Source organism: Pseudomonas sp. IT-P4 (assembly GCF_949767755.1).
Taxonomy (GTDB): Bacteria; Pseudomonadota; Gammaproteobacteria; order Pseudomonadales; family Pseudomonadaceae; genus Aquipseudomonas; species Aquipseudomonas monachiensis.
Map to the genome: position 1 here is coordinate 1 of NZ_CATKPX010000017.1, position 57,671 is coordinate 57,671.

Below are 57,671 nucleotides of genomic sequence, written 5' to 3' on the forward strand. Positions count from 1 at the left end.
GACGAGTGAAACGAGGCTGCGATCTTTTGATCTTGCCTTTGAAAGATCGCAGCCTCGTTTCACTCGTCAGCTCCTACAGGGGGTGGCGGTGTTTGGGAAAACGCGCACAAAAAAACGCCCCGAACCAGTCGGGGCGTCAGATGGGCGGCGTTGCGGTTTCTAATCAGTCCGCAACGGCCGTTGACTCAGGCGAAGCAGATCAGTGGAACTGTTCTTCTTCGGTCGAACCGGTCAGTGCGGTTACCGAGGACGAGCCACCCTGGATCACGGTGGTCATGTCGTCGAAGTAGCCGGTGCCCACTTCCTGCTGGTGAGCCACGAAGGTGTAGCCCTTCGAAGCGTCAGCGAATTCCTGCTCTTGCAGCTTCACGTAGGCAGTCATGTCGTTGCGGGCGTAGTCGTGCGCCAGGTTGAACATGCTGTGCCACATGTTGTGAATGCCGGCCAGGGTGATGAACTGGTGCTTGTAACCCATGGCGGACAGTTCGCGCTGGAACTTGGCGATGGTCGCGTCGTCCAGGTTTTTCTTCCAGTTGAAGGAAGGCGAGCAGTTGTACGACAGCAGTTGGTCCGGGTATTCCTTTTTGATCGCTTCGGCGAAGCGACGAGCTTCGTCCAGGTCCGGCTTGGCGGTTTCGCACCAGATCAGGTCGGCGTACGGAGCGTAGGCCAGGCCGCGAGCGATGGCCTGGTCCAGACCGGCGCGCACTTTGTAGAAGCCTTCCTGGGTACGTTCGCCAGTCACGAATGGCTGGTCGTACGGGTCGCAGTCCGAAGTCAGCAGGTCAGCTGCGTTAGCGTCGGTACGGGCCAGGATGATGGTCGGAGTACCGGCAACGTCAGCAGCCAGGCGGGCAGCGGTCAGCTTCTGTACGGCTTCCTGGGTAGGAACCAGTACCTTGCCGCCCATGTGGCCGCATTTTTTCACGGAAGCCAGTTGGTCTTCGAAGTGAACGCCGGCGGCGCCTGCTTCGATCATGCTCTTCATCAGCTCGTAAGCGTTCAGTACGCCGCCGAAACCGGCTTCGGCGTCAGCAACGATTGGCGCGAAGTAGTCGATGTAGCCGTCGTCGCCCGGGTTCTTGCCGGCTTTCCACTGGATCTGGTCGGCACGACGGAATGAGTTGTTGATGCGCTTGACCACGGTTGGAACCGAGTCCACCGGGTACAGCGACTGGTCCGGGTACATCGATTCGGCGGAGTTGTTGTCCGCAGCCACTTGCCAGCCAGACAGGTAGATCGCCTGGATGCCGGCCTTGACTTGTTGTACAGCCTGGCCGCCGGTCAGGGCGCCCATGCAGTTGACGAAATCTTTCTCAGGACGGAAGGCTGGCTTGGCACCCTGGGTCACCAGGTTCCACAGCTTCTCGGCGCCCATTTTTGCAAAGGTGTGCTCAGGTTGAACCGAGCCACGCAGGCGGACGACGTCAGCAGCGGAGTAAGTGCGTGTCACGCCTTTCCAGCGCGGGTTTTCAGCCCAGTCTTTTTCGAGGGCTGCAATTTGCTGTTCGCGTGTCAGTGCCATGGGAGATAAACCTCGTCGCGTCTTTATGAAAAGTTGTTCTGCGGTGGAAAATTCCTGCGCTCGCTGACCAGAAGCTTAAGCGGTCAAGTCGGGTTCGGCGGGGAGGGCGACGGGATGAGCGATCGGCTCGAGGGGAAGTGAGCAGGTAAAGGCGAACTGCGGGCGCATTCGGGCGTCGTGGGCCTTGGTGCGAACATCAGTGTGGTGCCGGGTTACCTATTACGCTTCCGTCCCTCGGGACAACTTCGTTCCAGTCGACAACCTCGTCAAACACACCTTGTGGGCGGTACAGACACGAAGCGGTTCGCGGGGTAGGTGCGAACATCGCTTCGAAGGCCCTTGCCAGGGCCTCTGATTAGCGGGAGCGAGGCCATCATGCCTTTGCTTTTTTGGCTCGTCAAACGTTTTGTAGTGCTTTTTTTCAGGCACTACATCTTTGGTCTAATACGACTCGTCAGTCAGTTTTTGGTGCTTTAGTCCAGGGTGTCGACTTTCACCCGCAATGTCATGTCGTTGCGGCTCTGGGTCGAGTAGCTGCGGGTCTGGCCCTGTTTGTCGGCCTGGGTCTGGCCGTTGACCCCGGCCAGCAGGATCCACTCACCGAGGTGGCCGGTGACGGTTGTGTCGGTGCTTTGTACGTTCACTACATCAGGACGTTCCTGGCTCATGCGGTCACGGTTGGTGCTGATCGACAGGTGAACGATGTCGCCGGTGACGTTTGCCGTGACGTAGAAGCCCTGGGTGACGTTGCGGTATTCGGTCTGGCTGCGCAGGTCGCCGTAGGAGTCGGTCTGCGAACTGGTCAGCGGCACGCTCTGGCCGACCTGGATCAGCGCCGGTGCGCCTTCGCTGGCCTGCACTTGCTGGATGCCGCCGTCGCGGCTGTCGGTGCTGTAGTTGATGATGCGGGCCTGGCTTGGCTTGGCGCCGTTCACCGAATGACCCTGGTCACCCTGGAAGTTGTTGTCGCTGGTGTCGACGGTGATCAGCAGGCGCTTGGGTGCGGTGTCGAGTTGCGAAAGAAGGGCTTTAAGTTCGTCGATCTTGCGCTGATCGGCGTTGACGATGAGTTGATTGCCGTAGGCGCTGACCTGTCCGTCCTTGCCGATGAAATCCTGCGCCACCGGCAGCAGGTCGGCGCTGGTGTGGTACTTGAGGGGCACAATTTCTGTGGCTGCCATCACCGAAAAACTGCAACCGAGCAGCAAGGTGGTGAGCAGGGTGCGTAGGGACATGTCCGTTATCTCCGCGTTCTGAAGCTTGATATTGCCAGTTTGTCGGCCTGGCGTGGCGCTAGTTGAATCGTAGACAGCAAAACGCCCCGGCATCGTGCGATGTCGGGGCGTTTTGTGGTGTGCTTTCTGGCCTCTTCGCGAGCACCTCGGTCTCAGGCCGAATGGCGGACCATGTCCACATGCGGAATCCCGGCTTCAAGGAACTCCTCACTGACCAGGTGAAAGCCCAGGCGCTCATAGAATGCCGTGGCTTGTACCTGAGCGCTGAGCATCTGCTGCTTGAGTCCGCGCTCTTCGGCCTCTGCGATGACCGCTTGCATCAGTGCATCACCAACTTTCAGGCCGCGCCAGTCCTTGAGTACCGACACCCGGCCGACGTGGCCGTCGGGCAGCAGGCGGGCGGTGCCGATTGGAAAGTCGCCTTCGTAAGCGAGGAAATGCACTGCATCAATGTCATCGGCGTCCCATTCCAGTTCTGGCGGAACGGATTGCTCGGCGACGAACACCGTCTCACGAATGCGCCGGATCTCGGCGTTGTCCTTCTGCCAGTCTGCGACACGTACGTGAATCTTATTCATCGGCAAACCCCAGGCTTCCTTGCTTGACCAGTTCGCACAGCAGGCCACGACCGTCTTCGTCGCTTAGCCAGTCGCCAAGGTTGTCGGCGTGCAGCGCGTCGGCGGCGCAGATCATCTTCAGCAGTTCGCGCAGTTTGCCCGGCAGGTAACGGCTTTGGCCGCTGGCGAACAGCAGCAGGTCGTCATCGACTTCAGACCACGCCAGGCGTGCGCTCGGGTTGCGAATCAGGATCGCGCCTTGTTCCAGGGCGGACATGAAGTCTTCTTCTTCGACCTCTTCCGGGCCCACCACCAGTTCCGGGTAGCGTGGCTCGGTCATGAACTGGCCGAACCAGGTCAGCAGCAGGCGCTCGTCGCTCATGTGCTCGGCCAGCAAGCCTTTGAGGCGGTCGAGTGCGTCACGCTGGATCTGGTGAGGGTCGGCAGTCGGCAAGGCGTCGGCGTCGGTGTAGCGTTCTTCGTCCGACAGGAACTGGCTGAGGAAGTCGGTGAAGTGGGTCAGCACTTCAGCGGCGCTCGGTGCGCGGAAGCCGACCGAGTAGGTCATGCATTCATCAACGGCAACGCCGCAATGGGCCAGGCGCGGTGGCAGGTAGAGCATGTCGCCCGGTTCCAGCACCCATTCATCGGTGGCTTCGAATTCGGAGAGGATGCGCAGGTCGGCGTGGGTCAGCATCGGGCTCTCGGTGTTGCACATCTGGCCGATCTTCCAGTTGCGCTTGCCGTGGCCTTGCAGCAGGAACACGTCGTAGTTGTCGAAGTGCGGACCGACGCTGCCACCCGGTGCGGCGTAGCTGATCATCACGTCGTCGATGCGCCAGCTTGGCAGAAAGCGGAAATTTTCCAGCAGTTCGCTGACTTCCGGGACGAACTGATCCACGGCTTGAACCAGCAGGGTCCAGTCAGTTTCAGGCAGCTTGCTGAATTCATCTTCGGCGAACGGGCCGCGACGCAGTTCCCACGGACGCTCGCCATTCTCGATGATCAGTCGCGATTCGACTTCTTCTTCCAGCGCCAGGCCGGCCAGTTCGTCGGCGTCGATCGGGCTTTCGAAATCAGGAATGGCCTGACGGATCAGCAGCGGCTTTTTCTGCCAGTAGTCGCGCAGGAATTCCCGTGCCGTGATGCCGCCCAGAAGTTGAAGAGGAATATCAGGATTCATGTGTAACCTATTGAAAAAATGCACTTTTCAGACGGGAATAAAAACGCCCGGCGCGGCCGGGCGTCTTATAAAGGGTCTAGCGGTCGATCAGATGCGCTTGGCTTGTTCTACAGCGTTGCCGATGTAGTTGGCCGGGGTGAGCAATTTCAACTCGGCCTTGGCGGCGGCTGGCATGTCCAGGCCGTCGATGAAAGTCTGCAGCGCTTCTGGGCTGATGCCCTTGCCGCGGGTCAGTTCTTTCAGCTTTTCGTACGGGTTTTCGATGTTGTAGCGACGCATCACGGTCTGGATCGGCTCGGCCAATACTTCCCAGCAGGCGTCCAGGTCAGCGGCAATCTTCTGCTCGTTGAGCTCAAGCTTGCTGATGCCCTTGAGGCTGGCTTCGTACGCGATCACGCTGTGGGCGAAGCCGACACCGAGGTTGCGCAGTACGGTGGAGTCGGTCAGGTCGCGCTGCCAGCGGGAGATCGGCAGCTTGCTCGCCAGGTGCTGGAACAACGCGTTGGCGATACCCAGATTGCCTTCGGAGTTTTCGAAGTCGATCGGGTTGACCTTGTGTGGCATGGTCGACGAACCGATTTCGCCAGCGATGGTGCGCTGTTTGAAATAACCCAGGGAGATGTAGCCCCAGATGTCGCGGTCGAAGTCGATCAGGATGGTGTTGAAACGGGCGATCGCGTCGAACAGCTCGGCAATGTAGTCGTGCGGTTCGATCTGCGTGGTGTACGGGTTGAAGCCCAGGCCCAATTCGTCTTCGATGAAGGCGCGGGCGTTGGCTTCCCAGTCGATCTCAGGGTAGGCCGACAGGTGGGCGTTGTAGTTGCCGACGGCGCCGTTGATCTTGCCCAGCAGCGGAACGGCAGCGACTTGAGCGATCTGGCGCTCCAGGCGGTAAACCACGTTCGCCAGTTCTTTGCCCAGGGTGGTCGGCGAGGCCGGCTGACCGTGGGTGCGCGACAGCATCGGCACGTCGGCGAAGCGGATCGCCAGTTCGCGGATGGCGTTGGCGGTCTGGCGCATCAGCGGCAGCATCACGTCATCGCGGCCTTCGCGCAGCATCAGGGCGTGGGACAGGTTGTTGATGTCCTCGCTGGTGCAGGCAAAGTGGATGAACTCGCTGACCTTGGCCAGTTCCGGCAGCTTGGCCGCTTGCTCTTTGAGCAGGTATTCGATGGCCTTGACGTCGTGGTTGGTGGTGCGCTCGATCTCTTTGACGCGCTCGGCGTGCTCCAGAGAGAAGTTTTCCGCCAGGGTGTTGAGCACAGCGTTGGCTTCGGCGGAGAACGCCGGCACTTCACTGATGGCAGGGTGAGCGGCCAGGCGCTGGAGCCAGCGCACTTCAACCAGGACGCGGGCACGGATCAGGCCGTACTCGCTGAAAATTGGGCGCAGGGCCTGGGTTTTGCCGGCGTAGCGGCCGTCAACAGGGGAAACCGCAGTGAGCGAAGAAAGCTGCATGGGGTGTTCTCGGACAGTCGGGCAACGAAATGGGGCGCGTATCATACATGAAAAAATCCGCCGGTCCGTCGCCAACTGACCGGCGTATTACGCGTATTGCTGAGTTCGTATCTGTCGATGCGGGTTATTCGTTACGCATCAAGGGGTAAAGCTCTTTGAGCAATTTGCGGCGACTGATCACCAGCTGCCAGCGATGACCGCCCAATTGCCGCCAAAGGCGCGCCGAACGAATGCCGGCCAGCAGCAGGGCACGAATTTTCGAGGCATTGCTCGGTTGTTGCAGGTTGCGCATGTCGCCGTGCACCTGGATGCGTTGGCGCAGGGTGCTCAGGGTGTCCTGATACAGCGCGCCGCAGGCGGCGACCACGTTTTCGTGGGCCGGGCCGAAGTGTTCGACCTGGGACTGGATCTGCGGCAGGCGCTTGCCGATCACGTCGAGCATGTCGTTGCGCTTGGCCAGCTGGCGCTCAAGGCCGAGCATGGCCAGGGCATAACGCAATGGCTCGCGCTGCAGGGCACTTGGGTCGCGTTCGAGGGCGCCGATCAGTGCGCGGTAGCCTTCACGCAGGTTGATGTCGTCGCCGCCGTAGACTTCCAGGGTGTCCTTGGGGTCGCGGATCAGCAGGCTGCCGAGCATGCAGGTCAGGCCGGCTTCGTTGGTCTGGCCGGTCTTGGCGATCCTGTCCACCAGCACCGCGGCGAGAAACACGCCGCCCAGTGCCGTCAGTTGCTCCTGAATCGGGTTCATAGGGCCTGGCCCTTGCTCGTCCACGGCTCGGCTACTTCAATCACGCCGCCGCCGAGGCAGATTTCACCGTCGTAGAACACCACGGACTGGCCTGGGGTGACCGCGCGCTGCGGATCATCGAAGGTCGCGCGATAACCGGTGGCGGTTTTTTCCAGGGTGCACGGCTGGTCGCTCTGGCGATAACGAACCTTGGCGGTCAGCTTGCGTGGCTGGCTCAGGTCGACCGGGTTGACCCAGTAGATATCGGAAGCGAGCAGGGCGCGGGAGAACAGCCACGGGTGATCATTGCCCTGGCCAACGATCAGCTCGTTGTGTTCCAGGTCCTTGATCAGCACGTACCACGGCTCATCGCTGGCGTCTTTCAGGCCGCCAATACCCAGGCCCTGACGCTGACCGATGGTGTGGTACATCAGGCCGTGGTGGCGGCCGATGATTTCACCTTCGGTGGTTTTGATCTCGCCCGGTTGCGCCGGCAGGTACTGCTTGAGGAAGTCGCTGAAGCGGCGTTCGCCGATAAAGCAGATCCCGGTGGAGTCCTTTTTCTTCGCGGTCGCCAGCTCGTATTTCTCGGCAATGGCGCGCACTTGCGGTTTTTCCAGTTCGCCGACCGGGAACAGGGTCTTGGCGATCTGTTCACCGCCGACGGCGTGCAGGAAGTAGCTCTGGTCCTTGTTCGGGTCCAGGCCCTTGAGCAGTTCGGTGCGGCCATCGATGTCGCGGCGACGCACGTAGTGACCGGTGGCGATCAGGTCGGCGCCAAGCACCATGGCGTAGTCGAGGAACGCCTTGAACTTGATTTCGCGGTTGCACAGGATGTCCGGGTTCGGCGTGCGTCCGGCCTTGTATTCGGCCAGGAAATGCTCGAACACGTTGTCCCAGTACTCGGCGGCGAAGTTGGCGGTGTGCAGCTTGATGCCAATCTTGTCGCACACGGCCTGGGCGTCCGCCAGGTCATCCATGGCGGTGCAATATTCCGTTCCATCGTCTTCTTCCCAGTTCTTCATGAACAGGCCTTCCACCTCATAGCCTTGCTCGATCAGCAGGAGGGCGGAAACGGAAGAGTCCACGCCGCCGGACATGCCGACAATGACGCGCTTCTTTTGTGTGTCAGAAGGGGCTGGATCACGCATAGGGATTCAATGAGTGTCTTGAAAAAGGACGCGATTCTATCAGGCTCGGGCCTGCATGGCTAAAGAGAAGGTCGGATCAATTCGAGGTCGAAGTGTTGGCCTGCCAGATAGTCGTCGATGCAACGGATGATCAGCTCGCTGCGCCAGTTGTCGCGTTGCTCGATTAATTCCTCGCGGGTCAACCACTTGGCGCCGACGATGCCGTCGTCCAGTTGATAATCCGGGTGGTGTTTCAGTGGTTTGGCGATAAAGCAGACCCGCTGGTAGGTCACGCCGTTGCTCGGGGCGGTATACAGATAAATCCCCAGCACGCCGGTGGGCTCGACGTCCCAGCCGGTTTCCTCGAGGGTTTCGCGCACGGCGGCTTCAATCAGGGTCTCGTTCGGGTCCAGATGACCTGCAGGCTGGTTGAGCACGTTGCGACCGGCCTTGTGTTCTTCGACCATCAGGAAGCGGCCGTTGTCCTCGACGATAGTGGCGACGGTGATGTGGGGTTTCCAGTCCATGGGTTTTCCTCGGTAAGGTCTTCGGTGTATTCGAAATTGCCAAGATCGCAGCCTTCGGCAGCTCCTACAAGGATCGGTGTAGGAGCTGCCGAAGGCTGCGATCTTTTGATCTTCGCCAGAAACACAAACCCCGGCACAAGGCCGGGGTTTGTGGTGTTCCCTTACAACCTTAAACCAGCGCAGCAACTGCCGCGTTGAAGGTCGCGCTTGGGCGCATGGCCTTGCTGATCAGCTCGGCGTCGGCGTGGTAGTAGCCGCCGATGTCCACTGGCTTGCCCTGGACGGCGTTGAGTTCGGCAACGATGGTCGCCTCGTTCTCGGTCAGGGTCTTGGCCAGGGGCGCGAACTGCGCTTGCAGTGCAGCGTCTTCGGTCTGGGCAGCCAGGGCCTGGGCCCAGTACAGCGCCAGGTAGAAGTGGCTGCCGCGGTTGTCGATGTTGCCGACTTTGCGCGATGGCGACTTGTTGTTGTCCAGGAACTGGCCGGTGGCCTGGTCCAGGGTCTTGGCCAGGACCAGCGCCTTTGGATTGTTGTAGGTCACGCCCAGGTGTTCCAGGGACGCGGCCAGGGCCAGGAATTCACCCAGCGAATCCCAGCGCAGGAAGTTCTCTTCCAGCAGCTGCTGAACGTGCTTCGGAGCCGAGCCGCCAGCGCCGGTTTCGAACAGGCCACCGCCGTTCATCAGCGGCACGATCGACAGCATCTTGGCGCTGGTGCCCAGTTCCATGATCGGGAACAGGTCGGTCAGGTAGTCGCGCAGTACGTTGCCGGTCACCGAGATGGTGTCCTTGCCGGCGCGGGTGCGCTGCAGGGTGTACTTCATTGCGTCGACCGGCGCCATGATCTGGATGTCCAGGCCGGCAGTGTCGTGATCCTTCAGGTAAGCCTGAACCTTCTCGATCACTACGCCGTCGTGGGCGCGCATCGGGTCCAGCCAGAAGATCGCCGGGGTCGCGCTTGCGCGAGCACGGTTGACGGCCAGTTTGACCCAGTCCTGGATCGGCGCGTCTTTGGTCTGGCACATGCGGAAGATATCGCCGGCTTCAACAGCCTGTTCCATCAGCAGGTTGCCCTTGCCGTCGGTGACGCGAACAACGCCGTCAGCCTTGATCTGGAAAGTCTTGTCGTGGGAGCCGTACTCTTCGGCTTTCTTCGCCATCAGGCCAACGTTCGGCACACTGCCCATGGTGGTCGGATCGAACGCACCGTTGGCTTTGCAATCTTCGATCACGGCCTGGTAGATGGTGGCGTAGCAGCGATCCGGGATCACGGCCTTGGTGTCGTGCAACTGGCCGTCGGTGCCCCACATCTTGCCGGAGTCACGGATCATCGCAGGCATCGAGGCGTCGACGATCACGTCGCTCGGCACGTGCAGGTTGGTGATGCCTTTGTCGGAGTTGACCATCGCCAGGGAAGGGCGAACGGCGTAGACCGCCTGGATGTCAGCTTCGATGGCCGCTTGCTGTTCAGCAGGCAGGGCCTTGATGCGAGCGTAAAGGTCGCCGATGCCGTTGTTCAGGTTGAAGCCGATCTGTGCCAGCACGTCAGCGTGCTTGGCCAGTGCGTCTTTATAGAACTCGGCAACGATCTGGCCGAACATGATCGGGTCGGAGACCTTCATCATGGTGGCTTTCAGGTGAACCGACAGCAGCACGCCTTGTGCCTTGGCGTCTTCGATTTCGGCCGCGATGAAGCTGCGCAGGGCGTTTTTGCTCAGTACCGCGCAATCGAGGATCTCGCCGGCTTGTACGCTGGTCTTTTCTTTCAGGACGGTAGCAGTGCCGTCTTGAGCGATCAGTTCGATTTTCACGGCGTCAGCGGCGTCGATCAGGGCGGCTTTTTCGCTGCCGTAGAAATCGCCGGTGCTCATGTGCGCGATGTGGGACTTGGAGTCCTTGGCCCACGCGCCCATTTTGTGCGGGTGCTTGCGTGCGTAGTTCTTGACCGACAACGGAGCGCGGCGGTCGGAGTTGCCTTCACGCAGGACCGGGTTCACGGCGCTGCCCTTGATCTTGTCGTAACGCGCCTTGGCTACTTTGTCGGCGTCGCTGGTGACGGTCTCGGGGTAGTCCGGAAGTGCATAGCCCTGGGCTTGCAGCTCTTTGATCGCGGCTTGCAGTTGTGGAACCGAAGCGCTGATGTTCGGTAGCTTGATGATGTTGGCTTCAGGCGTAACGGCCAGGGCGCCCAGTTCGGCGAGGTGGTCGGCTACGGCTTTGTCACCCAGTTGCTCGGGGAAGCTGGCCAGGATGCGCCCTGCAAGAGAGATATCGCGGGTTTCAACGGCGATATCAGCCGAGGCGGTGAACGCCTCTACGATAGGCAACAGTGAATAGGTGGCGAGGGCAGGAGCTTCGTCGGTGAAGGTATAGATGATCTTCGAGCGGGTGGGCATATTCGGATTAACTCTCTCTTCTTTGCTAAAGCGTGCGCAGAAACTCGAGGGCGCCGGGTAAGCGCGTTCGTTCAAAGTCATCCATGAGCCGAATATCGAGGTTTCGTTGCTGTGATGTTGGGTGCATCAGTAGGGCGTCAAGTAGCCGGACTGCGATAACAGGCCGGCTTGCCGGGCGGAAAGTCTCGTCGTAGAGCACTTCAGCCGTCGTGACCCTGTGGTCAGCGGGCGGCATTATACATAGGTAGCTGGCAATCTGCCGATGGTTCATATGCAACGAATGTCGTCCATTGGTCTAAAGGTCGCAGGGGCGAGCAGGGCGTAAGGTCACACGTCGTGCTTGGTTTTGGCGCTTTTCCCTTTGCTTTCAGGCTTGTAGCGCACGAGTTGCAAGGCTTTGCGCCAGATCGATGGAACATAGGGTTTGCGCGCCGATTCAACTGGGTTACGCTCGAACCAAGCCAGATGTTCAATCCAATCAATGGAGTTCAGCATGGGTTACAAGAAGATTCAGGTTCCAGCCGTCGGCGACAAAATCACCGTCAATGCAGACCATTCTCTCAATGTTCCTAATAACCCGATCATCCCCTTCATCGAAGGCGACGGCATTGGCGTCGACATCAGCCCGGTCATGATCAAGGTTGTCGATGCTGCCGTTAAGAAGGCTTACGGCGGCGAGCGCAAGATTTCCTGGATGGAGGTGTACGCCGGGGAGAAAGCGACTCAGGTTTACGATCAGGACACCTGGCTGCCTCAGGAAACCCTGGACGCGGTCAAGGATTACGTGGTTTCCATCAAGGGCCCGCTGACCACTCCGGTCGGTGGCGGCATCCGTTCCCTGAACGTGGCCCTGCGCCAGCAACTCGACCTGTACGTCTGCCTGCGCCCGGTGCGCTGGTTCGAAGGCGTGCCTAGCCCGGTGAAAAAGCCTGGCGATGTCGACATGACCATTTTCCGCGAGAACTCCGAAGACATCTACGCGGGCATCGAGTGGAAGGCCGGTACGCCGGAAGCCACCAAGGTCATCAAGTTCCTGAAAGAAGAAATGGGCGTTACCAAGATCCGTTTCGACGAGAACTGCGGTATCGGCGTCAAGCCGGTGTCCCTGCAAGGCACCAAGCGTCTGGCACGCAAGGCCCTGCAATATGTGGTCGATAATGATCGCGATTCGCTGACCATCGTGCACAAAGGCAACATCATGAAGTTCACCGAAGGTGCCTTCAAGGAATGGGCCTACGAAGTGGCGGCTGAAGAGTTCGGCGCGACCCTGCTCGACGGCGGTCCGTGGATGCAGTTCAAGAACCCGAAAACCGGCAAGAACGTCATCGTCAAGGATGCCATCGCCGACGCCATGCTCCAGCAGATCCTGTTGCGCCCGGCCGAGTACGATGTGATCGCGACCCTGAACCTGAACGGCGACTACCTCTCCGACGCCCTGGCGGCGGAAGTGGGCGGTATCGGTATCGCGCCGGGTGCCAACCTGTCCGACACCGTGGCCATGTTCGAAGCCACCCACGGTACCGCGCCGAAGTACGCAGGCAAGGACCAGGTCAACCCGGGGTCGCTGATCCTGTCCGCTGAAATGATGCTGCGCCACATGGGCTGGACCGAAGCGGCCGACCTGATCATCAAGGGCACCAACGGCGCGATTTCCGCCAAGACCGTGACCTATGACTTCGAGCGCCTGATGGAAGGTGCCAAGTTGGTGTCGTCTTCCGGCTTCGGCGATGCGCTGATCTCGCACATGTAAGAAAACGCTGGCACACAAAAAACCGCCTGATTCGAGAGATTGAACCAGGCGGTTTTTTTATGTCGCAATGACGGTGTGGACTTACACTGTAACGGTCTGTTGCGGGGTGGATGCCGTCGCTTTTGAAGCGTCCACCGGGTTCCCGATGTTGACCGCGTGCAGGCCCTTGGGGCCCTGGATGATATCGAATACGACAGCTTGCCCGGCTTTCAGGGTTTTATAACCATCCATTTTAATGGCTGAGTAGTGGGCAAACAGATCTTCTGTCTTGCCTTCCTCGTTGATGAATCCGTAACCCTTGGCATTGTTGAACCACTTCACCTTGCCGACAGCCATACCCAACTCCCTCTGCAACAGACTCCATCACTGGAGTATCATCCAGTACATCCGCAGTCGAATCTGTAAATAAGATTGACTCCGCGGACCTTTTTTACCCACTGTGGGCTCTATTGGTTGTAACACCCTTTTGCCGATAGTCAAGCTGACCCGGCAGTCGGAGTTGAAATCGCTGATAGCCGCCCCCACCACTGTATTTGAACAACTGACGAACCTTTCTTTCCATGCATGCAATCAGCCAGATTCGACTAACATTCAATCAGGATCGCCCGGTTCTTCAAAAAGATCAGCCGGGGGCACACGACGACGATTCCGCAGGCATTGCTGTTCAGGAGGCAAAGCCTGCACTACAGGCGCCGCCGATGTACAAGGTGGTTTTGTTCAATGATGACTACACACCGATGGATTTCGTCGTCGAAGTGCTCGAGGTGTTTTTTAACCTGAATCGCGAGCTGGCGACCAAGGTCATGCTGGCCGTCCATACAGAAGGACGGGCAGTATGTGGAGTGTTTACCCGCGACATCGCCGAGACCAAGGCCATGCAGGTCAACCAGTACGCCAGGGAAAGCCAGCATCCGCTACTCTGTGAAATCGAGAAGGACGGTTAATCGCCGACCACTTGGGTATGAGGTGAAGCTATGTTAAACCGCGAGCTCGAAGTCACCCTCAATCTTGCCTTCAAGGAAGCTCGTTCGAAGCGTCATGAGTTCATGACTGTCGAACACCTCTTGCTGGCCCTATTGGACAATGAGGCTGCCGCCACCGTTCTGCGTGCGTGCGGCGCAAACCTCGACAAACTCAAGCATGACCTGCAGGAGTTCATCGACTCCACCACGCCATTGATTCCCGTGCATGACGAGGATCGCGAAACCCAGCCAACCCTGGGCTTCCAGCGTGTACTGCAACGTGCTGTGTTTCACGTACAGAGCTCGGGCAAACGCGAAGTGACTGGTGCCAATGTGCTGGTCGCGATCTTCAGTGAGCAAGAGAGTCAGGCGGTGTTCCTGCTGAAACAGCAGAGCGTTGCCCGTATAGATGTCGTCAACTACATCGCCCATGGCATTTCCAAGGTGCCGGGGCATGGCGATCACTCTGAAGGTGAGCAAGATATGCAGGACGACGAGGGTGGTGAGTCTTCTTCCTCGGGCAATCCCCTGGATGCTTATGCCAGCAACCTCAACGAACTCGCGCGCCAGGGTCGCATCGATCCGTTGGTAGGTCGTGAGCTGGAAGTCGAGCGTGTCGCGCAGATCCTGGCGCGTCGCCGCAAGAACAATCCGCTGCTGGTGGGCGAGGCGGGCGTGGGTAAAACCGCGATTGCCGAAGGCCTGGCCAAGCGCATTGTCGACAACCAGGTGCCGGACCTGCTGGCCAACAGTGTGGTTTACTCCCTCGACCTGGGTGCCTTGCTGGCCGGTACCAAGTACCGTGGCGATTTCGAGAAGCGCTTCAAGGCGTTGCTCAATGAACTGAAAAAACGTCCGCAGGCGATCCTGTTCATCGACGAGATCCACACCATCATTGGTGCGGGTGCCGCGTCCGGTGGCGTCATGGATGCCTCGAACCTGCTCAAGCCGCTGCTGTCGTCCGGTGATATCCGTTGCATCGGTTCGACCACCTTCCAGGAATTCCGCGGCATCTTCGAGAAGGACCGTGCCTTGGCCCGGCGCTTCCAGAAGGTCGATGTGTCGGAGCCTTCGGTGGAAGACACCATTGGCATTCTGCGTGGCCTGAAAGGGCGTTTCGAAAGCCATCACAATATCGAATACAGTGATGAAGCCCTGCGCGCGGCTGCCGAACTGGCTTCGCGCTACATCAATGACCGTCACATGCCGGACAAGGCCATCGACGTCATCGACGAGGCGGGTGCCTACCAGCGCCTGCAACCGGTCGAGAAGCGTGTGAAGCGCATCGAAGTGCCGCAAGTCGAGGATATCGTCGCGAAAATCGCGCGGATTCCGCCAAAACACGTCACCAGCTCCGACAAGGAACTGCTGCGTAACCTCGAGCGTGACCTGAAGTTGACCGTGTTCGGTCAGGACGCCGCGATCGACTCGCTGGCTACCGCGATCAAGCTGTCCCGTGCCGGCCTCAAGTCCCCTGACAAGCCTGTCGGTTCGTTCCTGTTCGCAGGGCCTACCGGTGTCGGTAAAACCGAAGCGGCGCGTCAGTTGGCCAAGGCCCTGGGTGTCGAGCTGATTCGTTTCGACATGTCCGAGTACATGGAGCGCCACACCGTATCGCGTCTGATCGGTGCGCCTCCAGGCTATGTCGGATTCGATCAGGGCGGTCTGCTGACCGAAGCCATCACCAAGCAGCCACACTGCGTGCTGTTGCTCGATGAGATCGAGAAGGCGCATCCGGAAGTCTTCAACCTGCTGCTGCAGGTCATGGACCACGGTACGCTGACCGATAACAACGGGCGCAAGGCGGATTTCCGCAACGTGATCGTCATCATGACGACCAACGCCGGTGCCGAGACCGCAGCCCGCGCTTCGATCGGTTTCACCTATCAGGATCACTCGTCCGATGCGATGGAAGTGATCAAGAAGAGCTTCACGCCGGAATTCCGCAACCGTCTGGACACCATCATCCAGTTTGGTCGCCTCAGTCATGAGGTCATCAAGAGCGTGGTGGACAAGTTCCTTACCGAGCTTCAGGCGCAACTGGAAGACAAGCGTGTGTTGCTGGAGGTCACCGATGCAGCCCGCAACTGGCTGGCCGAAGGTGGCTATGACGCGGCGATGGGGGCTCGCCCAATGGCTCGCCTGATCCAGGACAAGATCAAGCGTCCGCTGGCGGAGGAGATTCTCTTTGGCGAACTGGCCGAGCATGGCGGTGTAGTGCACATCGACATCAAGGATGGTGAGCTGACCTTCGAGTTCGAGACCACGGCCGAGATGGCCTGACGTTAAACCGCAATAAAGCAAAAAGGCGCCAATTGGCGCCTTTTTGCTGTCTGTAGGAGCTGCCGAAGGCTGCGATCTTTTGATTTTGTTTTTAAGATCAAAAGATCGCAGCCTTCGGCAGCTCCTACAAGGGCAGCGTGCGGCAGCTAAATCGCAGGCAAACAAAAACGCCCGGCATGAGCCGGGCGTCTTGTATTGACTTGATTAACGGGCGCGGTAAGTGATGCGCCCTTTGCTCAAGTCATAGGGAGTCAGCTCTACGCGCACTTTGTCGCCGGTAAGAATACGGATGTAGTTCTTGCGCATCTTGCCGGAGATGTGCGCGGTTACGACGTGCCCATTTTCCAACTCCACACGAAACATGGTGTTGGGCAGGGTGTCGACGACAGTGCCTTCCATTTCGAAGCTGTCTTCTTTCGACATGCAGTAAAGCCCTCGGTGTCCAATGAATGGCCCGGTGCAACTGCGCCAGGCAAAAGCGGCGTGCATTGTGCCCGAAAAGTGGGGTTTAAGCCAAGGGGTTTAGGGCCGGCTCTAGTTTAGAACCACCCAGCGCTGATTAATCAGCAACTCAATAGGGCGATATTGAGTCTTGTAGTTCATTTTTTTGCAGTTTTTGATCCAGTAGCCGAGGTAGACCGCATCCAGCCCCAGCCGCCTGGCCTCGGCGATTTGCCAGAGGATTGCATAGCGCCCAAGGCTGCGGCGCTCTTCGGCCGGTTCGTAGAAGGTGTAGACCGCCGAAAGACCGTTCGGCAGTAAATCGGTGACGGCGACGGCCAGAAGCTGGCCGTTCAGGCGGAACTCGTAAAATCGGGAAAACGGCAGGTCCCGCACCAGGAATGTCGAGAACTGGTCGCGACTCGGCGGATACATGTCGCCATCGGCGTGACGCTGTTCGATATAGCGCTGGTAAAGGTCGAAGTACTCTTCATTGAAGCCGGGCCTGGCCGGACGCACCTGCAAATCCACGTTGCGCTTGAAGATGCGTTTCTGTTGCCGGTTGGGCGTGAACTGCCCCACGGGAATGCGCGCCGGAACGCAGGCATTGCAATTCTGGCAATGCGGCCGATAGAGATGATCGCCACTGCGCCGGAACCCCATCTCCGACAGGTCTGCATAGACATGCACATCCATGGGCTGACTAGGGTCGAGAAACAGGGTTGTGGCCTGCTCCTCGGGCAGATAACTGCAAGAGTGCGGCTGAGTGGCATAGAACTTCAAACGCGCCAACTCGGTCATGATCAACCCTCGGGATAATGCTTTTGAATAAGTGTAAGCCACACGGGAGAAAGTCGCTCAGCAAACCCAGGTGGCGGTGTTGGCTTGGTCCAGGTGCCTGGCCAGATAGCTGGCAAATTCACGGCGAGGAATGGCGCGTGCGCCCAGGCTGTGCAGGTGGTCGGTGGGCATCTGGCAATCGATCAGTACAAAACCCGAGTCTTTCAGATGCCGCACCAGTGTGGCAAAGCCGAATTTCGAGGCGTTGTCGGCGAGACTGAACATGGATTCGCCGAAAAACAGCTGGCCCATTGCCAGGCCGTAGAGCCCGCCCACGAGTTCGTCCCCGTCCCACACTTCCACCGAGTGCGCGTGTCCACGCCTGTGCAGCTCGATGTAGGCGTCCTGCATGGCCTCGGTAATCCACGTGCCGTCAGCGTACTCCCGGGGGGCTGCACAGGCGCGGATGACGGCAGCGAAGTCCTGGTCAAAGGTCACTTGATAGCGTTGCTGGCGCAGCAGTTTGTTCAGACTGCGCGAGATGTGCAATTCGTCGGGAAACAGCACGGTACGCGGGTCCGGCGACCACCAGAGGATCGGCTGGCCTTCGGAAAACCATGGGAAGCAGCCGTGGCGATAAGCCGAGATCAGCCGATCGGCGGACAGATCACCACCGGCAGCCAGAAGCCCGTTGGGGTCGCGCATGGCCTTTTCCAGCGGTGGGAAATGCAAGGTGTTGCGTTGTAACCAAGTCAGCATGGCATCCAGGCTTGCAGAAGGGGAGGGCAGTGGCGGGTGTTGGCCCGCCATAAAGTTTGCCTTTAAACGGTTGGAATGTCGTCGAGGTATTTTTCAGCGTCCAGCGCCGCCATGCAACCGGCCCCGGCAGATGTAACGGCCTGGCGATAAACGTGGTCGGCCACGTCGCCGGCGGCAAACACCCCTGCAATCGCCGTAGCGGTGGCATCGCCTTCGCTGCCACCCTTGACCTGCAGATATCCGTCGCGCATTTCCAGCTGGCCCGCGAACAGGTCGGTGTTGGGTTTGTGGCCGATGGCGATAAACACCCCGGCCAATGTCAGCTCCTTGGTTTCACCGGTGTGGCTGTCCCGCAGGCGGGCGCCGGTCACGCCGCTGGCATTGCCGAGCACTTCGTCCAGGTTCTGGTTCCAGTGCAGGCGGACATTGCCATTGGCGGCTTTTTCGAAGAGTTTGTCCTGGAGGATCTTCTCCGAGCGCAGCTTGTCGCGCCGATGGATCAGGTGCACTTCCTTGGCGATGTTCGACAGGTACAAGGCTTCCTCGACCGCCGTATTGCCGCCGCCGACCACCGCAACCACCTGATTGCGATAGAAAAATCCATCACAGGTCGCGCACGCCGACACCCCTTTGCCGGCAAACGCTTCCTCCGACGGCAGACCCAGGTATTGCGCGCTGGCGCCGGTGGCAATGATCAGTGCGTCGCAGGTGTAGGTTCCGCCATCGCCAATCAGCTCGAACGGCCGTTGTTGCAACTTGGCGGTATGGATGTGGTCGTAAACGATCTCGGTGGCAAAGCGTTCGGCGTGTTTTTGCATGCGATCCATCAGCACCGGCCCGGTCAGGCCTTCAACGTCCCCTGGCCAGTTATCCACTTCGACGGTGGTGGTGAGCTGGCCACCCGCCTGGATGCCGGTAATGACAACGGGCTTGAGGTTGGCGCGGGCGGCATACACGGCCGCGCTGTAACCGGCGGGGCCGGAGCCCAGGATGATCAGGCGTGAATGCTTCGCTTCGCTCATAAAAACACCTCATAAGCCTTTGTCACAAAAGAGAATGCATGCTCAAATTGAACAGCATGTCATATGCTTTTGACTATGCTACACCCAAGGGTCTCAAGCATGGCGTCGTGCGTACAAACCCGTACAATGCCCTGCGTGTTACATATATTCAGTGCGCGCCATGTTTATAAAAACCGGGGCGCAGTGTTAAAAGTAGTCCCGGTAACGCGTGTTAACTTTTTTACCTGCCTGGATTGGGCAGTTTTTTCGCGGTTTTTATAGACATTCACCAGATGGACGCGCCCATGGCGCAGGAAAAGAAGCGTTTTGAAGAAATCCACCGCAGCACCTAAACCAGCCGTCGTACCGCTCTGGCGCCAGCACTTGCACTACCGACTCAAGGAAGGTGCGCTGATCGCCATCGGTGCCTTGTGCCTGTTCTTGATGATGGCCTTGTTGACCTACGGCAAGGACGATCCGGGCTGGAGTCATAACAGCAAGATCGACGATGTGCAGAACTTCGGCGGGCCAGCGGGCTCCTACAGCGCCGATATCCTGTTCATGGTGCTGGGTTACTTCGCCTACATCTTCCCGTTGCTGCTGGCCGTCAAGGCGTACCAGATCTTCCGCCAGCGTCACGAACCGTGGCAGTGGAGCGGTTGGCTGTTCTCCTGGCGCCTGATCGGCCTGGTGTTCCTGGTGCTGTCGGGGGCCGCGCTGGCCCATATCCATTTTCATGCCGCGACCGGTCTGCCGGCCGGTGCGGGTGGCGCGCTGGGGGAAAGCCTCGGCGAACTGGCCAGGAACGCCCTGAATATCCAGGGCAGCACGCTGTTGTTCATTGCCTTGTTCCTGTTCGGCCTGACTGTGTTTACCGATTTGTCGTGGTTCAAGGTGATGGACATCACCGGCAAAATCACCCTCGACCTGTTCGAGCTGTTCCAGGGCGCCGCCAATCGCTGGTGGGCTGCCCGTACCGAGCGCAAACAACTGGTTGCCCGGTTGCGTGAAGTCGATGATCGTATGGATGAAGTGGTCGCGCCGACCGTCACCGACAAGCGCGAGCAGGCCAAGGTCAAGGAACGCCTGATCGAACGTGAGCAAGCCCTGAGCAAGCACATGTCCGAGCGTGAGAAGCAGGTGCCGCCGGTGATTGCGCCCGCGCCGCCAAAGCCCGCCGCGCCGAGCAAGCGCGTCGAGAAAGAGAAGCAGGCGCCGCTGTTCGTCGACAGCGCCGTGGAAGGCACCTTGCCGCCGATCTCGATTCTCGACCCGGCGGAAAAGAAACAGCTCAATTACTCGCCTGAATCCCTGGCTGCGGTTGGCCACCTGCTGGAAATCAAGCTCAAGGAATTCGGCGTCGAAGTCACGGTGGATTCGATTCACCCGGGCCCGGTGATCACCCGTTACGAGATCCAGCCGGCGGCCGGGGTCAAGGTCAGCCGTATTTCCAACCTGGCCAAAGACCTTGCGCGCTCCCTGGCCGTGACCAGCGTGCGCGTGGTGGAAGTGATTCCGGGCAAGACCACGGTCGGTATCGAGATTCCCAACGAAGACCGGCAGATCGTGCGTTTCTCCGAGGTGTTGTCGACCCCCGAGTACGACAACTTCAAATCCCCGGTCACCCTGGCCCTGGGCCACGACATCGGCGGCAAGCCGGTGATCACTGACCTGGCGAAGATGCCGCACCTGCTGGTGGCCGGTACCACCGGTTCCGGTAAGTCGGTGGGTGTGAACGCGATGATCCTGTCGATCCTGTTCAAGTCCGGCCCGGAAGACGCCAAACTGATCATGATCGACCCGAAAATGCTTGAGCTGTCGATCTACGAAGGCATTCCGCACCTGCTGTGCCCGGTGGTCACCGACATGAAGGACGCCGCCAACGCCCTGCGCTGGAGCGTTGCCGAGATGGAGCGACGCTACAAGCTGATGGCCAAGATGGGTGTGCGAAACCTGTCGGGCTTCAACGCCAAGGTCAAGGAAGCCCAGGACGCCGGCGAGCCGTTGAGCGATCCGCTGTACAAGCGCGAAAGCATTCACGACGAAGCGCCGCTGCTGAGCAAGCTGCCGACCATCGTGGTGGTGGTCGACGAATTTGCCGACATGATGATGATCGTCGGCAAGAAGGTTGAAGAACTGATCGCCCGTATCGCGCAAAAGGCGCGTGCGGCCGGTATTCACTTGATCCTGGCGACCCAGCGTCCGTCGGTGGATGTAATCACCGGTCTGATCAAGGCCAACATCCCGACCCGCATGGCGTTCCAGGTATCGAGCAAGATCGACTCGCGGACCATCATCGACCAGGGCGGCGCCGAACAACTGCTCGGCCACGGTGATATGCTCTACATGCCACCTGGCACCAGCCTGCCGATTCGTGTTCACGGTGCTTTCGTGTCCGACGATGAGGTTCACCGCGTGGTGGAAGCCTGGAAGCTGCGGGGCGCGCCGGAATACAACGACGACATCCTCAATGGCGTCGAAGAGGCGGGCAGCGGCTTTGAAGGCAGCAGTGGTGGCGGCGACGGTGACGATCCCGAGGCCGACGCGCTGTACGACGAAGCCGTGCAGTTCGTGCTGGAAAGCCGTCGCGCCTCCATTTCCGCGGTTCAGCGCAAACTGAAGATCGGCTACAACCGCGCCGCGCGCATGATCGAAGCCATGGAAATGGCCGGGGTCGTGACGTCCATGAACACCAACGGTTCGCGTGAAGTCCTGGCCCCGGGCCCGGTGCGCGACTGACCCGAGTATGAAAAGGGTGGTGCCTTTGGCGCCGCCCGCACTCCCACGAATGTTATGAGGACTCCCATGCGTCTGATCCGCATGCTGTTGCTGCCGGTACTGGCCTTGACCACGCTCCAGGCTAACGCCGATGACAAGGACGTGGCGCGCCTGACCCAACTGCTGGAAAAATCCCAGACCCTGACCGCACGTTTCTCGCAACTGACCCTCGATGGCACCGGCACCCAGTTGCAGGAAACTGCTGGCGAGATGTCGCTGCAGCGTCCTGGCCTGTTCTACTGGCACACCGATGCGCCAGCCGAACAGACCATGATCTCCGATGGCAAGAAAGTCACCCTGTGGGACCCGGACCTGGAACAGGCCACCATCAAGAACCTCGACCAGCGCCTGACCCAGACCCCGGCCTTGCTGTTGTCCGGTGACGTGTCCAAGATCAGCCAGAGCTTCGACATCAGCGCCAAGGAAGCCGGTGGGGTGATCGACTTCACTCTCAAGCCGAAAACCAAGGACACCCTGTTCGACAGCCTGCGCCTGTCGTTCCGCAATGGCCTGGTCAATGATATGCAACTGATCGACAGCGTTGGTCAGCGCACCAATATCCTGTTCACCGGGGTGAAGGCCAACGAGCCGATCCCTGCGTCCAAGTTCAAGTTCGATATCCCGAAAGGGGCTGACGTAATTCAGGAATAAGACAGATAACCTGTGGGAGCGAGCTTGCTCGCGATGGCGGCATAACATTCAACAGCAATGTCGACTGACCTGACGCTATCGTCGGAACGCCGCCCGGAGCAAGCTCGCTCCCACAGGGGCTTGCGGTGTTTAATGATTTGGCTGATAGGCAGTGAGGTTTTTTAGGTAACCATGGATCTGTTTCGCAGCGCCCCCATCGCCCAGCCCTTGGCCGCCCGCCTGCGTGCGGCCAATCTGGACGAGTACGTCGGTCAGGAACACGTGCTCGCTCGCGGCAAACCCCTGCGCGAAGCGCTGGAGCAGGGTGCCCTGCATTCGATGATTTTCTGGGGACCGCCGGGCGTGGGCAAAACCACCCTGGCGCGATTGCTCGCGGAAGTCTCGGATGCGCACTTCGAAACGGTCTCGGCGGTGCTGGCCGGGGTCAAGGAGATCCGCCAGTCGGTGGAAATCGCCAAGCAGCAGGCCGCTCAGTACGGGCGCCGCACCATCCTGTTCGTCGACGAGGTGCATCGCTTCAACAAATCCCAGCAGGATGCGTTCCTGCCCTATGTCGAGGACGGCACGCTGATTTTCATCGGCGCGACCACGGAAAACCCCTCCTTCGAGCTCAACAACGCCTTGCTGTCACGGGCGCGGGTCTACGTGCTCAAAAGCCTCGACGAAGCGGCCCTGCGCAAACTGGTGCAGCGCGCGCTGACCGAAGAGCGTGGCCTGGGCAAGCGCAACCTGACCCTCAGCGACGAAGGCTTCCAGATGCTGCTGTCGGCCGCCGATGGTGATGGCCGGCGCCTGCTCAACCTGCTGGAAAACGCCTCGGACCTGGCGGAAGACAACAGCGAGATCGGCACCGATCTCCTGCAAAGCCTGCTCGGCGATACCCGCCGGCGGTTCGACAAGGGCGGCGAAGCGTTCTACGACCAGATATCCGCGCTGCATAAATCGGTGCGCGGCTCCAACCCTGACGGCGCCTTGTATTGGTTCGCACGGATGATCGACGGCGGTTGCGACCCCCTCTACCTGGCCCGGCGCGTGGTGCGCATGGCCAGCGAAGACATCGGCAATGCCGACCCCCGCGCCCTGAGCCTGTGCCTGGCGGCCTGGGAGGTGCAGGAGCGCCTCGGCAGCCCCGAAGGCGAACTGGCGGTGGCCCAGGCCATCACCTACCTGGCTTGTGCGCCAAAGAGCAATGCGGTCTACATGGGCTTCAAGACCGCATTGCGCGCCGCCGCCGAGCACGGTTCTCTGGAAGTGCCGCTGCATCTGCGTAACGCGCCGACCAAACTTATGAAACAACTGGGCTACGGCGATGAATACCGTTATGCCCATGATGAGCCGGACGCCTATGCCGCTGGCGAAGACTATTTCCCGGAAGAACTCGACCCGATCCCGTTCTATCAGCCCGTGCCCCGTGGCCTGGAGTTGAAGATCGGCGAAAAACTCAATCACCTGGCGAAACTCGACCGTTTAAGCCCAAGGCAGCGGAGAAAATAGTGCTTCCCTTGATCGTTGCGGTTTCCGTCGGCGGGATGGCCGGCACATTGTTGCGCTTCGCCACCGGCAACTGGATCAACGCGAATTGGCCGCGGCACTTCTATACAGCGACGCTGGCCGTTAATATCGTGGGCTGTTTGCTGATCGGCGTTCTATACGGTCTGTTTTTGATACGCCCGGAGGTGCCCATCGAGGTGCGTGCCGGGTTGATCGTTGGCTTCCTCGGGGGCCTGACAACTTTTTCATCCTTTTCACTGGATACGGTGCGCCTGCTGGAAAGCGGGCAAGTGCCGCTGGCCCTGGGCTATGCGGCGCTCAGCGTATTCGGCGGGCTGCTTGCCACCTGGGCCGGCCTGTCCTTGACCAAACTTTGATAAACGAGAAACCGACATGCTCGATTCCAAACTGTTACGTAGCAACCTTCAGGACGTAGCGGACCGCCTGGCATCCCGTGGCTATACCCTGGATGTTGCGCGCATCGAAGCGCTGGAAGAACAGCGCAAGACCGTCCAGACCCGCACCGAAGCACTGCAGGCTGAACGTAATGCGCGCTCCAAATCCATCGGTCAGGCCAAGCAGCGCGGTGAAGACATCGCGCCGCTGATGGCGGACGTCGAGCGCATGGCGGGCGAATTGAGCGCCGGTAAAGTCGAACTGGACGCGATCCAGACCGATCTGGACTCGATCCTGCTGGGTATCCCCAACCTGCCGCACGAATCGGTACCGGTCGGCGAAGACGAAGACGGCAACGTCGAAGTGCGTCGCTGGGGTACCCCGACGGCCTTCGATTTCCCGGTTCAGGACCACGTCGCCCTGGGCGAGAAGTTCGGCTGGCTGGACTTCGAAACCGCCGCCAAGCTGTCCGGCGCCCGTTTCGCCCTGCTGCGCGGCCCGATCGCCCGTCTGCATCGCGCCCTGGCGCAATTCATGATCAACCTGCACGTCACCGAGCACGGCTACGAAGAGGCCTACACGCCTTATCTGGTCCAGGCCCCGGCGTTGCAAGGCACCGGCCAGTTGCCGAAGTTCGAAGAAGACCTGTTCAAGATCGCGCGCGAAGGCGAAGCCGACCTGTACCTGATCCCGACCGCCGAAGTGTCGCTGACCAACATCGTCGCCGGCGAAATCGTCGACTCGAAACTGCTGCCGATCAAGTTTGTCGCCCACACCCCGTGCTTCCGTAGCGAAGCTGGCGCGTCGGGTCGCGACACCCGCGGCATGATCCGCCAGCACCAGTTCGATAAAGTCGAGATGGTGCAGATCGTCGAGCCGTCGCAGTCGATGGCAGCGCTGGAAGGGCTGACTGCCAACGCCGAGAAGGTCCTGCAACTGCTGGAACTGCCTTACCGCACCCTGGCCTTGTGCACCGGCGACATGGGCTTCAGCGCGGTCAAGACTTACGACCTGGAAGTGTGGATCCCGAGCCAGGACAAATACCGAGAAATTTCGTCGTGCTCCAACTGTGGCGACTTCCAGGCCCGGCGCATGCAGGCGCGTTTCCGCAACCCGGAAACCGGCAAGCCGGAACTGGTACACACCCTGAACGGCTCCGGCCTGGCAGTCGGCCGTACCCTGGTGGCGGTGCTCGAGAACTATCAGCAGGCCGACGGTTCGATCCGCGTGCCTGAAGTCCTCAAGCCGTACATGGGTGGCCTCGAGGTCATCGGCTAAATGAACTATCTGCCGCTGTTCCATAACCTGCGCGGCAGTCGTGTGTTGGTCGTCGGCGGGGGGGAGATTGCCTTGCGCAAGTCCCGCCTGCTGGCCGATGCCGGTGCGCTGCTGCGGGTGGTTGCACCTGAAATCGAAGCGCAATTGCGCGAGCTGGTTACCGGCAGCGGTGGCGAGTGCCTGCTACGTGGCTACGCCGAGGCGGATCTGGACGGTTGCGGGCTGATCATTGCCGCCACCGATGACGAAACGCTGAACGCACAAGTCTCCGCCGACGCCCGTCGGCGTTGCGTGCCGGTCAACGTGGTAGACGCGCCAGCCCTGTGCAGCGTGATCTTCCCGGCCATTGTCGACCGTTCTCCGTTGATCATTGCCGTGTCCAGCGGCGGCGATGCACCGGTGCTGGCGCGTTTGATCCGCGCCAAGATCGAAACCTGGATTCCTTCCACCTACGGTCACCTGGCCGGGCTTGCGGCGCGATTCCGCCATCAGGTCAAAGGCCTGTTTCCGGATGTGCAGCAGCGTCGGGCGTTCTGGGAAGATGTTTTCCAGGGACCGATTGCCGACCGGCAATTGGCCGGGCAGGGCGGTGAAGCCGAGCGCTTGCTCCAGGCGAAAATCGATGGCGAAGCGCCAGTGGCGACCGGTGAGGTCTATCTGGTGGGCGCCGGTCCAGGTGATCCCGATCTGCTGACGTTCAAGGCATTGCGTCTGATGCAGCAAGCCGACGTAGTGCTGTACGACCGTTTGGTCGCACCGGCGATTCTCGAACTGTGCCGTCGCGACGCCGAGCGGGTCTACGTCGGCAAGCGCCGAGCCGATCACGCGGTACCGCAGGACCAGATCAACCAGCAATTGGTGGACCTGGCCAAGCAAGGCAAGCGCGTGGTGCGGTTGAAGGGCGGCGATCCGTTCATCTTCGGTCGTGGTGGTGAGGAGATCGAAGAACTGGCGGCCCATGGCATCCCGTTCCAGGTCGTGCCGGGCATCACGGCGGCCAGTGGTTGCGCGGCCTATGCCGGGATTCCGCTGACCCACCGCGATTATGCGCAGTCGGTGCGCTTCATCACCGGCCACCTCAAGGACGGCTCCAGCGATTTGCCATGGGCCGATCTGGTGGCCCCGGCACAGACCCTGGTGTTCTACATGGGCCTGGTGGGCTTGCCGATCATCTGCGAGCAGTTGATCAAGCATGGTCGCGCCGCCGATACCCCGGCGGCACTGATCCAGCAGGGCACCACAGTCAACCAGCGAGTGTTTACCGGCACCCTGGCGGACCTGCCACGACTGGTGGCGGAGCATGAAGTGCATGCGCCGACCTTGGTGATCGTCGGTGAAGTGGTGCAACTGCGCGAGAAACTGGCGTGGTTTGAAGGGGCTCAGGGGCAGGTCTGATTACTGCGTTGGCTGTTGCTTTTTAACGCTTTTTCCAAACCCCTTTGCCACTCAACCGCTCCCGATCATGGGGCGCGGTGAAGTCTTGGGCCGGACCTTTGGGCACCACACCCGTCGGGTTGATGGTGCGGTGGCTGGCGTAGTAGTGGTTCTTGATGTGGGTGAAGTCCACCGTCTCGGCGATTCCCGGCCACTGATAAATCTCCCGCAGCCAGTTCGACAGGTTCGGATAATCCGCGATCCGCCGCAGGTTGCACTTGAAGTGCCCGTAGTACACCGCATCGAAGCGAATCAGCGTGGTGAACAGGCGGATGTCCGCTTCGGTCAGGTACTCGCCAGCCAGGTAGCGGTTGGCACTCAGTAACTGTTCCAGATGATTGAGCTCGGCAAACACTTCATCGAAGGCTTGTTCATAAGCCTGCTGCGAGGTGGCAAACCCGGCGCGGTACACGCCATTGTTGACGGCCGGGTAGATCCGCTCGTTCAACGCATCGATCTCGCCGCGCAGCGGCGCCGGGTAGAAGTCCAGGTCGTTACCGGTCAGATCGTCGAAGGCGCCATTGAACATGCGGATGATTTCCGATGATTCATTGTTGACGATGCGCTTCAGTTTTTTGTCCCACAGCACCGGTACGGTGACGCGGCCGGTGTAGTCGGCGGTGTCGGCGGTGTAGCGCTGGTGCATGAAGTCGAAGTGATCGAGCCTGTCGCCGGTCGAACCGAGGGTCTGGTCGAAGGTCCAGCCGTTTTCCAGCATCAACCAACTGACCACCGAAACGTCGATCAGGTTTTCGAGGCCTTTGAGTTTGCGCAGGATCAAAGTGCGATGAGCCCACGGGCAGGCCAGGGACACGTACAGGTGATAGCGCCCGGGCTCGGCCGCAAAACCGCCGACACCGGTCGGTCCCGGCTTGCCGTCTGCGGTCAACCAGTTGCGACGCTGCGCCTGTTCACGCTGGAACGCACCGTCCTTGCTGCTTTCGTACCACTTGTCCTGCCAGCGGCCATCCACTAATAAACCCATGTTCAAGACTCCTGAAACCCATAATCGATGGAGTCGAGTCTATTCCGATGAGTTCGAACAAAAAGCGCAAAGATCGGGCGCGAATGATCGATTAAATCGATTTGTCCCGCGCCGCCCAGTATTTTTCAGCGGTTTCGAAGGCCTGTTCGCGGCTCTGTCCCAGGCCGCGCAGGGCCAGGGCCATGGTCGAGATCAGGGCCATTTGCGGGTAGCTGTCGACCACATCGCCACGCCAGACCGCTTTCAAATGTTCAGGATCAAGCGAGGCAGGCTTGACGTGACGCTGCGCCGACAACTGCGGCCATTCCTCGTCCCAGCTCTCGCCCCCGGTGGTGCCATACAGGTGACTGTTGGCGTCCGGGTTGATCTCGATCTCGCCGCCATCGCCTTTGACGACGATGGCGGTGTCACCCAGCAGGCCGCTGGCATCGCGATGCACCGCCTGGTAACCCGGGTGGAAAATGCTCTGCAGGCCGCAACGGGCGCCCAGTGGATTGAGAATTCGCGCCAGGGAGTGGATCGGCGAGCGCAGGCCCAGGGTGTTGCGCAGGTCGATCATGCGTTGCAGCTGTGGCGCCCAGTCCATCAAAGGCATGAAGGCCAGGCCGCCGTTATCCAGTGCCGAACCCACCTGTTGCCAGTTGCGGCACAGCGGAATGTTCAATTCGCCCAGCAGTTGCTCGCTGTACAAGCGACCGGCCGTGTGGGCGCCGCCGCCGTGCATGAAAATCCGCACGCCGTTTTGTGCCAGGCACTTGGCTGCCAGCAGATACCACGGCAGATGGCGTTTCTTGCCGGCATAGGTCGGCCAGTCCAGATCCACCGCCAGCGCCGGAGGATTCAGGCGTTCGCGCAAGGCTTCGGTGAAGCCCGCCATCTCTTGCGCGCTTTCTTCCTTGTGCCGCAACAGCATCAGGAATGCGCCGAGTTGGGTTTCCTCGACTTTTTCATCGAGCACCAGGCCCATGGCCTCGCGGGCCTCGACCCGGGTCAGGTCACGGGCGCCGCGCTTGCCTTTGCCAAGGATCCGCACGAACTGGGCGAACGGGTGCTCGGCGGGCGTTTCGAGTGTCAGTGCTGGGTAGTCGGTCATACCTTCCGGAGCCTTGCTAACTGTTATATGTGGTTTATCTTTCATAAATCAGTCACTTACCTAATCTAACTTTTTTTAGTTTTTTTACGCGTGGAACGACTGAGTGACTGCCAACCTGCCTCATTGCAATCTCATGGCAACTCCTCATTTGAGCGATCGTCAGAGAAGGAGGTTAGTCTATGGCCGTCAGAGGGCACACGATCTCAGAGTCGATTACATAATCGACTCAGCGAGTTCATCGAGGTCATGAGAGTGCTGTCCGCTAACAGACGGTTGCGCACCCTGTCCAGTGAGAAGACGAAGCAGCGACGGCGGCCTTGCGAGGCAGAGTGAGTGGGTCCCCTTCAGCAGCGCCAGCGATCAGCAACGCAGCATCAATGAGATGCTTTTCGGAATCTCGTTCGGCTACGTCGATCAAGCTGCAGCGGTCAGTGACCTGGTGGTCGGTCGTATTCCGGTTTCGGGTACCGATACTCGCCTGTAAGCTCCTAAATACCACTTTGTAAATAGGAAAAGCTTATGACGATGCCTCACGAGCGTACTAGGGCGGTGATTGCCGCCGGAGTGTTTTTGCGAGAAATTTCGCAAGACATTACTCTGAACTATGAGTTGCGTGATTTGGCAGATCAAATACTTCGCCACTACCCCAGCAGGAGCGAGGTTTTGATGCAAGGACAATTCGAAGCAGGCTATCCGGAGACATTTGGGGTGTCGCCATTCTTCAGCCCAAGCGTAAGGCTGAAATAGCTAAATAGCTACCTAGACGTCATTTACGAGCCTTCGAAAATGAACATTCGGGGGCGTGAGTGTCGGTTGATGACTATAGACAATAAGGGCAGATTCCGGCCATTAACAGGCATTGGCGAACGGCAGCAATGGGTCGATTCTCTTGAAAAAGTCGGTTTTTCCAGACTGGCTCCATGCTGACCGCTGAAAACGCCTTTTTGCACGTCGCTACGCGAAATCTGAGCACCGACTCCTCTGCTCAAAGTAAAATTTTCAATCTCACGCGTGTACTTTTCTGCCGAAAACCATGGCCGACTATTTTCAATAGAATCGGCCGATGGCTGCCTGTCGCGCAAAGCAGCTGCACAACTGAAAGCAGGCGCTCGCTGCAAATCCGCTGGTTGTATAAACTGACTTTCACCACAAGCTGCTCAATCGCAGGATTTTACGAATACGTTCACAGTCGACCTTTCATTCGATTCTGAAGCAGCAAAGGCTGCCTGCTTAACCCCGACTGCTTACACCACTCCAGTGCAGTCACACCAAACCAGCGATGAAACGCACGCGAGAACGTGCTGACATCGGCGTAACCCAGCAGCTGTGCCACTTGCGGCAGGCTGATCGTCGGGACTTGCAGGTAATTGCGTACCAATTGCTGGCGTGTGTCATCCAGCACCCGCTGAAAAGAGGTACCTTCCTGAGCCAAGTGGCGTTGCAAGGTCCGCGGGTTGACGGCCATGCAGTCGGCCACTCTTTCGAGCGTCGCACGACCGCTAGGCAACAGATTGCGCAGCAATTGCATGACATAGCCCGGCGTCTCGTCTGTTGACAAACGCTCCATGCCCGACAGATGTTGAGCGATGAGTTGATGCAGGGTTTCGCTGGCGCAATCCAGCGGCTGCGCGAGCACGCAAGCGTCGAACAGCAGTCCGGTGTGCGCTGCAGAGAAGGTCGGCGTGATGCCCAGCACCTGCCGATAGACGAACTCGTCAGCAAGGGGCGCATGACGGAGCATTATCGCCTCGGGCTGCCATTGGTCCCCGACCAAGGTCCGCATCAGTTGCATACCGACACCACACGCCAACTCTTCTGCCTGTGGCAGTCCGGCCATTGTCGTTTCATCTGTGTGGTAACTGAGCACGGCAAAGCCGTCGACAACCTCGAGGTCAATTTGCGCTGATCCGTTGTACAACGAGTAATTGGCGCGCAGCTCAAACAACGCATTGCCGATGGTTCGAGTGTTGTGAATCAGGAAAAAAATATCACCGAAAACGCCTACCCCTTGATAGAGCCCGAATTCCAGGCCGAACAACGGGTTATTCGAAAACTGTTGGCACAGCTCCAGCAAGCCGCAATAGTGATGGAAGGACAGGATATCTTCCGGGCGTTGCAGCGAAGCCACAGACAAAGAAGCCCTACGTAGCATCTGGCTCGGGTCCAGGCCCTGATGGCGGGCGAATTGATCGAATCTCGCTAGGCTGAGTGCACGAATGAACGGATTGGAAGCCATGTCATTTACCGATGAGTTTGCTGCATGCGCTGCTTCCACTTTTGCGGGTTGATGCCATTCCAACGAGTGAAAGCCCGGGAAAATGTACTCAGATCGGCGTAACCCAACAGACTTGCCAATTGCGTCAGGCTGATCGACGAGTCGCTGAGATAACGCGCGGCCATTGCCTGACGCGTGTCGTCCAATAGTTCCTGAAATCCTGTGCCTTGCGTCACAAGGTAGCGTTGCAGGGTGCGCGGGCTGATCATCATGTGCTCGGCAATCTGACCAATCGCGACCTGGCCATTGGCAAGCCTGCTGCGCAAGAGCTTTTGCACGTAGGAGGGCAGCTCTTGCAACGTCACGCGGGCCAGCTCATCGATGTGTTGCTGGGCCAACTGCTGACACCTGACATCCGTCGGTTCCAGAGATATCGCTAGCAATGATTCATCGAACACCCACGCATTGACGGGGCAATCGAAGCGCGGCAATACACCCAGCAGTGCACGGTAGGTGTTGCGATTTGCCACGCAACAATGACGCAACATCAAGCCTCGCGGTTGCCAGGCGTGCCCCATCAGTTCGCGGAGCAAGCACGCTGCTATCCCCATCGCCAACTCCACTGTTTGACGCACCGAGACCAACGTGCCATCGGTGATTTCATACAGGAGCAGGGCGTTGCCAGCCTGACGTTCAAGGCGCACTTGCGCGCCGTCGCTATGAACATGGAAATAGCGGGTCAGTAGATTCAGCGCTTCGCCCACGCTGCCGGTACAGCGCATGGCGAAGAGCAGGGTGCCGAGACTTTGCGTGCCCTGGCGTAAGCCGAACTGCAAGCCGAACAGGGGATTGCTCGAACGCACCGCACACAACTCGACCAAGGCGTTGAACTGAGCGCCGGAAAGTTGCGCATCCAGCAGGTCTACAGGCAGATGAACCTCATTTAGCGCCGAGTCCGGATCGATGCCTTGATTGACAGCGAACTCTTTCAGCCCTAACAGAGCAGTACCACGGACAGTGGACATCATCTCGAACCCCCGAATGAAGCACAGCCTGTGGCCAAGGGAGCACTGGCACGATTTGCAAAATATCTGGCGCGATCTGCAAAGCTTTCACCCCGGTCCCGAGACCAGACTTGAACCACCAATAACAAAAGACCTGCGTTCGGCCCAAGGCTGGACGATGGAGGTATTCGATGCGTCGGTTCCTGTTCGCTTTCTTGGTGGTCGCGCTGATTTCGGGTGCGCTTTATTTTCAGACTCGGCCCGCCTACCACACTGTTGTTCGTCATTCCAATCACCCACCGGTTGCCAGCATCAGCGATGCCTTCACGCATTTCTGAGGACTAAAGCGTTCTTTCCTGTACAGCCGAATGCTCGCGGAGCTCACCGCCAGACAGGGCTCCATGCAGGAACATCTGCTCAAGTGTTCGTGCCGAATCAGCATTGGCGGCACGCCCGCGCTGTTCGGCATCCACCAGGCCGTAGACCAGAGTGATGAACAGCTCGGTAAAAATGGCCGCAGTGATGTCGATGCGAAACATCCCTTCTTGCTGGCCTCTCAAGAAAAACCCATCCAACGCCTCCAGGTAAAACTGCCAGCGTGTGTCACCCCGTTCGACGTCGAGGACGTCAGGGCGGTATTGCGCCATCAGAAAGGCAAGCAGTTCACGATGTGCCAGGTGCTCCCGAATCAATCGGCGCAGCGCGTCCAACGGTTCCAGGTGCTGCAAACCGGCGCTGCGAATAATCTTATTGAGCGTGCCTTCGGCGTATTTCTCCAGTCGCTGTCCAAGGTTTTCCCGTGTTCCACAGTAACGGTGCAGGGTCGCCTTGCTCACACCAGCTAATTGCGCCAACTCCTTCATCGTGGCCCGCGGCCGGTTGACGATCGCCACGGTCAGCGACTTGAGCAGGTGTTCATCATGGGAAGTAGGGTTCATCACCAAGCCTCAAGCGATGTTCATACAAGGTTCACATATTTCTTGCGTGAGACAATATTGACTCATAATGGTTTAAAAAGTAGCATTTGCGCTAAATTCAATCAAGCCTTTGGGTGAGTTATGGGCAATTTGCGTGCAGTAGGGATGGCGGGCTCGCTGGCAGCAGCCATTGCGCTGGCCGGGTGTGGGCCGGCGAATGAACAAGCGAGCGTCGCTGAAGTGGCGCGCTCGGTAGAAGTGCTGGCGGTGAAGACTGAATCTCTGGCGCTGACTTCGGAGCTGCCGGGCAGGGTGGAACCCATGCGGGTCGCTGAGGTGCGCGCACGGGTGCCTGGTATCGTGATGCAAAAGCATTTTGAAGAGGGCGCTGACGTCAAAGCCGGGGACCTGCTTTTCCAGATCGACCCTGCACCGCTCAAAGCGTCCTTGTCGCGCGCCGAGAGTGAGCTGGCGCGCACCCAGTCCGTTGCGCTTGAGGCGCAAGCACGAGTCAAACGTTATGAACCGCTGGTGAAGATCGAAGCGGTCAGCCAACAGGATTTTGATAGTGCCATGGCTGACCTGCGCAGCGCTCAGGCGGCAACTCGTTCGGCCCAGGCTGATCTGCAAAGCGCCCGACTGAACCTCGGTTATGCCTCGGTCACCGCACCCATTTCCGGTCGCGTCGGCCGCGCACTGGTAACCGAAGGTGCCTTGGTCGGTCAGGGTGACGCGACATTGATGGCTCGGATTCAGCAACTTGATCCAGTCTATGTTGACTTCACCCAGTCAGCCGGTGACGCACTGCGTCTGCGCGAATCGCTCAAGGGCGGAAAACTCTCTGCCAATGACAACAAGGCGCTTTCGATTCGCGTTGATGGCACTTCATACGAGCGCCAGGGTGCGCTGATGTTTACCGACGTCGCGGTGGATCGTGGCACGGGGCAGGTATCGTTGCGCGGTATGTTTGCCAATGCCGATGGCGTCCTGTTGCCTGGCATGTTTGTGCGTGTGAGCACACCACAAGGCACTGACAACCAGGCCATTCTCGTACCGCAACGCTCGGTGCAACGCGGGAGCGATGGCGCCGCGCAAGTGATGGTGGTCGGTGTAGACGACCGGGTCGAATCACGCAATGTGGTCACCGGTGCCATGCAGGGTTCGCGCTGGCAGATCAGTGAGGGATTGAAGGCGGGCGATCAGGTTATTGTCGGCGGACTTACCGGCCTGCAACCGGGGGTCAAGGTCGCACCCGGTCAGTCCCATGCCCAGGCTCAGTCGCCTGAGTCGAAACAGTAAGGGCGCAGTCGCCGCGAGGATTTTCCGATGTCTCAGTTTTTCATCAAGCGCCCGAATTTTGCCTGGGTGGTGGCGTTGTTCATCTCTCTGGCCGGTCTGCTGGTCATCCCGATGCTGCCGGTGGCGCAATATCCCAACGTTGCGCCGCCGCAGATCAAGGTGACCGCGACCTATCCCGGTGCCTCGGCAAAGGTATTGGTGGACTCGGTTACCAGCGTGATCGAAGAGTCGCTCAATGGTGCCAAGGACCTTCTCTATTTCGAGTCTACCAACAACTCCAATGGCATTGCCGAGATTGCGGTGACGTTCCAGCCTGGTACTGATCCGCAGCTCGCTCAGGTTGACGTGCAAAACCGCCTGAAAAAGGCCGAAGCTCGCATGCCGCCAGCCGTGCTCACCCAAGGTCTGGAGGTAGAACAGACCAGTGCTGGTTTCTTGCTGATCTATGCGCTCAACTACAAGGAGGGCACCCAGCATGCCGATACAACTGCTCTGGGTGACTATGCCGCGCGCAACATCAATAACGAACTGCGCCGTGTACCCGGCGTCGGCAAGTTGCAATTTTTCTCCTCTGAAGCCGCGATGCGCATCTGGATCGACCCGCAGAAACTGGTGGGTTACGGGCTGTCCATCGACGACGTAAGCACAGCCATCCGCGGACAGAACGTACAGGTGCCGGCCGGCAGCTTCGGCAGTACGCCAACCAGCAGTCAGCAGGAATTGACGGCCACGTTGGCTGTGAAAGGCACCCTGGATAACCCGGAGGAATTTGCACGCATCGTTCTGCGCGCCAACGAGGACGGCTCGACGGTCAAACTGGACGATGTCGCCCGCGTAGAAATCGGCCAGGAAACCTACAACTTCAACTCGCGTCTGAATGGTAGACCGGCAGTGGCGGCGGCGATCCAGTTGTCTCCCGGCGCGAACGCGATCCAGACTGCAACAGCCGTCAAGGAACGCCTCGCCGAACTGTCGGCCTACTTCCCGGACGACGTGGAATATTCCGTACCCTACGACACTTCGCGTTTCGTCGATGTCGCCATCGAGAAGGTGATCCACACCTTGATCGAGGCGATGGTGCTGGTATTTCTGGTGATGTTCCTGTTCCTGCAGAACATCCGCTACACGTTGATCCCGTCGATTGTGGTGCCGGTGTGTCTGCTCGGCACGCTGATGATGATGTTCCTGTTGGGCTTCTCGGTGAACATGATGACCATGTTCGGCATGGTGCTCGCGATCGGCATTCTGGTGGACGACGCCATTGTGGTGGTGGAGAACGTTGAACGGATCATGGCCGAGGAGGGGTTGTCTCCGGTCGACGCCACCGTGAAAGCAATGGGGCAGGTATCGGGCGCGATCATCGGTATCACCTTGGTGCTGTCGGCGGTGTTCATGCCACTGGCATTCATGTCCGGCTCGGTAGGTGTGATCTACCAGCAGTTCTCGGTATCGCTGGCGGTGTCGATTCTGTTTTCCGGCTTCCTGGCGCTGACATTCACGCCGGCGCTGTGCGCCACGCTGCTCAAGCCGATCCCTCAGGGACACCACGAAAAACGCGGCTTCTTCGGCGCCTTCAACCGTGGTTTCGCCCGGCTCACCGAGCGTTACTCGATTCTGAACAACGGGCTGGTAGCGCGTAGCGGCCGGTTGATGTTGGTGTACCTCGGCATTATCGCGATGCTCGGCTACTTCTATCTGCGCCTGCCGGAGTCGTTTGTGCCCGTGGAGGACCAAGGCTACATGATCGTCGACGTCCAATTGCCACCGGGCGCGACCCGTACCCGAACCGAAGCTACCGGCGAACAACTGGAGCGGTACCTCGCCTCCCGTGACGCGATCCAGTCGACGTTTCTGGTGTCTGGCTTCAGCTTCTCCGGGATGGGTGATAACGCGGCGCTGGTATTTCCAGTGTTCAAGGACTGGTCGTTGCGTGGCGAAGATCAATCGGCCATGGCGGAAGTCACGGCGCTGAATGAGCAATTTGCCGTGACCAACGACGGCGCGGTGATGGCGGTGCCACCGCCACCGATTGACGGTCTGGGCAACTCTGGTGGTTTCGCGTTGCGCCTGCAGGATCGCGCTGGCCTGGGCCGCGAATCATTGCTCTCCGCTCGCGACCAGTTGCTCGGTCAGGCCAACGGCAACCCGAAAATTCTGTACGCCATGATGGAAGGTCTGGCCGAGTCGCCGCAATTGCGGGTGGTGATCGATCGTGACAAGGCGCGCACCCTGGGTGTGAGTTTCGAGTCGATCAGCAGCGCATTGTCAGCCGCGTTCGGTTCGGAAGTCATCAACGACTTCACCAACTCTGGCCGTCAGCAGCGCGTAGTGGTGCAGGCTGAGCAGGGCGACCGGATGACACCGGAAAACGTACTCAAACTGTACGTACACAACAATGCGGGCGATCTGGTGCCGCTCAGCGCCTTCGTCACCACCCACTGGGAGGAAGGTCCGGTGCAAGTGGTGCGCTATAACGGTTACCCATCGATCCGCATCGTCGGCGATGCGGGGCCGGGATACAGCACCGGTGAAGCCATGGCGGAAATGGAGCGCATTGCCGCGCAATTGCCGGCGGGTTTCAGCTACGAGTGGACCGGCCTCTCGTATCAGGAAAAGGTCTCCAGCGGTCAGGCGACGCAACTGTTCGCGCTCGCGATCCTGGTGGTGTTCCTGTTGCTGGTTGCACTGTATGAAAGCTGGGCGATTCCCCTGACCGTGATGCTGATCGTACCGATAGGTGCCATCGGTGCAGTACTCGCGGTGATGGTCGCCGGCATGCCCAACGACGTGTATTTCAAGGTCGGTCTGATAACCATCATCGGTCTGGCCGCGAAGAACGCGATCCTCATCGTCGAGTTCGCAAAAGAACTTTGGGAAAGGGGTTACAGCCTGCGTGACGCTGCCATTGAGGCCGCACGCCTGCGCTTCCGGCCGATTGTCATGACCTCCATGGCCTTCATCCTCGGCGTCGTGCCGCTGGCACTGGCAACCGGCGCAGGAGCTGCGAGCCAGCGGGCAATCGGTACAGGAGTGATCGGCGGGATGCTCAGCGCGACGTTGCTGGGTGTGCTGTTCGTACCGATCTGTTTTGTCTGGGTGCTGTCGATGCTACGCAGTAAACCGGCTCCCATTGAACAACCCGCTTTGACTCAGGAGTGACTCATGCGTATTTCAGCTTTTTCTACGCTGGTGATCGCTATGCTGATGGGCGGCTGCTCTTTGGCGCCCACTTATGAGCGGCCCGTTGCGCCGGTTGTGGATAACTGGACGGGGGAGTCGATGCAGCACGGCAGTTCGATCAACCAGTTGGCGTGGCAGACGTTCATCGTCGATCCTGACCTGCACCGTCTGGTGGTGATCGCGCTGGACAACAACCGCTCACTGCGCCAGACCCTTCTGGACATCGAGCAGGCCCGGGCGCAGTACCGCATCCAGCGGGCCGACCGGGTACCGGGTTTGAATGCCGGAGCATCCGGCAATCGTCAGCGTTTGCCGACGGATCTGGCCAGCGACGGCCGTGTGGGGGTTGCCAGCGACTATCAGGTCGGCCTGTCGCTGCCTGAATACGAACTGGATCTGTTTGGCCGGGTGAAGAGCCTCAGTGACTCTGCGCTGCAGGAGTACCTGGCGACCGAAGAAGCGGCCCGCGCCGCACAGATCGCACTGATCGCCGAAGTCAGTCAGGCCTACCTGGTTCACGATGGAGCCCAGCGTCGCCTGGATCTGACCCAACAGACTCTGATCAGCCGAGAGTACTCATTCGCACTGATCAGCCAGCGACGTTCGAACGGCACGGCGACTGCATTGGATTACCAGGAAGCGTTGGGGCTGGTTGAGCAATCTCGCGCAGAACAGGAACGCAATTTGCGTCAGAAACAGCAGGCCATCAACGCGCTGGTTTTGCTGCTCGGCATCAAGGACGCGGCGAACTCGATTCCCGACCGGCTGACGACGGAGCCGATGCTGGTTCAAGACATCGCACCTGACACCACGTCGACGCTGATCGAGCGCCGGCCGGACATTCTAGCTGCCGAGCATCGACTGCAGGCGCGCAATGCCGATATCGGCGCTGCACGTGCGGCGTTCTTTCCTCGCATCAGTCTGACCGGGAGCTTTGGCACTTCTAGCGCGCAAATGTCCGATTTATTTGACGGTGGCTCTCGCTCCTGGAGTTTTGTGCCGAACTTGTCGCTGCCACTGTTCGATGCTGGCCGCAACAGTGCGGGGCTGAGTCTGGCCGAAGCCCGCAAGGACTCGGCGGTGGCAGCGTATGAGGACACGATTCAGACGGCTTTTCGCGAGGTTGCCGATGCACTGTCTGCTACCGACACCTTGCGCCGGGAAGAGACGGCCCGACGCGCGTTGGCCAATACCAGCAGCGAGACGCTGAAGCTGGCCAAGGCCCGTTATGAAGGTGGCATTGACAGTCACCTGCGTTACCTCGATGCCCAGCGCACCAGCTTCGTCAACGAGACGGCATTCATTGAGGTCAGCACTCAGCGACAGATTGCCTTGGTCGATCTGTTCCGCTCGCTGGGTGGAGGATGGTCCTCGCAAGTAGAGGCCAGATAAGAAGCTGGCAAGCGCTCCTTGGGTTGGTGCATCCAACCTGTTTTTTAGCCCCGTGGACCGTCAGGTCGCGGGGCTCTTTTTTTGGAGGAGCGAGGGGTGGGGATTATTGGGGACGTACTACGCCGGCAGCGCCATGCAAGAACATCTGCTCCAGCACATTGGCTGAGTTGGCACTGGCCGCACGCCCACGGCGTTCCGCATCGACCATGCCGAAGATCATGGTCAGGAACAGTTCCGTGAAGACTGCTGCTGTGATATCGATGCGGAAGGCACCCAATTGTTGGCCGCGCAGAAAGAAAGCATCAAGGGCATCGGCATACGATTGCCAACGGTCCCCTTCACCATTTACCGGGAAGGTGTCGGGGCGATATTGAAAGAGCAGGAAAACCAGCATTTCACGATGCGCCAAATGCTCATTGATCAGACTACGCAGCGCCTGCACCGGCTCGCTGTGCAACAGGTCGGTCATGGTGGTGATCTGGTTCAGCACCGTCTCACCATGGCTTTCCATCATCTGCACCAGGTTGTCACGGGTGCCGCAAAAGCGATGCAGCGTAGCCTTGCTCACGCCAGCAGCTTCAGCCAGTTCCTTGAGCGTTGCCCGCGGGCGATCAACGATGGCCAGAGCCAGCGCCTTGATGAGTCTTTCGTCTTGCGGAGTCAGGGACATCAGTCGGTCTCGGATCGAATTTCTATGCCGGGAATTGTGCAGGAAAAGCTCATCACTGCAACGAAAACTGCAGAACATGAGCAAATTACTTCATCTGAGACATTATTTACTCAGGTCTCGGCTTTCAAATTTGACCAGGTTCTGAGGCGTTTGAATGTCATGAACTGCAAAATACATGGCGTGATCTGCCAAGCTTTTGCATCGGCCGTTATCCAGAATCGAAACCCTCAATAACAAAAGACACTGCATTTGGCTCCCGCCAAATGACGGAGGTTTCCGATGCGCCGATTCCTGCTCTCCTGCCTGACAGTAACCATGACCGCGATACTGGTTTCGGGGGCTATCTACGCCTTTGGATCAGTGGTTTCGAGTCGCGTCTCCAACGCTCACCCGAATTATCCAATCACCAGCATCAACGAAGTCTTCAGGCATTTTTGACGAACCGCGGCCAACGAGCGCATCCCCGCATGCCCGGCGTAAAAGCAGTCGTGCAGCAACATAAGGATCCCCCAATGAGCGACCTCATCCACTATCGTCTCGAAGACGGTCTGGCCCTGATAGGCCTGGCCCGTCCACCGGTAAATGCACTCAGCCAGCCTCTGCGCGCCGCTATCATTGACGCTTGCGAGCGCGCAGCCGCTGACGAAAGGGTGGAAGCAATCATCCTCTACGGCGAACACGGTATGTTTAGTGCTGGCGCCGATATCACGGAATTCGGCACCGAGGCCTCCTTCGCCGAGCCGGACCTGCCCAGCACGCTGGTTCGCTTGACCCAGATCCACAAACCGCTGGTTGCCGCCATTGGCAAGTTGGCCTTGGGTGGTGGTATGGAACTGGCTCTGGCCTGTGGGTACCGGATTGGTGAACCGAGCACCCGAGTGGGTTTATCGGAAATAAACCTGGGACTGTTGCCCGGCGCAGGCGGGACACAGCGCCTGCCAAGGCTTATCGGCGCTGAATCGGCGCTGAATCTGATTCTTTCAGGTCAACAAATAGACTCCGAACGCGCTCGCATGCTGGGCATCCTCGACCGCATAGCTACCGGCGCCGAGCAGCTGCTGGATGAGGCGCGCGCTTACGCCAACGAGCTGATCGACTACTGCGCCCCGGCGCGGCCGGCAGAGGCTTGGCCGGAACCGGCCGAGGACCTGCCGGCTGATTTCCTCGCCCGCTACCGTACCGAGCATGAACCGCGCTGGAAAAGCCGTTTGGCCCCGCGTCTGGTGCTCTCTGCGCTGGAAGCGGCCTGCCTGCTGCCGCTGGAGGAAGGGCTCGCCCGAGAACTGGCGTTATTCAAGCAGGCCGAAGCTTCTCGCCAGTCCGAGGCGCTGCGCCATGTGTTCTTCGCTGAGCGCGAGGCTGGACGCATTCCAGGTATCGGGGCGGACATTGCGCTGCGCAAGGTCGATAAGGTCGCAGTAATCGGAGCTGGCACCATGGGCGGTGGCATTGCCATGAACTTCGCCAACGCCGGTATCCCTGTAGCGCTGCTTGAGCTCAAGGGGGAGGCGCTGGACAACGGCCTGATGCAGATCCGCAAAAACTACGAGATCAGCGTCAAGCGCGGAAAGATGACCGCCGAACAACTGGAGCAGCGCATGGACCTGCTATTCGGCACCCTTGACTACAACGATTTGGCCGATGCCGACTTGGTGATCGAAGCTGTGTTCGAGCAGATGGAAATCAAGCAGCAGGTATTCCGCACCCTTGAAAAGGTGTGTAAGCCAGGTGCCATCCTCGCCACCAACACCTCTTCACTCGATGTCGACGCCATTGCGGCCACCGTCTCCCGCCCGCAGGACGTGATCGGTCTGCACTTCTTCAGTCCAGCCAATGTCATGCGCCTGCTGGAAGTAGTACGCGGCAAGGCCACCGCACCGGATGTACTGGCAACCACCATGAAGATCGCCAAGCATATCGGCAAGCTCCCGGTGCTCTCCGGCGTCTGCTTTGGTTTCATCGGCAACCGAATGCTCGAGCCTTATTCCCGCGAAGCCCATCGCCTGGTATTGGAGGGAGCGACACCGACGCAGGTAGACGGTGTGCTCACCGGCCTGGACCTGAATATGGGCATATTCAGCATGCTGGACCTTGCCGGTATCGATGTGAGTTTCCTGATACGCGATTCGAATCGGGCCGCCATTGCCCATGACGAAAGCTACTGCCGCCTTGGAGAGGAACTCTATGCCCTAGGGCGCTACGGCCAGAAAACCGGGCGGGGCTTCTACCTATATGAAGGCCGCAACTGTAAGGAGGACGACGATGTGGTGGTGCTGGCGGAGCGCCTTGCCGACGAGCTGGAAGTCCCCCGACGTTCCATCGATGATCAAGAAATCCATGACCGTTGCATGTTCATGCTGATCAACGAAGGTATCCAGTTGCTGGACGAAGGCATCGCTCTGCGCGCCAGCGACATCGATCTGGTCTGGATCAACGGCTACGGATTTCCGGCTCATCTCGGCGGTCCGATGCATTATGCCGAGCAGTTGGGACTGGGCAAGGTGCTGGCTGGTATTGAGTACTACCGACACGTTCTCGGCGAGTACGGTGAGATGTGGTTCCAGCCGGCACCGTTGCTGGAGCGTCTAGTCGCTGCTGGCAATACCCGCATCGAAATCATCTGAAATTCCCTCTCGCTCCGGGAGCAGGGCGAGTCATGAGGGCGACCACGCATCTCCCTTATCCTGGCCCACTCTCAGAGGGAGAGGGAACCCAATATGCATACAAGGCACCACCATGAAAGAACCCGTGATTCACTCCACTGCCCACAAACTGATTACCAAGGCCGCTTGTGGCGCGGTCAATGGTGCCATGTCGCAGCGTTGGGCCAGCCAGTTGACTCTGTGCGTCATCTGCATCGCAGTCGAGGTGTATTGATGGATCGCGACTTCGCCCAGCGCTTCTCCTTGGCCGGCCGAACGGTGCTGATCACTGGCGCCTCCAGCGGCATTGGCGCGCACTTGTCGCGGATCGCCGCTCGCGCTGGCGCCCGCGTCGTGCTCGCTGCGCGGCGCGTCGAGCGGCTCGAACAAGTTGCCAAGGACATCGAGTGGGAGAGTGGCCAGGCGCTGTCGGTCGCTCTCGACGTCACCGATCGGGCCAGCGTCGAGGCGGCCTTCGACACCGCCGAGGCGCACTTCGGGGTAGTCGACGTAGTGCTCAACAATGCGGGCATCGGCAATGGCCAACGCCCGCTGGAAATCGGTGAGGAAGATTGGCGTGCAATGCTGGCGACCAACCTCGACGGTGTCTGGCGCGTTGCTCAGGTCGCAGCGCAGCGGCTGGTTAAAGCAGGACGTAGCGGCAGCATCGTCAATATTGCCTCGATACTTGGTCTACGAGTCGGCACCGGCTATAGCCATTACTCCGCCGCCAAAGCAGGCGTGGTGCAACTGACCAAGTCGCTGGCGCTGGAGCTCGCGCGCTACAAGATTCGCGTCAACGCCATAGCCCCGGGCTACTTCAAGACGGAAATGAATGAAGCTTTTTTCGATAGTGACAAGGGCATCAACTACATACGTGAGCTGATTCCCATGCGCCGATTAGGCGAACTCCACGAGCTGGAAGGGCCGTTTCTACTACTCGCCAGCGATGCCGGTGCGTTCATGAACGGTAGCGTTCTGGCAGTGGATGGAGGTCAATTGGTCAGTAGCTTGTAAGCAAGTTCGATGACAAGGCTTGTGCTCAGACAGAGTCGCCAGCTGCAACCATGATCTGGTTGAGCACTGACTTGCCATACTTCACCGGTACCTCCAACAGCTATATCCGCCACAGCTCAACAAATCACTCAGGCCCCGGCGATCACCCACCGGGGTACAGGTTGATGATCGTCAGGTAGATACGGATCGAAATGTTCAGCGGCTGGCCACTAATAGCGCTACAGCTTCGCAGGCCGTTTCAGTTTCTGCCTCCAGCCGTGCCAAGTCTCCATGAGCGGACCAGGCGATGATCAGACCATCTACAAGGTGAACCAACAGTCGACTTGTGGCCTTCAAGAAGGTCTTGTCGAATTGCGCACCGATAGCTTTTTCCATGGCCTGTTCCGTTGCTTCTATTGCTACCGCGTAGATCCTGGTCGCCATCTCGGGGTTGTTGCGCATGGCCCAGAAGAAAAGCTCGGTTTGTGCCTTGGCTATGTCGGGGTTGGTGGAGAACCACGTGACTAATTGGCGAAGCATTTCCGCTGTCGTTTCAGCTGCGGTAGTCCCCGCAGGCACGTTCGTCAGGGCCTGGTGTGGCAAGTTGAAAAGAGACTCATAGACTGCATAGAGGAGGTCGTCTTTTGTATGAAACACGTAGTGCAGCGACGCGAGAGGACAGCCTGCGGCAGCGGCGATACGTCGAGTCGTTGCATTGGCAACCCCATGTTCAGCAATCACTTTGACAGTGGCTTCCACGAAGTCCTGTCTACGCAATTCAGCGCCCACTCTGGCCATAGTCAAGCAATCTCCTTTGTTACTGCAGTAGCGCCTGCCTGGGGGGCGGCGTCAACGCCGGCGAATGCTACAGCATGACTGGTCTGCGAGTCATGAGCCGGCGTGGAGCGGCGCATGGGTTTTGTTGCCAATGGCACACGTGAATAGCTCATTCCAATGCGGTGATAATACGTAACATCTGTTTCGTAAATTCCCAGATTGGTGCGGCCTGCTGAAACAAGCTGGTGCGTCGGTGAGCAAGCAGTGTTGCCTGGCTGATTGATCAAATTTCTAACATATTGATAACTAAGCAAATTCATTTTACCTCCGTGGTTTGGCATGTGGTTTGCTTTGTAGTCAATTGACTTGGTCAAGCGATCAAGTCAATTGATTATAGAGTGTGGCACAGCCCGAGTCTTCCCTCCAGGAAGGTCGCGCCGCCGGTTCCAGCCCCATGAGGATCTTCCAATGAATGAAGTTTTTGAGCGGCCATGCGCCGGCATCTCCACCAGAAGTGGAGTCAGGCATCTGATCGTGGCATTGGCAGCAATGGCTGCTATCGGCACTGTTCAAGCTGCACAGAAGGATCCTGCGCTGCTCGGTACGAAGCTAACGCCGCTGGGAGGGGAGGTCGCGGCAAGTGCTGATGGGGTCATCCCGGCCTGGGCATCACCCGGTCCGCAGGGCAGTGGCTGGACTTATGGCCAGGTGCGTGGTCAATCCTGGAAATTCAAGAACGACAAGCCGCTTTTCAGTATCGACTCCAACAATGTCTCGCAATATGCGAACAAGCTTTCACCCGGTCAGGTGGAACTGTTCAAGAAAATCCCGGGCTATCGCATGGACGTGTATCCGACCCGTCGTAGCTGCGGCGTGCCCGACTTTGTCGCTGATAACACCAGGAAGAACGTCGGGTTCGCCACATTGGATGCCGATGGCCTGGCGCTGAAAGAAGCCCACGTACCCGGTATTCCATTCCCTATGCCGAGCACCGGTGCCGAGGTGATGTGGAACATGAAAATGCGCTACCGCGGCGTTGGTTTCGATATGTCCAAGACCGTTTCCGGGATATCGCCGCGCAAGGGGGGGAACGACTGGCTGCGCACTTCGACGGACTGGTTCATGTATACCCCATGGGGAGAAAAGGGCAGTGCGTTGTTCTCTTCCTTCGATCGCCTGGAAGTCGCCACTTATTTCTCCTATCTGGATCCTGCTGCCCTTGCCGGGCAGGCCGGTGTGGTGACTACCAAGGCTGGCGAACAGGCGACCACGTTCTACTACTTCCCCGGCCAGCGTCGTGTGCGTCGCATGCCCGCCTACTCCTACGACTCTCCGCAAATTGGTCTCGATAATCAGTACACCATCGATGAGTCGAACGTGTTCTTCGGGCCGATGGACCGCTTCGACTGGAAGCTGGTCGGCAAGCAGGAGTTGTTGGTGCCCTACAACGCCTTCGGGGCCTATGACGCCTCTGCCAACATTGAGAATGTGGCCAAGCGTGATTACATCGCGCCCGAATCACGCCGCTATGAATTGCATCGTGTCTGGGTCGTCGAGGCCACGGTTCGCCAGGGCATGCGCCACCAGGCTCCGAAGCGACTCTTCTACATCGATGAAGATAGCTGGAACGCGCTGATGGCTGTCGACTACGACAAGCAAGGGCAAATCTGGAAGGTTCGCGAAGGCTATACGATCCCGGTCTACGAGACAGGCACCTGCGATATGGAGGCACAGGCGCAGTACAACCTGGTTGACGGTCGCTACCTGTACGACATGACGTCTGTCGGAGTGGGCAAGAACGATCACCGCTGGCTCACCGAGAGTACCGGCAACCCCCGCCTGAAGCGTGACTTCTACACATCCGACAACTTGCGTGCCATCAGTGAACGCTAAAAAGCGATCGATCGAGAGCCATCATGAAAAAAATAATCACAAAAGCATCAGGCCTTGTCATCGCGTGTGCAACCCCTTTGGCAATGGCGTTCACGTTTGAAACCGAGAACATCCGTGGTTCATTCGATTCCACCATCGCCTTGGGCATGGGCCTGCGCACCGATTCGCAATCCTGCAATCTGGTCAACACCGGCGCTACCGGACACAACCCGCCCAGTGGTTGCCTGGCACAAACTTCTGGCATTGGTGATCAGGGCAACTTGAACTACGACAAGGGTGACCTGTTCACCAACTACATCAAAGGCTCCCATGAGTTGCTGCTGAAGTTACCGGAGGACTTCACCTTCATGGCGCGTGGAAGCTGGATTCGTGACTTCGCCGCCACCGATACCACCGGCGCCCTGTCTTTCAACACACCTCCGGGCGTTGGCAGCGACGGTCTTACCAATGATGCGCGTGACGACCTCGAATTCAAGGCTCGCCTGCTCGACCTGTGGGTGAGCAAGAGCTTCGATGTCGGCGATCAGCGCGTACGGGCTCGCTTGGGCAACCAGGTGATCAACTGGGGCGAAAGCCTGTTCGTGGTGGGTGGCATCAACAACACCAACGCTTACGATTACCAGGCTCTCGCGCGTCCTGGTGTCCAACTCAAGGAAGCCGTGCTGCCGGCCCCGATGCTCAGCCTCGCTTCGGGTCTGGGTTCAGGTCTGAACATTGAGGCCTACTATCAGTTCGGCTGGAACAAGAGCGAGTTGCCGCCCGTTGGCAGTTACTGGTCGACCACTCACGGGCTCGGTGAGGGCATGCAATCCTACGGGTTCGACGATAAGCATGCTCGGGATAGCGGACAGTGGGGCATCTCGCTGCGTTGGCAACCGGATGACACCGATCTCAATCTCGGCCTTTACGTGATGCGCTATCACGAAAAGCTGCCGTCGCTGACGGTGCAGGTGCTCGATCCGGAGACCTTCGCCCTTTCGCAAAAGTGGGTATATCCGGAAGATCGCATGCTCTATGGCATCAGCGCCAACATGCCGATTGGCGACTGGGCTGTCGGCACGGAGTTGTCCTACCGTCCCAAGGATGCGGTGCCACTCAACCCTGTTCTTGATCTCTGTGCAAACAATGGCGGCAAATGCTGGGACGACCAGAAAAAATTCCAGTGGCACCTGACCGGCCTATACAGCCTGACACCCTCCAACTCCCCAGGACTGCTTGACTTCACTGGCGCCAGCACGGGCACCCTGCTGTCTGAATTGGTGGTCGTGAAGTATCCCGATCTGCATGACAGCGTCAACGGTGAGCTGATTTCCGCGGGTTTGAACACCTGGCAGCTGGATCCATCAACACCACCAACGGCCAAGGGCGACAAAACCTCATCGGGCGTCAATGTGGATTTCAGCCTCACCTATGACGGGACGTTGCTTCCGGGTTGGCAGGTCACGCCAGGGATCTTCTATTCGCGCTCCCTGGGCGGACGGACACCCAATCTGTCTGCAACCTTTACCGAAGGTGCCAGCAGTATGAACCTGTATCTGAACTTCGTGCGTAACCCCGCGAGTTGGCAGGTCTCTTTCAACTACGCGAAATTCATGGGGGGCGATACCCCCTACGATCAATTGTTGGGTGATCGCGACTATGTCGGTTTCGTGATTTCGCGCACTCTGTGAGGCATGTCGTGAATACTTCTGTAAAAGTGCCCTTCAAACGGGGGCGTGGCGTGCTGCCTTGCATCGAAAATTGGCTTTTCGGGCATCGCCGGCCAGTACTGGCTAGTCTGGTCATCTTCACTCTGATCATGGCCTGGTTTGCTGTTCAGTTGCGTATGGATGCGGGCTTTGAAAAGCAGCTGCCCATCGGCCATGAATATGTAGAAACGTTCGAGGCGTACCGCAATGACCTGTTGGGGGCGAATCGCCTGACCATCGTGGTCAAGGCCCGCGCAGGCAAGATCTGGAGCGGGACGGCTCTCAAGCGTCTGTATGACGTCACTCAGGCAGTGACCTTTCTGCCCAATGTTTCGCGTAGCAGTGTGCGTTCGTTGTGGACGCCGAACGCTTTCGTCAACGAGATAACCGAGGAGGGCTTCCGTGCAGATCCACTTGTACCGGGTACGGTAACCCCCGAACGCCTCGATGATGAAACCATTGCCAGGATCGCCGATTCGACGGCTCAGGGGGGCTTTATCGGCACGCTGGTCTCGCGGGATCAGAGCAGCGCGATGATCACCGTCGAACTCAACGAGTTTGATGCCACTGGCGCGCGTCTGGACTATGTGGCCTACAACCAGGTCCTGGAAAAGCAAATTCGTCAGCAGTTCGAGGACGGTGATTTCGAAATTCAGATCATCGGCTTTGCGAAGCAGATCGGCGATATTGCCGATGGCGCGTCTGCAGTATTGGAGTTTTGCCTGCTGGCATTGCTGCTGACGGCCGCTGCGGTGTACTGGTACTGCCACTCCGTACGTTTCACTCTGCTGGCAGTGGGGTGTTCATTGGCGTCGCTGGTCTGGCAGTTTGGCAGTCTAAGGCTGCTTGGCTATGGCCTCGACCCGCTTGCCGTGTTGGTGCCCTTTTTGGTGTTCGCCATCGGCGTGTCCCATGGCGTGCAGCAGATAAATTTCATCGTGCGGGAAATCGCCCATGGCAAGTGCGTCGAGGAGGCGGCGCGTTCCAGCTTCAGCGGTTTGCTGATCCCCGGCACGCTGGCACTGGTGACCGCTTTTGTTTCCTTTGTAACGTTGGTGCTGATCCCGATTCCGATGGTACGCGAGTTGGCCATCACCGCGTCGCTCGGTGTGTCCTTCAAGATCATCACCAATCTGGTGATGTTGCCGTTGGTGGCGTCGATGCTGCAGGTCGACGGTGACTACGCCGCGACCGAGGAGACCTCCCGTCAACGCCGTGCCCGTTGGTTGCATGGACTGGTCAGGCTCACCGAATGGCGTAATGCCAAATGGGTGCTTTGTGTTGCTTTGCTCGTCTTTCTCGCGGCGGTCTGGCAAAGCCATGATCGAGTCGTTGGTTCCCTGCAGGCAGGTGCACCGGAATTGCGTGAGGATTCTCGCTTCAACCGTGATGCAGTAGCCATCGCCAGCAACTACGACATTGGCCTGGATTGGCTAAGCGTCGTCTTCGAGGTCAATCCGGGCAAGTCTGGTGAAGGCGCTTCAGTCGCCTGCGAAGAGGTCGCCTTGGGTCAGTACCAGGATCGCTTTGTGTGGGCAATGGAAGGCGTACCCGGAGTGGTGTCGGTTGCCGCATTTTCCACCAGCATGCGCCAGTTCAACGAGGGTTATAACGAGGGCAATCCGAAAATGAATGCGGTGCCCATCGATCCGGCGAACTACTCCTCGTTGGCTACCGAAGTGGCTCGTATTCCGGGAATCATGCGTTCTGATTGCAGCATGGCCGCCGTACACCTGTATCTGGCGGACCACAAGGCAACGACTATCAACAAGGTGATCGAGGCTGCCAAGGCCTTTCGTCGCGAATTCTCGATGCCAGGGGTGACGGTGCGACTGGCCTCGGGTAATGCAGGGGTGATCGCAGCCATCAACGAGGAAGTTGAAAAAAGTGAGACACCAATGATGCTGTATGTCTATGCCGCAATCGCGCTGCTGGTATTTGTCGTTTATCGGGATCTGCGCGCTGTACTGGTGTGTTGTCTTCCTCTGACCATTGGCACCTTTATTGGCTATTGGTTCATGAAGGAACTACAGATCGGTCTGACCATCGCGACGCTGCCGGTGATGGTATTGGCGGTTGGCATCGGTGTTGACTACGCCTTCTACATCTACAACCGCATGCAACTACATCAGTCTCTAGGCCTGCCGATCGCCAAGGCTGTCGAGCACGCCTTGCTCGAAGTCGGTGTGGCAACCATCTTTACCGCGATTACTCTGGCAGTCGGCGTCGCCACCTGGGCGTTCTCCGACCTCAAGTTCCAGGCCGATATGGGCAAGCTGCTCGCCTTCATGTTCATGGTCAACATGGTCATGGCCATGACCGTGTTACCGGCTTTCGCAGTCTGGCTCGAGCGGGTGTTCCCGCGTAAGCGCGCTGTGCGCATGGTCGGCGCACTGGCGCACTGAGGAGAAAAGCAATATGCGATACATGATTTCATTCATGGGGACTTTACTCGCTGCAGTGCTGCCACTGGTCACACTTCAGGCGTCTGCATTGGAAACTGTGCCGGCAGTCCCTTCGAGCAACGCCACGCAGGCCACCTTTCTGGATGCTGCATGGGCAAAGGATCGTGTGGTCGCCGTTGGCGATCATGGCATAGTGTTGCTTTCCGATGATCAAGGGAAAAGCTTCCATCAGGCAAGCTCGGTACCGTTGTCCACGCCACTGACCGGTGTTTCATTCGTCGATTCCAGGCAAGGTTGGGCGGTTGGTCACTGGGGGGCAATTCTGGCCAGCAACGACGGCGGTGACTCCTGGCAGATTCAACGACTGTCCAGCAATGAGGATCGGCCACTGTTCGCTGTGCATTTTTTCAACGCCGAACAAGGTGTCGCCGTCGGCCTTTGGTCACTGGTGTTGACGACCGATGACGGCGGAAAAACCTGGGATGAGCAGAAGCTTAAAGCCCCACCGGGATCTAGCCGTGCCGATCTGAACTTGATGGGGCTTTTCGTCGACGTTCGCGGCAGCGTGTATGCCGCTGCCGAACGAGGCCAGGTGTTGCGTTCCGATGACTATGGAAAAAGCTGGAGCTATCTGGATACCGGCTATGAGGGCACGCTTTGGTCGGGAGCCGTGTTGGCCGATGGCACCCTGCTGGTCGGTGGCCAACGCGGCACACTGCTGCATGGCACTGCGGACGGACAGGTTTGGCAACGCGTGCCCCTGGAGAGCAAGAGTTCGATCACGGCCATCGCGGTGTCAGGAAAGCAGGTAGTCGTGGTCGGTCTGGATGGGCTGATGGTACGCAGCAGCGATGGGGGAGGGAGTTTCCAGGAGCAGAAGACGCCCGATGGCGTTTCGCTGACGGCTGCATTACTCAGCGGCAATGACTATCCCGTTCTGTTTTCTCGACGTGGTGTGGTGCCGGTACAAATCAAGTAAAGGCATCTCTCGAGACGTCGCTGGAAAGGCGAGTTGTTGACTCTGTTCTTTGACCCCATAGCTGATTTTGATTCCTCCCTTTGAGGGACCTCGTCGGATCCGACGTCCGGTCCCTTTTTTTTGAAATCAGCCAATCATGAATTCGACTGTTTTTTAAGGAGGACCCATGTTTTCCGGAAGAAAGCTCAAGCGTCTGGCTGAAGAGGTCAGCTCGCGAATATCGTCGCTGTTGAGTGGACAGCCAGCTCCCGATTTCCAAGGGGGGTTGATCAACAAATATCCATGGTTGGCTGACAGCTTCGATGGGCTAGAGCGGCGGCTCAACCATCAGGAGCATGACAGTGCTGGTCAGAGATCAGATGACTCTGAAAGTGCCCTTGTCAGTGATCTGAAAAATTGTCTGCAAGCCGCTCGGGATGAAATGCACGAGCTTCAATGTGAGATCAAGGAGAGCAACCTGAAGCTATCCGATCTGAATGAGCAGTTGGTTTCATGCAGGGAAAAGGAACAGGTCTGGGAAGTGACCAAGAATGCGCTCACAGAGGTTTGCTGGGAACTGTTTATTGTTGACGGAAATCCGGATCACCCTGAAAACCAGCTTCGCTGGTCGAAGCAGTTCCGCGAGCTCGTGGGCTATTCGGAACAGGATTTCAAGGATGACTGGGAGGGGTATTTTTCAATCGTCAATCCGGATGATCTGAAGCATGTCATGAAGGTGGTGACGGAATACCTCAATGCCGCAGACCCTTACTCAGGCTATACGGTCGAGTACCGAATGAGGCACAAATTCAAAGGAGAGATCTGGTACCGCGAAAGGGGCCAGGGCGTGATGGATCGCAGTGGCAGGCTCCGCCGCATCATCGGGGCCGTACGTGATATCTCGGACGAAAAGCTTGCCCAAACGATACGCGCGCGGGAGTTGGCTGGCATACAGACAACTTACGAACAGATTTCGCAGGTCGTGAACGTGATCAAGAGCATCACTGACCAGATCAACATGCTCGCCCTCAATGCAGCAATCGAAGCGGCACGAGCTGGTGATGCGGGGCGCGGATTTTCCGTAGTGGCAGATGAAGTGAAGAAGCTCGCGGGCAGAACTCGAGAAGCCACTCAGACGATTCAGGAAATGCTCTCTTCAAAGGCGCTTTAGCCATCGGAGAGGGCGTCCTTTCGGAGCACCCTGCATAGCGGATTTATCTGCGCGCAAGTGTCCGTTGCTCCCACAGCCTGCATATCAGGAACCCGCTGGATGAGCAGGGCACCTCGTATTTTTGGCCTGTTGTCAGGTGGTGCCTGCGCTGGGCCTTCCATCTACCGGTTGAACGACTGGCGAACCATAAGGGCTCGCTTTCAGGGAAAGTCTTGTGCGCGATTATTATTAACATAACAGTCGTTGCGTAAAATAAAACTCCTTGTTAAAGTCGACAAAACAACAAAAGGCCCCCAGGAGGTCGAACATGAAAAATTCCAAGGCTGGTTCCTGTCCGAACAACGGCTTGGCCGTTGCCAGAGGCTTTCTGGGCGAAACGCCAAAGGCCCCATCCACTATCGAACTCAACTGCCTGGGCGGTCGCCAGCCAATGACTTGCGGGCCGGTTCCGGCGAGGGTGCTCTGATGATTACGCTCAAATCCACCATGACGTTGCCGGCTGCCGGGTTGTCCGGTTTCGAATCCCCCCTGAGCGAAGAAGAAGCAGCGATCCAGGCCTCGGTACACCGTTTCTCAAAGGAGGTGCTGCGGCCGCTGGGTCGTGAACTGGACCGGATGAAAGCCGAGGAGGTCATCGCTCCTGGCTCGCCTTATTACTCACTCTTCAGTGAGTACGCCAAGCTGGGATTGGATCCCGCGCTGCTGGCGGAGCTGCCGCCGGAAATGGCGGTGCGGATCGAATCCCTGATTGGTGAAGAGCTTGGCTGGGGTGATGCAGGTCTGGCGGTTTCTCTCGGCTGTGCCGGTTTCCCGCTACAGATGGCGGCCGCTGCCGGCAATGCTGAACTGGTGGAGCTTTGTCAGGGCCGAATCGGTTGCTGGATGGCCACCCAGCCTGATCGAGGGAGCGACAATCAACTCTTCGATATAGCGCGCGATTGGCCTGCGGGGCAGCAGGCTAACATCGGCAACCTGACCGCAAAGGTCGTCGGCGACGAGATCATCATCAATGGACAGAGCTCGGCCTGGGTGTCCAATGGCGCAGTGGCGCAGGTCGCCTTTGGCCTGATGTGCGCCGACTACGGCGACGGCTTTTTCGATAGCAACGGACTGCCCCATGGCATCGCCGTGGTCATCCCGCTGGACCTCAAGGGGGTTTCCAAGGGCAAGCCGCTGGACAAGATCGGGCAGCGTTCCTTGCCTCAAGGTGAGATCTATTTTGACAGTGTGCGGGTACCTCGGCGCTTTGCCATCGCCGAGCGAGATGCCTACTACGGCGCCGTCAGCTCGTCCTGGTCCTATGCCGGTACTCACATGAGCCAAGTCTTCACTGGCGTCGCTCGGGCAGCCTTCGAGTATGCGCTGCAATACTGCCATGAGCGTCGCCAGGGCGGTCAGATGTTGATTGACCATCAGATGACGCGCCTGCGTCTGGGCGAAATGTTGCGCCGCGTAGAGATCGCCCGCGCCGTGGCTCGTCGTTCGCTGAGCTTTGCTCGTCTGTCGCCGCAAACCCACCCTTACGCCACTGCCTCCGCCAAGGTCACGGTGACTGAAGAGGCGTTGGCCGTTGTCGAGGAAGCCTTCCGCCTTTTCGGGGGTAACGGGACCACGCGCGAATACCCGATCGAAAAGCTGTTGCGAGACACACAGGCCGCTTTGATCGAGGACGGGGAAAACCGTGTCCTGACCATGCGCCTGGGGTTGCTGGCCCAGCAGCTCTATGCCGAAGGTTGGGCCCAGGGCTGAGCCGACCAAAACACCCAACAAAAATCATCCAATAAGAAAGCGAGGAACACGAGATGGCCAAATATCCTGTTGTTGTCTATGGCGCCAGTGGTTACACCGGCATGCTGACCATGGACTGGCTGATCGACCAGAACATTCCTTTCACAGCTGTGGCGCGCAACGCCGGTCGTGCCCAGGAAATGATGGCGCAACGCGTCGTCGGCCTGGAGTCGGCCAAATATGAAATCATCGAGTGCCCGCACGAGGTCGAAGCGCTTGTAAAGGTGTTCAAGGGCGCGCGCGTGGTCTGCAACACCGTCGGCCCGTTCGTCAATTTCGGCAAGGTGACGGTCGAGGCCGCGCTCAAGGCGGGCTGTCACTACCTGGACCCTGCCGGTGAGCAGGAGCACATTCGTGCACTGCGTGATGAGTTCGGCGAGTTGTTCCGCCAGGCCGGCCTGCTGCTGTCGCCGTCGCTCGCCTACATGTACACCTTCGCCGAGATCGCTGCCGAGCTGGCCCTGGAAACCCCCGGCGTGGACTCCCTGGAAACCGCGACCCTGACCCGTGGGCCGCGTGTCGGTGCCGCCGGTGTGACCGTAGGCTCCACCGCCACCATCTTCGAAGGCTTTCGCCATCAGGGCTCCTATCTGTGGGACAAGGCGCTGGTTCCGTATGCGCCCAACGCCAGCTTCAACATCGTTTGCCCTAATCTGATGGAGTCGGTGTTCTGCCTGCCCTGGGGCGGAACCTCGCTGCCAGTGTATTTCGAGCAGGATGCGCGTGTGCGCAGCTGCATGTCCTGCGTCGGCTTCTACGACAACCCTGTGATGAAGAGTGTCCACGCGCTGGGGCAGAAGTGGGAAGCCGAATACAAGCACCTGCCGAAAGAACAGCAGGATGAGGTGATCCAGAGTCTGGTGGATTCGACCACGCCGAGCATGCCGCCTCGTGAGCGCAGCACCCTGCAGCGCACAGTGGACTTCGCGATCGGCCGCGGTCAACTGGCGGCAGTCCGGGCGACCGTGCACGGCATCACCCCCTACATCGCCACCGGCGCCCTGCAAGCCGCGGCAGTGGCCAAGCTGCTGGACAACGATGTCGCCAAGGTGGGTTTCGCCTCGTCCTCGAAGGCCTTCGGTCACCGCTACATGCTCGGCTTCCTCGAGCAGCGCGGCCTGGCACGCGCCACCATTACCCAACTGTGAAGTGACGAAGATGGCGATTATTGATTTTTTCGACCGTGGCTGGCGGATCAATCCGCACGGCGCGGCGTACATCCAGGACGACAAGGTCACGACTTTCACTGAGGCGGGGGAACTATCCTGTCGCATCGCCAATGCGCTCTTGGCGCAGGGATTCGCATCCGGCGTCAAGGGTGCAGTCTGGGCGGCCAACGATGTGACGGCCTGGCTTTGTGCGCTGGGCCTGTGGCGCGCCAATCTGTGTTGGATTCCGGTGGGCGCGCGCAACGCGCTCGAGGAAAACCGTTACGTGCTGGACGCTTTCGATTGCGAGATCCTGTTCTTTCAGCGCGAGTTTACCGAAGTGATTGCGGATCTGCGGCCGCAGCTGCCCAAGATCCGCAGGTGGATCTGCATTGACGGCGAGGTAGAAGGTGCCGAGTCTCTTAAGCACTTCGTCGCGCAGCAGCCGGCTACTGACCCACAGGTGGACGTTGATCCGGACGACGTAATCTGGGTGGGTCCCACGGGCGGGACGACGGGCTTGCCCAAGGGCGTCATGAACACGCATCGCAGTGTGCAGACCAGCTTTGCGCACTTCATGATCAATACCCCTTATCCGGCCAACGCCAGGCCGGTAAATCTGGCGGCGGCGCCGATGACCCACACCGCCGGCATGTTATCCATGCCCTGCACGGCCAGGGGCGGCACGGTTGTCGTGATCACGAAGCCGGAACCGCAACTGCTGCTCGCGGCGATCCCGCTGTACAAGGTGACGGAGTTCTTCCTGCCGCCGACCGTCATCTACCGGCTGCTCGATATTCCCGATCTGAACAAGAAGGTCGACTTCTCGTCTCTACGCTACTTCCTCTATGGCGCGGCGCCGATGTCGATTGAAAAGCTGCGTCACGCGATCGAGGTCTTCGGGCCAGTCATGATGGAGGGCTACGGGCAGACCGAAGCGCCAGGCGCAATCGCGCATCTAACGCCGGGCGAGCACTTTGTAGATGGACATGTTGCAGGTGATGAGCGGCTGTCCTCCGTCGGCCGACCCAATCCCCTGGTTCGCGTCGAGATCATGAGTGACGACAACGAGATCCTGCCGCAGGGAGAAACCGGTGAGATCTGTGTGCGCGGCGATCTGATCATGAAGGGCTATTACAAGGACCCGCAGAAGACGGCCGAAACCATCATCGATGGCTGGCTGCACACAGGCGATATCGGGCATCTCGACGCCAATGGTTATTTGCATATCACCGACCGCAAGAAGGACATGATCATTTCGGGTGGCTTCAACGTCTATCCGAGTGAGGTCGAGCAGGTGATTTGGGGGCATCCCGCTGTGCGCGACTGTGCGGTGATCGGTGTGCCGGACGAGACGTGGGGCGAGGCGGTAAAAGCCGTCATCGAGTTGAACGAGGGTCAAACCATCGACGCGCAAGCGCTGATTGCCCTGTGCAAGGAACAGTTGGGCTCGGTGAAGGCACCCAAGACGGTGGACATAGTGCTGTCCCTGCCGCGCAGCCCGGTCGGCAAGGTGCTGAAGAAAGACCTGCGTGCCCGTTATTGGCAAGACGCTAAACGGCAAATCTGAAGTCCAGGAGTCATCTGATGGAACCAATCTATATTGCCGGCATCGCCATGACAGAGTTCGGGCGCCATCCGAATCGCAGCCTCCAGGACATGGCTCTGGAGGCCCTCAATGGTGCGCTGACGGATGCCCGCGCCCAGCGCTCCGACATCGGTGCCGTCTTCTACGCTGGCATTACCAACGGCCAATTGCAGGGGCAACTGTCGATCCCCGGGCAGGTGGTGTGTAGCAAGATCGGCATTGAAGGGGTGCCGATCTACAACGTCGAAAACGCTTGCGCTTCGGGCAGTACCGCCGTTCATCTGGCGGTGCAGAGCCTGCGCGCCGGCGCCACCGACGTGGCGCTGGCCCTGGGCGCCGAGAAGATGGTTGTCCCCGACAAGATGAAAACGCTTTCCTTGTTCGAGGCTGGCTGGGATGTCTCCACCGCCGAGGAAAACTACGCGACGCTAGTGAAGATGGGGGAGGGCGTTGTCGTTCCGGCGGGCTCCGAGTCCGATCGGCCGTACAGCAAGTTCATGGCCATCTACGCGGCCATGTGCCGATGGCACATGAAGACCTACGGCACCACCCAGCGTCAGATCGCCGCAGTGTGTGCCAAGAATCACAATCACTCGGTGCACAACTCCTATTCGCAGTTTCGCAAGCCATTCACCATCGAAGAAGTGCTGGCCGCGCCGCCCATCACCTATCCGATCACCCTGCCGATGTGCGCACCGATGACCGACGGCGCTGCAGCCGCGATCATCTGCACCGAGGCGGGCTTGCGACGCATAGGTGCCGACCCCAAACGTTGCGTGCGGATCGCCGCCAGCGTGATCCGCAGTTTCACCCTGCGCGACCTGGCCGAACCGGAGAAGCATGTCAGTCGCCTGGCCGCGCTCGAGGCTTATGAGATCGCCGGGCTAGGTCCGCAGGACATGCATGTCGCCGAGGTCCATGATGCCTCCGCGATGGGCGAGATCATTCAGTCGGAAAATCTCGGTCTGGCGCCCCTGGGGCAAGGCGGGATCTGTGCCGAGCGCGGTGACTTCACCGTGGGCGGTCGGATACCGATCAACCCCTCTGGTGGCCTGGAATCCAAAGGTCACCCGCTCGGCGCAACGGGCATTGGCCAGTTGTTCGAGTTGACCATGCAACTG

General features: G+C 59.0%; 49 protein-coding genes (1 of these 49 running past the window's edge). 26 read left to right on the forward strand and 23 right to left on the reverse strand.

The genetic code is table 11. The annotated features are described in order from the left end of the window. Nucleotides 1-199 precede the first annotated feature (199 nt). The 10 genes from aceA to ACM6IT_RS03200 form a co-directional block, all read right to left on the reverse strand. The gene (aceA, locus tag ACM6IT_RS03155) at nt 200-1,525 is read right to left on the reverse strand and encodes an isocitrate lyase (protein WP_034146910.1); all 1,326 of its coding nucleotides are present in this window, start codon (nt 1,523-1,525) and stop codon (nt 200-202) included. A 473-nt stretch (nt 1,526-1,998) separates the two neighbouring features. Further along, nucleotides 1,999-2,760: a secretin N-terminal domain-containing protein gene (locus ACM6IT_RS03160; protein ID WP_223541443.1), complete on the reverse strand. Its 762-nt coding sequence runs from the start codon at nt 2,758-2,760 to the stop codon at nt 1,999-2,001. A gap of 152 nt (nt 2,761-2,912) precedes the next feature. Then, the gene (locus ACM6IT_RS03165; protein WP_056723832.1) at nt 2,913-3,338 is read right to left on the reverse strand and encodes a GNAT family N-acetyltransferase; all 426 of its coding nucleotides are present in this window, start codon (nt 3,336-3,338) and stop codon (nt 2,913-2,915) included. Further along, nucleotides 3,331-4,500 (reverse strand): cupin domain-containing protein, encoded by a 1,170-nt coding sequence (locus tag ACM6IT_RS03170; protein ID WP_223541442.1) that lies wholly within the window; start codon nt 4,498-4,500, stop codon nt 3,331-3,333. Before ACM6IT_RS03170 ends, ACM6IT_RS03165 begins: the two co-directional genes overlap by 8 nt. Before the next feature lie 87 nt (nt 4,501-4,587). Beyond that, complete coding sequence (gene purB / locus ACM6IT_RS03175; protein WP_007972090.1) at nt 4,588-5,958, reverse strand: adenylosuccinate lyase; 1,371 nt, start codon at nt 5,956-5,958, stop codon at nt 4,588-4,590. A gap of 124 nt (nt 5,959-6,082) precedes the next feature. Beyond that, nucleotides 6,083-6,706 (reverse strand): high frequency lysogenization protein HflD, encoded by a 624-nt coding sequence (gene hflD / locus ACM6IT_RS03180; protein ID WP_008053455.1) that lies wholly within the window; start codon nt 6,704-6,706, stop codon nt 6,083-6,085. Further along, nucleotides 6,703-7,836: a tRNA 2-thiouridine(34) synthase MnmA gene (gene mnmA / locus ACM6IT_RS03185; protein ID WP_056723828.1), complete on the reverse strand. Its 1,134-nt coding sequence runs from the start codon at nt 7,834-7,836 to the stop codon at nt 6,703-6,705. Before mnmA ends, hflD begins: the two co-directional genes overlap by 4 nt. Nucleotides 7,837-7,895: 59 nt before the next feature. Further along, nucleotides 7,896-8,342: an NUDIX hydrolase gene (locus ACM6IT_RS03190; RefSeq protein ID WP_056723827.1), complete on the reverse strand. Its 447-nt coding sequence runs from the start codon at nt 8,340-8,342 to the stop codon at nt 7,896-7,898. Between the two features lie 169 nt (nt 8,343-8,511). Beyond that, nucleotides 8,512-10,737: an NADP-dependent isocitrate dehydrogenase gene (locus ACM6IT_RS03195; protein ID WP_414917483.1), complete on the reverse strand. Its 2,226-nt coding sequence runs from the start codon at nt 10,735-10,737 to the stop codon at nt 8,512-8,514. Nucleotides 10,738-11,064: 327 nt separating this feature from the next. Then, nucleotides 11,065-11,232: a hypothetical protein gene (locus ACM6IT_RS03200; RefSeq protein WP_177336465.1), complete on the reverse strand. Its 168-nt coding sequence runs from the start codon at nt 11,230-11,232 to the stop codon at nt 11,065-11,067. Between ACM6IT_RS03200 and icd the strand changes: the two genes are divergently transcribed. Then, nucleotides 11,231-12,487, forward strand: coding sequence for an NADP-dependent isocitrate dehydrogenase (icd, locus tag ACM6IT_RS03205; protein ID WP_007972065.1), 1,257 nt, complete (start codon nt 11,231-11,233; stop codon nt 12,485-12,487). The two genes, ACM6IT_RS03200 and icd, sit on opposite strands and share 2 nt — an antisense overlap. An 81-nt stretch (nt 12,488-12,568) precedes the next feature. Here the strand turns inward: icd and cspD are convergent, their stop codons facing one another. Continuing rightward, nucleotides 12,569-12,823, reverse strand: coding sequence for a cold shock domain-containing protein CspD (gene cspD / locus ACM6IT_RS03210; protein WP_414912933.1), 255 nt, complete (start codon nt 12,821-12,823; stop codon nt 12,569-12,571). A 224-nt stretch (nt 12,824-13,047) separates the two neighbouring features. Here cspD and clpS point away from each other — a divergent pair, with 224 nt between their 5' ends. Both clpS and clpA read left to right on the forward strand, forming a co-directional pair. After that, nucleotides 13,048-13,431: an ATP-dependent Clp protease adapter ClpS gene (clpS, locus tag ACM6IT_RS03215; RefSeq protein WP_056723819.1), complete on the forward strand. Its 384-nt coding sequence runs from the start codon at nt 13,048-13,050 to the stop codon at nt 13,429-13,431. A 30-nt stretch (nt 13,432-13,461) separates the two neighbouring features. Then, on the forward strand, nt 13,462-15,732 hold the full coding sequence (gene clpA, locus ACM6IT_RS03220) for an ATP-dependent Clp protease ATP-binding subunit ClpA (RefSeq protein ID WP_056723817.1): 2,271 nt from the start codon (nt 13,462-13,464) through the stop codon (nt 15,730-15,732). 204 nt (nt 15,733-15,936) lie between these two features. On the opposite strand, the gene infA is transcribed toward clpA, so the two are convergent. The 4 genes from infA to trxB all read right to left on the reverse strand — a co-directional run bounded on the left by infA (nt 15,937) and on the right by trxB (nt 18,734). Beyond that, nucleotides 15,937-16,155, reverse strand: coding sequence for a translation initiation factor IF-1 (gene infA, locus ACM6IT_RS03225; protein WP_002553999.1), 219 nt, complete (start codon nt 16,153-16,155; stop codon nt 15,937-15,939). 111 nt (nt 16,156-16,266) lie between these two features. Then, nucleotides 16,267-16,974, reverse strand: coding sequence for an arginyltransferase (locus ACM6IT_RS03230; RefSeq protein ID WP_056723815.1), 708 nt, complete (start codon nt 16,972-16,974; stop codon nt 16,267-16,269). A 57-nt stretch (nt 16,975-17,031) separates the two neighbouring features. Then, nucleotides 17,032-17,712 (reverse strand): leucyl/phenylalanyl-tRNA--protein transferase, encoded by a 681-nt coding sequence (gene aat / locus ACM6IT_RS03235; protein ID WP_056723866.1) that lies wholly within the window; start codon nt 17,710-17,712, stop codon nt 17,032-17,034. A 62-nt stretch (nt 17,713-17,774) separates the two neighbouring features. Next, nucleotides 17,775-18,734, reverse strand: a complete 960-nt coding sequence (gene trxB / locus ACM6IT_RS03240) for a thioredoxin-disulfide reductase (RefSeq protein WP_056723812.1) — start codon at nt 18,732-18,734, stop codon at nt 17,775-17,777. Nucleotides 18,735-19,040: 306 nt separating this feature from the next. On the opposite strand from trxB, the gene ACM6IT_RS03245 reads away from it, so the two are divergent. From ACM6IT_RS03245 to cysG, 6 genes are all read left to right on the forward strand, one after another. Then, nucleotides 19,041-21,452: a DNA translocase FtsK gene (locus ACM6IT_RS03245; protein WP_056723810.1), complete on the forward strand. Its 2,412-nt coding sequence runs from the start codon at nt 19,041-19,043 to the stop codon at nt 21,450-21,452. A gap of 66 nt (nt 21,453-21,518) precedes the next feature. Beyond that, nucleotides 21,519-22,142 (forward strand): outer membrane lipoprotein chaperone LolA, encoded by a 624-nt coding sequence (lolA, locus tag ACM6IT_RS03250; protein ID WP_008049385.1) that lies wholly within the window; start codon nt 21,519-21,521, stop codon nt 22,140-22,142. A gap of 171 nt (nt 22,143-22,313) precedes the next feature. After that, complete coding sequence (locus ACM6IT_RS03255; RefSeq protein ID WP_056723808.1) at nt 22,314-23,636, forward strand: replication-associated recombination protein A; 1,323 nt, start codon at nt 22,314-22,316, stop codon at nt 23,634-23,636. After that, nucleotides 23,636-24,010, forward strand: coding sequence for a fluoride efflux transporter CrcB (gene crcB, locus ACM6IT_RS03260; RefSeq protein WP_056723806.1), 375 nt, complete (start codon nt 23,636-23,638; stop codon nt 24,008-24,010). Before ACM6IT_RS03255 ends, crcB begins: the two co-directional genes overlap by 1 nt. A 16-nt stretch (nt 24,011-24,026) precedes the next feature. After that, nucleotides 24,027-25,307 (forward strand): serine--tRNA ligase, encoded by a 1,281-nt coding sequence (gene serS, locus ACM6IT_RS03265; RefSeq protein WP_056723804.1) that lies wholly within the window; start codon nt 24,027-24,029, stop codon nt 25,305-25,307. After that, a complete protein-coding gene (cysG, locus tag ACM6IT_RS03270) occupies nt 25,308-26,702 on the forward strand; it encodes a siroheme synthase CysG (protein ID WP_414912931.1) in 1,395 nt (464 codons plus the stop codon). A 22-nt stretch (nt 26,703-26,724) separates the two neighbouring features. Here cysG and ACM6IT_RS03275 read toward each other — a convergent pair whose 3' ends face one another. Both ACM6IT_RS03275 and ACM6IT_RS03280 read right to left on the reverse strand, forming a co-directional pair. Continuing rightward, a complete protein-coding gene (locus ACM6IT_RS03275) occupies nt 26,725-27,726 on the reverse strand; it encodes a glutathione S-transferase family protein (protein ID WP_414912930.1) in 1,002 nt (333 codons plus the stop codon). Between the two features lie 91 nt (nt 27,727-27,817). Beyond that, nucleotides 27,818-28,819, reverse strand: coding sequence for a glycosyl transferase family protein (locus tag ACM6IT_RS03280; protein ID WP_223541440.1), 1,002 nt, complete (start codon nt 28,817-28,819; stop codon nt 27,818-27,820). 519 nt (nt 28,820-29,338) lie between these two features. Here ACM6IT_RS03280 and ACM6IT_RS03285 point away from each other — a divergent pair. Next, nucleotides 29,339-29,566, forward strand: a complete 228-nt coding sequence (locus ACM6IT_RS03285; protein WP_414917484.1) for a BPSL0761 family protein — start codon at nt 29,339-29,341, stop codon at nt 29,564-29,566. Between the two features lie 436 nt (nt 29,567-30,002). Here ACM6IT_RS03285 and ACM6IT_RS03290 read toward each other — a convergent pair whose 3' ends face one another. Together ACM6IT_RS03290 and ACM6IT_RS03295 are read right to left on the reverse strand one after the other, a co-directional pair. After that, nucleotides 30,003-31,055 (reverse strand): AraC family transcriptional regulator, encoded by a 1,053-nt coding sequence (locus ACM6IT_RS03290; protein WP_414917485.1) that lies wholly within the window; start codon nt 31,053-31,055, stop codon nt 30,003-30,005. A 5-nt stretch (nt 31,056-31,060) separates the two neighbouring features. Next, entirely contained in the window at nt 31,061-32,059 is a 999-nt protein-coding gene (locus tag ACM6IT_RS03295; protein WP_414917486.1) for an AraC family transcriptional regulator, read from the reverse strand. Nucleotides 32,060-32,229: 170 nt separating this feature from the next. On the opposite strand from ACM6IT_RS03295, the gene ACM6IT_RS03300 reads away from it, so the two are divergent. Continuing rightward, nucleotides 32,230-32,376 (forward strand): hypothetical protein, encoded by a 147-nt coding sequence (locus ACM6IT_RS03300; protein WP_414917487.1) that lies wholly within the window; start codon nt 32,230-32,232, stop codon nt 32,374-32,376. A 3-nt stretch (nt 32,377-32,379) separates the two neighbouring features. Here ACM6IT_RS03300 and ACM6IT_RS03305 read toward each other — a convergent pair whose 3' ends face one another. Next, the gene (locus ACM6IT_RS03305; RefSeq protein ID WP_414917488.1) at nt 32,380-32,976 is read right to left on the reverse strand and encodes a TetR/AcrR family transcriptional regulator; all 597 of its coding nucleotides are present in this window, start codon (nt 32,974-32,976) and stop codon (nt 32,380-32,382) included. A gap of 120 nt (nt 32,977-33,096) precedes the next feature. On the opposite strand from ACM6IT_RS03305, the gene ACM6IT_RS03310 reads away from it, so the two are divergent. From ACM6IT_RS03310 to ACM6IT_RS03320, 3 genes are read left to right on the forward strand one after another with little or no spacing between them, the layout of a single operon-like run. Then, a complete protein-coding gene (locus ACM6IT_RS03310) occupies nt 33,097-34,254 on the forward strand; it encodes a MexC family multidrug efflux RND transporter periplasmic adaptor subunit (protein ID WP_414917489.1) in 1,158 nt (385 codons plus the stop codon). 27 nt (nt 34,255-34,281) lie between these two features. Then, nucleotides 34,282-37,413, forward strand: a complete 3,132-nt coding sequence (locus ACM6IT_RS03315; RefSeq protein WP_414917490.1) for a multidrug efflux RND transporter permease subunit — start codon at nt 34,282-34,284, stop codon at nt 37,411-37,413. A gap of 3 nt (nt 37,414-37,416) precedes the next feature. Further along, nucleotides 37,417-38,826 carry an efflux transporter outer membrane subunit gene (locus tag ACM6IT_RS03320; protein ID WP_414917491.1) on the forward strand — a complete coding sequence of 470 codons (1,410 nt, stop codon included), beginning with the start codon at nt 37,417-37,419 and terminating at the stop codon, nt 38,824-38,826. Between the two features lie 103 nt (nt 38,827-38,929). Here the strand turns inward: ACM6IT_RS03320 and ACM6IT_RS03325 are convergent, their stop codons facing one another. Beyond that, the gene (locus ACM6IT_RS03325) at nt 38,930-39,496 is read right to left on the reverse strand and encodes a TetR/AcrR family transcriptional regulator (RefSeq protein ID WP_414917492.1); all 567 of its coding nucleotides are present in this window, start codon (nt 39,494-39,496) and stop codon (nt 38,930-38,932) included. Between the two features lie 512 nt (nt 39,497-40,008). On the opposite strand from ACM6IT_RS03325, the gene ACM6IT_RS03330 reads away from it, so the two are divergent. The 3 genes from ACM6IT_RS03330 to ACM6IT_RS03340 all read left to right on the forward strand — a co-directional run bounded on the left by ACM6IT_RS03330 (nt 40,009) and on the right by ACM6IT_RS03340 (nt 43,155). After that, entirely contained in the window at nt 40,009-42,120 is a 2,112-nt protein-coding gene (locus ACM6IT_RS03330; protein WP_414917548.1) for a 3-hydroxyacyl-CoA dehydrogenase NAD-binding domain-containing protein, read from the forward strand. Nucleotides 42,121-42,232: 112 nt separating this feature from the next. Beyond that, nucleotides 42,233-42,373 (forward strand): hypothetical protein, encoded by a 141-nt coding sequence (locus ACM6IT_RS03335; RefSeq protein WP_414917493.1) that lies wholly within the window; start codon nt 42,233-42,235, stop codon nt 42,371-42,373. Then, complete coding sequence (locus ACM6IT_RS03340; RefSeq protein WP_414917494.1) at nt 42,373-43,155, forward strand: SDR family NAD(P)-dependent oxidoreductase; 783 nt, start codon at nt 42,373-42,375, stop codon at nt 43,153-43,155. The genes ACM6IT_RS03335 and ACM6IT_RS03340 overlap by 1 nt, the downstream gene beginning before the upstream one ends. A gap of 195 nt (nt 43,156-43,350) precedes the next feature. On the opposite strand, the gene ACM6IT_RS03345 is transcribed toward ACM6IT_RS03340, so the two are convergent. Further along, the gene (locus tag ACM6IT_RS03345; RefSeq protein ID WP_414873012.1) at nt 43,351-43,932 is read right to left on the reverse strand and encodes a TetR/AcrR family transcriptional regulator; all 582 of its coding nucleotides are present in this window, start codon (nt 43,930-43,932) and stop codon (nt 43,351-43,353) included. Nucleotides 43,933-43,934: 2 nt separating this feature from the next. Further along, nucleotides 43,935-44,231, reverse strand: coding sequence for a hypothetical protein (locus tag ACM6IT_RS03350; protein ID WP_414917495.1), 297 nt, complete (start codon nt 44,229-44,231; stop codon nt 43,935-43,937). A gap of 148 nt (nt 44,232-44,379) precedes the next feature. Here ACM6IT_RS03350 and ACM6IT_RS03355 point away from each other — a divergent pair, with 148 nt between their 5' ends. From ACM6IT_RS03355 to ACM6IT_RS03395, 9 genes are all read left to right on the forward strand, one after another. Beyond that, nucleotides 44,380-45,804 carry a DUF1329 domain-containing protein gene (locus ACM6IT_RS03355; protein ID WP_414917496.1) on the forward strand — a complete coding sequence of 475 codons (1,425 nt, stop codon included), beginning with the start codon at nt 44,380-44,382 and terminating at the stop codon, nt 45,802-45,804. Between the two features lie 23 nt (nt 45,805-45,827). Further along, the gene (locus ACM6IT_RS03360) at nt 45,828-47,474 is read left to right on the forward strand and encodes a DUF1302 domain-containing protein (protein WP_414917497.1); all 1,647 of its coding nucleotides are present in this window, start codon (nt 45,828-45,830) and stop codon (nt 47,472-47,474) included. Nucleotides 47,475-47,482: 8 nt separating this feature from the next. Next, nucleotides 47,483-49,897 carry an efflux RND transporter permease subunit gene (locus tag ACM6IT_RS03365; protein WP_414917498.1) on the forward strand — a complete coding sequence of 805 codons (2,415 nt, stop codon included), beginning with the start codon at nt 47,483-47,485 and terminating at the stop codon, nt 49,895-49,897. Between the two features lie 13 nt (nt 49,898-49,910). Beyond that, complete coding sequence (locus tag ACM6IT_RS03370; protein ID WP_414917499.1) at nt 49,911-50,876, forward strand: WD40/YVTN/BNR-like repeat-containing protein; 966 nt, start codon at nt 49,911-49,913, stop codon at nt 50,874-50,876. A 166-nt stretch (nt 50,877-51,042) separates the two neighbouring features. After that, a complete protein-coding gene (locus ACM6IT_RS03375) occupies nt 51,043-52,026 on the forward strand; it encodes a PAS domain-containing methyl-accepting chemotaxis protein (protein ID WP_414917500.1) in 984 nt (327 codons plus the stop codon). A gap of 243 nt (nt 52,027-52,269) precedes the next feature. Further along, nucleotides 52,270-53,775, forward strand: coding sequence for an acyl-CoA dehydrogenase family protein (locus ACM6IT_RS03380; RefSeq protein ID WP_414917501.1), 1,506 nt, complete (start codon nt 52,270-52,272; stop codon nt 53,773-53,775). A gap of 53 nt (nt 53,776-53,828) precedes the next feature. Then, nucleotides 53,829-54,962, forward strand: a complete 1,134-nt coding sequence (locus tag ACM6IT_RS03385; protein WP_108217637.1) for a saccharopine dehydrogenase family protein — start codon at nt 53,829-53,831, stop codon at nt 54,960-54,962. Nucleotides 54,963-54,972: 10 nt separating this feature from the next. Further along, nucleotides 54,973-56,532 (forward strand): class I adenylate-forming enzyme family protein, encoded by a 1,560-nt coding sequence (locus ACM6IT_RS03390; RefSeq protein ID WP_414917502.1) that lies wholly within the window; start codon nt 54,973-54,975, stop codon nt 56,530-56,532. 17 nt (nt 56,533-56,549) lie between these two features. Next, on the forward strand, nt 56,550-57,671 hold the 5' portion of the coding sequence (locus ACM6IT_RS03395) for a thiolase family protein (protein WP_414917503.1). 117 nt of this gene lie beyond the right edge of the window; only the first 1,122 of its 1,239 coding nucleotides appear in the window; it begins with the start codon at nt 56,550-56,552; the stop codon falls past the right edge of the window.

Bases quoted from the DNA above. Each gene is read 5' to 3' on its own strand.
- aceA (WP_034146910.1), bottom strand. From the start codon at position 1,525: ATGGCACTGACACGCGAACAGCAAATTGCAGCCCTCGAAAAAGACTGG.
- ACM6IT_RS03160 (WP_223541443.1), bottom strand. From the start codon at position 2,760: ATGTCCCTACGCACCCTGCTCACCACCTTGCTGCTCGGTTGCAGTTTT.
- ACM6IT_RS03165 (WP_056723832.1), bottom strand. From the start codon at position 3,338: ATGAATAAGATTCACGTACGTGTCGCAGACTGGCAGAAGGACAACGCC.
- ACM6IT_RS03170 (WP_223541442.1), bottom strand. From the start codon at position 4,500: ATGAATCCTGATATTCCTCTTCAACTTCTGGGCGGCATCACGGCACGG.
- purB (WP_007972090.1), bottom strand. From the start codon at position 5,958: ATGCAGCTTTCTTCGCTCACTGCGGTTTCCCCTGTTGACGGCCGCTAC.
- hflD (WP_008053455.1), bottom strand. From the start codon at position 6,706: ATGAACCCGATTCAGGAGCAACTGACGGCACTGGGCGGCGTGTTTCTC.
- mnmA (WP_056723828.1), bottom strand. From the start codon at position 7,836: ATGCGTGATCCAGCCCCTTCTGACACACAAAAGAAGCGCGTCATTGTC.
- ACM6IT_RS03190 (WP_056723827.1), bottom strand. From the start codon at position 8,342: ATGGACTGGAAACCCCACATCACCGTCGCCACTATCGTCGAGGACAAC.
- ACM6IT_RS03195 (WP_414917483.1), bottom strand. From the start codon at position 10,737: ATGCCCACCCGCTCGAAGATCATCTATACCTTCACCGACGAAGCTCCT.
- icd (WP_007972065.1), top strand. From the start codon at position 11,231: ATGGGTTACAAGAAGATTCAGGTTCCAGCCGTCGGCGACAAAATCACC.
- ACM6IT_RS03200 (WP_177336465.1), bottom strand. From the start codon at position 11,232: ATGCTGAACTCCATTGATTGGATTGAACATCTGGCTTGGTTCGAGCGT.
- cspD (WP_414912933.1), bottom strand. From the start codon at position 12,823: ATGGCTGTCGGCAAGGTGAAGTGGTTCAACAATGCCAAGGGTTACGGA.
- clpS (WP_056723819.1), top strand. From the start codon at position 13,048: ATGCATGCAATCAGCCAGATTCGACTAACATTCAATCAGGATCGCCCG.
- clpA (WP_056723817.1), top strand. From the start codon at position 13,462: ATGTTAAACCGCGAGCTCGAAGTCACCCTCAATCTTGCCTTCAAGGAA.
- infA (WP_002553999.1), bottom strand. From the start codon at position 16,155: ATGTCGAAAGAAGACAGCTTCGAAATGGAAGGCACTGTCGTCGACACC.
- ACM6IT_RS03230 (WP_056723815.1), bottom strand. From the start codon at position 16,974: ATGACCGAGTTGGCGCGTTTGAAGTTCTATGCCACTCAGCCGCACTCT.
- aat (WP_056723866.1), bottom strand. From the start codon at position 17,712: ATGCTGACTTGGTTACAACGCAACACCTTGCATTTCCCACCGCTGGAA.
- trxB (WP_056723812.1), bottom strand. From the start codon at position 18,734: ATGAGCGAAGCGAAGCATTCACGCCTGATCATCCTGGGCTCCGGCCCC.
- lolA (WP_008049385.1), top strand. From the start codon at position 21,519: ATGCGTCTGATCCGCATGCTGTTGCTGCCGGTACTGGCCTTGACCACG.
- ACM6IT_RS03255 (WP_056723808.1), top strand. From the start codon at position 22,314: ATGGATCTGTTTCGCAGCGCCCCCATCGCCCAGCCCTTGGCCGCCCGC.
- serS (WP_056723804.1), top strand. From the start codon at position 24,027: ATGCTCGATTCCAAACTGTTACGTAGCAACCTTCAGGACGTAGCGGAC.
- cysG (WP_414912931.1), top strand. From the start codon at position 25,308: ATGAACTATCTGCCGCTGTTCCATAACCTGCGCGGCAGTCGTGTGTTG.
- ACM6IT_RS03275 (WP_414912930.1), bottom strand. From the start codon at position 27,726: ATGGGTTTATTAGTGGATGGCCGCTGGCAGGACAAGTGGTACGAAAGC.
- ACM6IT_RS03280 (WP_223541440.1), bottom strand. From the start codon at position 28,819: ATGACCGACTACCCAGCACTGACACTCGAAACGCCCGCCGAGCACCCG.
- ACM6IT_RS03285 (WP_414917484.1), top strand. From the start codon at position 29,339: ATGACGATGCCTCACGAGCGTACTAGGGCGGTGATTGCCGCCGGAGTG.
- ACM6IT_RS03290 (WP_414917485.1), bottom strand. From the start codon at position 31,055: ATGGCTTCCAATCCGTTCATTCGTGCACTCAGCCTAGCGAGATTCGAT.
- ACM6IT_RS03295 (WP_414917486.1), bottom strand. From the start codon at position 32,059: ATGTCCACTGTCCGTGGTACTGCTCTGTTAGGGCTGAAAGAGTTCGCT.
- ACM6IT_RS03300 (WP_414917487.1), top strand. From the start codon at position 32,230: ATGCGTCGGTTCCTGTTCGCTTTCTTGGTGGTCGCGCTGATTTCGGGT.
- ACM6IT_RS03305 (WP_414917488.1), bottom strand. From the start codon at position 32,976: ATGAACCCTACTTCCCATGATGAACACCTGCTCAAGTCGCTGACCGTG.
- ACM6IT_RS03310 (WP_414917489.1), top strand. From the start codon at position 33,097: ATGGGCAATTTGCGTGCAGTAGGGATGGCGGGCTCGCTGGCAGCAGCC.
- ACM6IT_RS03315 (WP_414917490.1), top strand. From the start codon at position 34,282: ATGTCTCAGTTTTTCATCAAGCGCCCGAATTTTGCCTGGGTGGTGGCG.
- ACM6IT_RS03320 (WP_414917491.1), top strand. From the start codon at position 37,417: ATGCGTATTTCAGCTTTTTCTACGCTGGTGATCGCTATGCTGATGGGC.
- ACM6IT_RS03325 (WP_414917492.1), bottom strand. From the start codon at position 39,496: ATGTCCCTGACTCCGCAAGACGAAAGACTCATCAAGGCGCTGGCTCTG.
- ACM6IT_RS03330 (WP_414917548.1), top strand. From the start codon at position 40,009: ATGAGCGACCTCATCCACTATCGTCTCGAAGACGGTCTGGCCCTGATA.
- ACM6IT_RS03335 (WP_414917493.1), top strand. From the start codon at position 42,233: ATGAAAGAACCCGTGATTCACTCCACTGCCCACAAACTGATTACCAAG.
- ACM6IT_RS03340 (WP_414917494.1), top strand. From the start codon at position 42,373: ATGGATCGCGACTTCGCCCAGCGCTTCTCCTTGGCCGGCCGAACGGTG.
- ACM6IT_RS03345 (WP_414873012.1), bottom strand. From the start codon at position 43,932: ATGGCCAGAGTGGGCGCTGAATTGCGTAGACAGGACTTCGTGGAAGCC.
- ACM6IT_RS03350 (WP_414917495.1), bottom strand. From the start codon at position 44,231: ATGAATTTGCTTAGTTATCAATATGTTAGAAATTTGATCAATCAGCCA.
- ACM6IT_RS03355 (WP_414917496.1), top strand. From the start codon at position 44,380: ATGAATGAAGTTTTTGAGCGGCCATGCGCCGGCATCTCCACCAGAAGT.
- ACM6IT_RS03360 (WP_414917497.1), top strand. From the start codon at position 45,828: ATGAAAAAAATAATCACAAAAGCATCAGGCCTTGTCATCGCGTGTGCA.
- ACM6IT_RS03370 (WP_414917499.1), top strand. From the start codon at position 49,911: ATGCGATACATGATTTCATTCATGGGGACTTTACTCGCTGCAGTGCTG.
- ACM6IT_RS03375 (WP_414917500.1), top strand. From the start codon at position 51,043: ATGTTTTCCGGAAGAAAGCTCAAGCGTCTGGCTGAAGAGGTCAGCTCG.
- ACM6IT_RS03385 (WP_108217637.1), top strand. From the start codon at position 53,829: ATGGCCAAATATCCTGTTGTTGTCTATGGCGCCAGTGGTTACACCGGC.
- ACM6IT_RS03390 (WP_414917502.1), top strand. From the start codon at position 54,973: ATGGCGATTATTGATTTTTTCGACCGTGGCTGGCGGATCAATCCGCAC.